Genomic DNA, 57,497 nt, shown 5'->3' with positions numbered 1-57,497 from the left:
TTTGTGCACCGACGCGGGCGATGGCGGCCTCGACTTCAGATTCGGTGTACAGGCAGTCAGCCTCTCGCATGATTTGACGGATATGCTCGAGATCAGCGGACATGGCGCTCTCCAGGGGGATGTTTTCGGAAAAGCGGGCAAAGGTACGCATCCCGTGAGGTCGAATCAAGCCTTAATGGACTAACGTACTCAATGTCCTATAGGACATCACCCTCGGATAGATTAATCTAGGCCGGTTTTTTTGCCCGCCGCCGGAGTTTTTCCATGCCCATCCTCGAGATCCGCCACCCGCTGATCCGCCATAAACTCGGCCTGATGCGCCGCGCCGATATCAGCACCAAGAATTTCCGTGAGCTTGCTCAGGAAGTCGGCGCCCTGTTGACCTATGAAGCTACAAAAGATCTGCCGCTCGAATCCTACGATATCGCAGGTTGGTGCGGCACTGTGTCGGTGGAGAAAATCGCCGGCAAGAAGATCACCGTCGTGCCGATCCTGCGCGCCGGCATCGGCATGCTCGAAGGCGTGCTGAGCCTGATCCCGGGTGCCAAGGTTTCTGCTGTGGGCGTTGCCCGCAATGAAGAAACCCTGCAAGCACACACTTATCTGGAAAAACTGGTTCCGGAAATCGACGAACGGCTGGCGATGATCATCGACCCGATGCTCGCCACCGGCAGCTCCATGGTCGCGACCATCGATCTGCTGAAGAAAGCCGGTTGCAAGGACATCCGCGCAATGGTGCTGGTGGCCGCGCCGGAAGGCATTGCCGCTGTGGAACAGGCTCACCCGGACGTGACCATCTACACCGCTTCCATCGATGAGCGTCTGAACGAACACGGTTACATCATCCCAGGGCTTGGCGATGCCGGTGACAAGATCTTCGGTACCAAGCAGAAGGACGCGTGAGCATGCAGCAAGAGTTCAACGATCCGCTCTGGCGCACGGTGCTGTCCGGCGCCCAGATGCTGTTCGTGGCTTTCGGCGCCCTGGTGCTGATGCCGCTGATCACGGGTCTTGACCCGAACGTGGCACTGTTTACCGCGGGTCTGGGGACGATCCTGTTCCAGATCGTCACCGGGCGTCAGGTGCCGGTGTTCCTCGCGTCGAGCTTTGCCTTCATCACCCCGATCATTCTCGCCAAGGGCCAGTTCGGCCTCGCCGCGACCATGGGCGGCGTGATGGCAGCCGGTTTCGTCTACACCTTCCTCGGCCTCGCCGTGAAAATCAAAGGCACCGGTTTCATTGACCGGCTGCTGCCGCCAGTGGTCATTGGTCCGGTGATCATCTCGATCGGTCTGGCCATGGCGCCGATTGCCGCGAACATGGCGATGGGCAAGGCGGGTGACGGTTCCGAGCTGATCCACTACCAGACCGCGATGATGATCTCGATGCCGGCCCTGCTGACCACGTTGATCGTGGCGGTGTTCGGTAAGGGCATCTTCCGTCTGGTGCCGATCATTTCCGGGGTGCTGGTCGGTTTTGCCATGTCGTTCTATTTCGGTGTGGTCGATACCGCGAAGATTGCGGCGGCGCCATGGTTCGCCCTGCCACACTTCACCGCGCCGGAGTTCAACTGGCAGGCGATCCTGTTCATCGTTCCGGTGGCGCTGGCTCCGGCCATCGAGCACATCGGCGGCGTGATCGCGGTGGGTAGCGTGACCGGACGCGACTATCTGAAAAAGCCTGGCCTGCATCGCACCCTGCTCGGTGACGGCATCGCCACCACGGCGGCCGGTCTGTTTGGCGGCCCGCCGAACACCACCTACGCCGAAGTGACCGGCGCGGTGATGCTGACCAAGAACTACAATCCGAAAATTATGACCTGGGCGGCGATCTTCGCCATCACCCTGGCGTTCATCGGCAAGTTCGGCGCGCTGCTGCAAAGCATTCCGGTGCCGGTGATGGGCGGGATTCTTTGCCTGCTGTTCGGCTCGATCGCGGCAGTGGGGATGAACACTTTGATCCGTCACAAGATCGACCTCGGTGAGGCACGCAATCTGGTGATCGTTTCGGTGACCCTGGTGTTCGGTATCGGCGGTGTGCTGGTCGGCACCGGCACTGGCCCGGACGACTTCGGCCTCAAAGGCATCGCGCTGTGCGCGGTGGTGGCGATTGCGCTGAACCTGATTCTGCCGGGCAATGATGGCTGGAAGAACAAGAAGGCGGATGAGCCGCTGATCTAAGGATCTGGATGCTTGTTGTCTGACAGATAGCTTTCGCGAGCAAGCCCGCTCCCACAGGTGATCTTCAGCGTACCGAAGATCAAATGTGGGAGCGGGCTTGCTCGCGAAGCTTTTGGCTTTAAAGCGCTAGCGGCGCTCGTTCACACAGGGTCGCCAACGCCTTCGCCCATTGCGGGTCGTCATTCAGGCACGGCACCAGCACCAACTCCTCGCCCCCCGCTTCGCGGAACTGTTCCTTGCCGCGATCACCGATCTCTTCCAGCGTCTCGATGCAATCGGCGACAAACGCCGGGCACATCACCAGAATCTTCTTCACCCCGCTTTGCGCCAACTCGTCCAGCCGCGCTTCGGTGTAGGGTTCGATCCACTTCGCCCGCCCCAGACGCGACTGAAACGACACCGACCATTTGCCATCGGCAATGCCCGCGCGCTTGGCGAACTCGGCGGCGGTGCGTATGCACTGGGCGCGGTAACAGGTGGCCAGGACTGCCGGCGAGGCATTCTTGCAGCAATCCTCGTTTTTCAAGCAGTGACTGCCGGTCGGATCGAGCTTGGTCAGGTGCCGCTCCGGCAAGCCATGGAAGCTCAGCAGCAAGTGATCGTAGTCCTGCTGCAAATGCGGGGTAGCGCTGGCGACCAGCGCGTCGATGTACTCAGGCTGATCGTAAAACGGTTGCAACACTGAAAGCTGCACATCGAGTTTGTTCTCGCGAATCACTCGCTTGGCTTCTTCGATCACCGTGGTCGTGGTGCTGTCGGCGAACTGTGGATACAGCGGTGCCAGCGTGATGCGCTTGTGCCCCGCCGCCACCAGTTGCAGCAATTTGGTTTCAATCGACGGCTCGCCATAACGCATGGCCAGTTCCACCGGGCCGTGGATCCACTGGGTGGTCATCTGCTGCTGCAGACGACGGCTGAGCACCACCAGCGGCGAGCCCTCCTCCCACCAGATCGAAGCGTAGGCATGGGCCGATTGCTCGGGGCGCTTGATCAGGATCAGCGACACCAACAGCCGCCGCACCGGCCACGGCAGGTCGATCACATACGGGTCCATCAGAAATTGATTGAGGTAGCTGCGTACATCGGCCACCGAGGTGGAGGCCGGGGAACCCAGGTTGACCAGAAGCAAGGCGTGATCGGTCATGCATCGTCCTATTTCAAAGGCGGCCGGAGAGATCATCCAAAGCCGCGCGCAAATCCGTGAACTGGAAAGTGAAACCCGCTTCCAGCAAGCGTGCCGGCACGGCCCGTTGGCCACCCAGCAACAGCAATGACATTTCGCCAAGCCCGACCTTCAGCGCCAGGGCCGGCATCGGCATGAACGCCGGGCGGTGCAATACGCTGCCCAGCGTCTTGGCAAACTCGCGATTGCGCACCGGTTTCGGTGCGCAGGCATTATAAGGACCGCTCGCCTGATCGCGGTGCAGAAGAAAATCAATCAGGGCGATTTGATCATCGATGTGAATCCACGGCATCCACTGCCGGCCATTGCCCAACGGCCCGCCCAGCCCGAGTTTGAACGGCAGCAACAGCCGCGACAAAAAGCCGCCCTCGGCCGACAGCACCAGCCCGGTGCGCACCAGCACCACGCGAACTCCCAGGCCTTCGGCACGCTGGGCGGTTTCCTCCCAGGCAATGCACAACTGACTGGCAAAATCGTCAATCACTGGCGGTGAATCTTCGGTCAGCTCGCGTTCGCCGCCGTCGCCGTACCAGCCAACAGCAGAACCGGAGATCAGCAACGCCGGTTTCTGCTGCCGTGCTTCCAGCCAGGCCAGCAGGGTTTCGGTGAGGGTGATGCGGCTGCTCCACAGCAACGCCTTGCGCCGATGGGTCCATGGCCGATCCGCGATCGGTGCACCGGCCAGGTTGACCACCGCGTCCAGCGGCTCGTTGCCGAAGTCTTCGAGACGCGCAATTGCACGCACCTGCGCGCCACAGATTTTCGCGACCTTTTCCGGGCGTCGACTCCACACCGTCAATTGATGGCCCTGCCCCGACCAGTGTCGGCAGAGCTGACGGCCTATCAAACCAGTACCGCCGGTCAGCAATATGCGCATGACTTCTTCCTCGCGTGGCGTTTTACCCGGATCACTAGTCTATTTTTATAAGCAGGGATCTTTTCTATCGGGCAGGCTCTATTGTTTAACCATAGGCCAAGCTGTCAGAACGAGAACGCTAGAAGTTATACCAAAAAACAAAATTGTACAGGTTTCATTGACGGCGTAGTCTGTACAGAAAGGTAAACGAGGCCCCTATGACTGTACCTATCGCAATCATCGGCACCGGCATCGCCGGACTCTCCGCCGCGCAGGCGCTGACAGAGGCCGGACACACCGTCCAGCTCTTCGACAAAAGCCGCGGCAGTGGCGGACGCATGTCGAGCAAACGCAGCGACGCCGGTTCGCTGGACATGGGCGCGCAATACTTCACCGCCCGCGACCGGCGGTTCGTCACCGAGGTGCAACGCTGGCAGAGCTTGGGCTGGGTAGCCGAGTGGACGCCGCAGCTCTACACCTTTCAGGGCGGGCAACTGAATCTGTCGCCGGACGAACAGACGCGCTGGGTCGGCACGCCACGCATGAGTGCGATCACCCGGGGTTTGCTCGACGGTCTGGAAGTGCACTTCGCCTGCCGCATCACCGAGGTGTTTCGCGGTGAAGAACACTGGCATCTGCAGGACGCCGAAGGCTTCACCCACGGTCCCTTCAGTCACGTGGTGATTGCAACGCCAGCGCCGCAAGCCACGGCGTTGCTGGCTGCCGCACCAAAACTCGCTGGCGCCGCCGCCGGGGTGAAAATGGACCCGACCTGGGCCGTCGCCCTCGCCTTCGATACGCCACTGGATACACCGATCGAAGGCTGCTTCGTGCAGGACAGCCCCATCGACTGGCTGGCACGCAACCGCAGTAAACCGGGGCGCGATACCACCTGCGACACCTGGGTGCTGCACGCCAGCAGCGCCTGGAGTCGGCAACACATCGACCTGTCCAAGGAAGCGGTCATCGAGCAACTGCACGGTGCATTCGCCGAACTGCTGCACAGCGCGATGCCCGCTCCGACTTTCAGCCTCGCCCACCGCTGGCTCTACGCACGCCCTGCGACCGGCCACGAATGGGGCACGCTGGCCGACGCCGATCTGGGCTTGTACGCCTGCGGCGACTGGTGCCTGTCGGGGCGTGTCGAAGGGGCCTGGCTCAGTGGCCAGGAAGCTGCACGCCGCTTGCACGAACACCTGCAATGAATCGCATCAATCCGCAAAAATTGCTGCTGTCGAAGTGGACAGCAGCCCACCCGCAAAACCGCGAAAAACATTTTCTGGTCACCGAACTGTTCCGGGATGAGGAAGGCACGGTGCTGGAGATTGAGTTGCAGGCGGTGCTGACCAAGCGCGCCGAACGCCTCGATTGGCAGACGTTGAAGAACAATGATCACTGGTTACTGGGCTGGCAATAAAGATCCTGTAGGAGTGAGCCTGCTCGCGATGGCGTCGCATCATTCAACATCAATGCTGCCTCCCACAGTCGATCGTGGTAAACCTGGAAAAACTTATACAAATGAGTTGACTTGTACACGCATGAATCTATGCTGAGGAAAAGTTGTACAGAGATAAATATCTGTACAGGAATAGATTCGAGGTGTGCATGTCCGATCTTTCTGCTTCCCGGCCAAAAATCGCCATCAGCGCCTGCCTGATGGGCGCCGAAGTGCGCTACAACGGCGGGCACAAGGAATCGCGGTTGTGCAGCCGCACCCTTGCCGAGTATTTCGAATTCGTGCCGGTATGTCCGGAAGTCGCGATTGGCCTGGGCATCCCGCGCGAACCGATCCGCCTGGTTGGCGATCCCGATGCTCCTGAAGCTATCGGTACGGTCAATCCGCAAATCAATGTCACCGAACCACTGGCAGCCTACGGGCAGAAAATGGCCGGCGAGCTCAATGACATCTGCGGCTATATCTTCATGCAGCAGTCGCCTTCGTGCGGTCTGGAGCGGGTCAAGGTCTATCACGCCAACGGCGCGCCGGTGAACGGCGGCGGCCGTGGCATCTACGCTCAGGCGTTCTGTGCGCAGCACCCTGACCTGCCGGTGGAAGAAGCCGGACGCCTGAACGATCCGGTGTTGCGGGAAAACTTCATCACCCGCGTGCTCGCCTACAGCGCCTGGCAGCAGGTGCTCGAACAAGGCTTGAGCCGCCGCGCACTGACCGAATTCCACTCACGCTACAAATACCTGCTGATGGCACACAACCCTGAGCAATACAAAGCCTTGGGCAAACTGCTGGGCAACATGGCCAAGACCGATCCGGTCGAACTCGGCCCGCGCTATTTCAGCGAGTTGATGAGCGCGTTGAAGAAATGCGCTACCCGCCGCACCCACAGCAACGTGCTGCAACACATCAGCGGCTACCTGAAACAGGCGATCAGCCCGGAAGACAAACAGGAAATGCAGCATGTCATCGGCCAGTACCGCCACGGCATCGTGCCGCTGGTGGTGCCATTGACTCTGCTCAAACACCACTTTCGCCAACACCCGGATCCGTACATTGCGCGGCAGGTTTACTTGCAGCCGCATCCGGAAAACCTCAGCCTGCGAAACGCCATTTGATGAACGACAAACTCGACACCAGCGCCCAGGAAGACCTGGGTGCCGACTTCAAGAAAGCCCTCGACGAGGGCTGGCTGCCGATCCGCGAAGTAGCGCGGCAGACCGGGGTCAACGCCATCACCCTGCGCGCCTGGGAGCGCCGTTACGGGTTGATCGTGCCGCAGCGCACGCCCAAGGGCCATCGCCTGTATTCCAGCGAACATGTGCAACGAATCCTGACCATCCTGACCTGGCTTAATCGAGGCGTGGCTGTCAGTCAGGTCAAACCGTTGCTCGATGCTCCGCAAGCCTTTACCGAGACGGTGGAAAACGACTGGCAACGGCAGCGCCAGTCCTTGCTCGGCGCCGTCATCCAGCTCAATGAGCGCAACCTCGACGATAGCATCAACCAGGCCATGGCCCTGTACCCGCCACGCACCCTGTGCGAGCAATTACTCCTGCCGCTGCTGGCCGAACTCGAGCAGCGCTGGCAAGGCCAGTTCGGCGCACAGATGGAACGGGTGTTCTTTTATTCCTGGTTACGCAGCAAATTCGGCGCGCGCATCTACCATAACAATCGGCAATTACACGCTGCGCCGTTGCTGCTGATCAATCACTCGGACCTGGCACTGGAACCGCACCTGTGGCTATGCGCGTGGCTGATCAGCAGCGCCGACTGCCCGGTGCAAGTGTTCGACTGGCCGCTACCGGCCGGAGAACTGGCGCTCGCGGTCGATCATCTGCAAGCGCGGGGAGTGCTGCTGTATTCCAGCAAGGCGATGAATCTGGCGCAGCTGCCAAAACTGCTGAATGGCATCGGCACTGCAAAAATGCTCGTCGGACCAACGGTATGCATCCACCAGACCGAGTTGTCCGTAAGAACCCCTGAGATCGCTGATCTGATCCTGGCCGAAGACCCGCTCTCGGCACATCAGGAACTGGTTCAGCGTGGGCTGATTTAATGGAAACCGCGATGCAATTGATCTGGCTGCGCAGCGACCTGCGCCTACATGACAACACCGCCCTCGCGGCCGCCGCAGCGCGCGGCCCGACGGTTGCCGTGTATCTGTTGAGCCCGCAGCAATGGCTGGAACATGACGACGCCGCGTGCAAGGTCGACTTCTGGCTGCGCAACCTGCGTGAGCTGAGCAGTCGCCTCGGCGAGCTGAACATCCCGTTGCTGCTGCGCACCGCCAATCATTGGGATCAGGCCCCGGCGGTGCTGCTCGAACTTTGTGTGCAATTGAATATTCAAGCTGTGCACGTCAACGAAGAATATGGCATCCACGAAAGCCAGCGCGACGCCGCGGTGGCGGTGGCCCTGAAGACCAAAGGCATCGCTTTCCACAGCTACCTTGACCAACTGCTGTTCAAGCCTGGCACGGTACTGACCAAAACCGAAACCTACTTTCAGGTGTTCAGCCAGTTCCGCAAGGTCTGCTATGAACGCCTGCACCGCTCGATGCCGGCGCTGGTCAAGACGCCCGGCAAACAGGCAAAGCTGAACATCGACAGCGATCCGGTGCCGGCATCCGTCGCCGGTTTTGCAACGCCGAGCGAGTCTTTGCGCGAACTGTGGCCGGCCGGCGAACAGGAAGCCCGGCGCCGTCTCGACGCCTTCGCCGACGCGCAGATTGACTACTACCAGAGCGAACGCGACTTCCCGGCCAAACCCGGCACCAGTCAACTTTCCGCGTACCTCGCCGCCGGGGTGATCTCGCCGCGCCAATGCCTGCATGCGGCCCTGCAAAGCAATCAGGGCGAGTTCGACAGCGGCAAGGTCGGCGCGGTGACCTGGATCAACGAGCTGCTGTGGCGCGAGTTCTACAAACACATTCTGGTCGGCTACCCACGGGTTTCGCGCCACCGCGCATTTCGCCCGGAAACCGAAGCCCTGGCCTGGCGTGATGCGCCGGACGATCTGGCGGCCTGGCAAGAGGCGCGCACCGGTTTGCCAATCATCGATGCGGCCATGCGCCAACTGCTGGAAACCGGCTGGATGCACAACCGCTTGCGGATGATTGTGGCGATGTTCCTGACCAAGAATCTGCTGATCGACTGGCGTGAAGGCGAGCGCTTTTTCATGCGCCACCTGATCGACGGCGATCTGGCGGCGAACAACGGTGGCTGGCAATGGAGTTCTTCGACCGGCACCGATTCGGCGCCGTACTTCCGCATCTTCAATCCGCTGAGCCAATCGGAAAAATTCGACAGCGAAGGCCTGTTCATCAAGCACTGGCTGCCTGAACTGGCCGGCCTGAACAAGAAGGAAGTACACAACCCGGCCAGCGCCGGCGGACTGTTCGGCGTGGCGGATTATCCGGCGCCGATCGTCAATCTCGGGGCTTCGCGCGAACGCGCGCTGGCGGCGTTCAAGAACCTGCCGTCGCGCTCGTCTATGGAAGAAGTTCATGAGTGAATTCCTGCGCCGCTTCGCCCGCCAGTTCGCCGAGTTGAACAAAGACAACTTGCAACGTCTGGGCGAGCTGTACAGCGATGACATTCACTTCACCGACCCGCTGCATGAAGTGCAGGGGCTGGTGCAACTGCGACATTACTTCAGCGAGCTGTACGCCAACGTCAGCGAACTGCGCTTCGATTTCCACGGCTTCGACCAGATCGCTGACGGTGAAGGTTACCTGCGCTGGGTCATGAGTTACCGCCACCCGCGTCTGGCCGGTGGTCAATTGATTCGCGTCGCCGGGTGTTCGCACCTGCTGTGGCGGGACAAGGTTTATCGCCACCGGGATTATTTCGATGCCGGGGCCATGCTGTATGAACATTTACCCGTATTGGGCCGGGTGATCGCCTGGTTGAAAAGGAGAATGGGATGAGTCGTACACCTCCACGGCGTTATTGGCTGACCGGTGCCAGCAGCGGCATCGGCGCAGCACTGGCTGAAGAGATTCTGAAAAGCGGCGCGCATCTGGCTGTCAGTTCGCGTCAGGTGGCACCGCTCAAAGTGCTGTCGCAACGTTATCCGGGGCAAGTGCTGGTGGTGGCCGGCGACCTGACCAACAGTCAGACCGTGCGCGAAATCGGCCAGCAGATCGAACAGGCCTGGGGCTCGCTCGACAGCGTGATTCTCAATGCCGGCACCTGCGAGTACGTCGATGCGCGACAGTTCGATGCCTCGATCATCGAACATGTGGTGCGCACCAACCTGCTCGCCAGCAGTTACTGCATCGAAGCGGCCCTGCCGTTGCTGCGCAAAGGCACCGCGCCGCATCTGATCGGCATGGCCAGCTCAGTCACCTACCTGCCGCTGCCTCGGGCCGAAGCCTATGGCGCGTCGAAGGCCGGGCTGCGCTATCTGTTCGAATCGCTGCGGATCGATCTGGCCGTCGAGGGCATCGATGTCACCATCATCAGCCCGGGTTTTGTCGAAACCCCGCTGACCGCCAAGAATGACTTCCCGATGCCGTTGAGCTGGCCTGTGGATAAAGCGGCGCGGCACATCTTCGCCAAGCTCAAGGATCGTCCGCTGGAGATCGCCTTTCCCGCACTGTTCATGGCGGCGCTGTGGCCACTGTCGAAGCTGCCGGCGCGCCTGCAACTGGCGATCGGCAAGCGCATGGTGCGCAGCAACCCACCGCTGCGGGACCCGATATGAAGATTGCCATTGTCGGCAGCGGAATCGCCGGCCTGACCTGCGCTCACCTGCTCAATCGCCGACACGACATCACGGTGTTCGAGGCCAGCGACTGGGTCGGCGGTCACACGCACACCGTGCAGGTGACCGTCGATGGCCGCGAATATGCGGTGGACACTGGGTTCATCGTGTTCAACGACTGGACCTATCCGAACTTCATTCGATTGCTCGGCCAGATCGGCGTGTCGTTCAAACCGACGGAAATGAGCTTCTCGGTCACCGACCCGGACACCGGTCTGGAATACAACGGCAACAACCTCAACAGCCTCTTCGCCCAGCGCAGCAACCTGCTGTCCCCGGGGTTTTGGGGCATGTTGCGCGACATTCTGCGCTTCAATAAAGAAGCCCAGCGCGACCTCGCCGAACAACGCATTGCCGCCGATACCACGCTCGACGATTACCTCAAGGCTGGCGGTTATGGCGAACGTTTCATCCTGCATTACATCGTGCCGATGGGCTCGGCGATCTGGTCGATGCCGATGGCCGAGATGCTCAATTTCCCGCTGCAATTCTTTGTGCGCTTCTTCAAGAATCATGGCCTGCTGTCAGTCAGTGATCGCCCGCAATGGCAGGTGATCGAGGGCGGCTCCAGTGCCTACATTGCGCCGTTGACTGCGGCGTTCCACGACAAGATCCGCCTCAGTTGCCCGGTGACGCGCATTGATCGCGATGAACACGGCGTGGTTATCCACAGCCCGGCCGGCATCGAGCGTTTCGACAAAGTCGTGCTTGCCTGCCACAGCGACCAGGCCCTGCAATTGCTTGGCACGCCAAGCCAGGCGGAACGCTCGATCCTCGGCGCCCTGCCCTATGCCGATAACGAAGTCGTGCTGCATACCGATACCCGTCTGCTGCCGACCCGCAAACTGGCGTGGGCCAGCTGGAACTATCGCTTGAGCGGCGCCGGCCATACCCACGCGGCCGTCACTTACGACATGAACATCCTGCAGGGCATTCAGAGCGACACCACGTTCTGCGTCAGCCTCAATCAGAGCGCCGGGATCAGCCCGTTCAAGGTGCTCGCCAAATACACCTACGCCCACCCGCAATTCAGCCTCGCGGCTGTGGCGGCGCAATACCGCTGGGCCGAACTCGACGGTCAGCAGCACACCCATTATTGCGGCGCCTACTGGGCCAACGGCTTTCATGAGGACGGCGTGGTCAGCGCGTTGCGTGTGGCCGCCGCGCTCGGGGAAAGCTTATGAACAGCGCCCTGTACAGCGGCTGGATTGGCCATCGGCGCTTTTCGCCCAGACGCCACGAATTCCGTTACCGGATCGGTCTGTTGTACCTCGATCTGGCGGAACAGGACGCCGTGTTCGAACTGTCACCGTTTGCCAGTCGCAGCCGCTTTGCACCGTTTTCGTTTCGCGAAACCGACTACCTGAAAACCTTCACCGGCAGCGGCATGCGCCTGATCGATGCGGTGCGCCAGCAAGTCAGCGTCGCCATCGGCCATCAACCGCAGGGTTCGATCTGCCTGCTGACCCAACCGCGCAGTTGGGGTCTGGCGTTCAATCCGGTGAGCTTCTTTTATTGCCACGAGGCCGACGGGCAACTGGCGGCGATTCTCTGCGAAGTCACCAACACGCCGTGGCGCGAGCGTTATCACTACGTGCTGCCGGCCCGCACACCGACCGACCTGCAAGACTTTCACCAGCACTTCGCCGTGGCCAAGGCCTTTCATGTCTCGCCGTTTTTGCCGCGCGATCTCGAGTACCGCATGAGCTTCAGCCCGGCTGCGCAAAAGCTCGGCGTGCACATGGCCGACTGGCAGGGTGAGCACAAGCTGTTCGACGCCACGCTCAATCTGCAGCGCGCCCCCCTCGACCGCTCCAGTCTGCACCGCTACTTGCGACGTTTTCCGTGGATGACCGCGAAAACCTGCCTGGCGATTTATTGGCAAGCCGTGCGCCTGTTGCTCAAGCGTGCCCCGATTTTTGCTCATCAGGCTGCCGACGGCAGCTTTCAGATCGCCACTGTGCCTCCCAAGGAGCACCGCCATGAAATCCTCTAGCCTGTCGGTCAGTCGCTTCAGCACCAACGGTTTGACCGGTTCGCTGCTGCGTCGCGGCGTTTTGCGGCAACTCAGTCAGCTCAAACACGGGCAATTGCTGGTGGTCGAGGACGGCGAGCGCCTGATGTTCGGCACGCCGGGCAGCCACCTGCTCGGCGAAATCCATGTGCAGGATGCAGCGGTGTGGGGCATGGTCGCCGGCAACGGATCGATTGGTGCCGGCGAAGCGTTTATCCACGGTTACTGGAGTTCGCCGGACCTGACGGCGGTCGTGCGCGTGTTCGTCAGCAACCTCGACGTGCTCGACGCCATGGAGCGCGGTCTGGCCCGCCTCAGCCGGCCGCTGGTGCAAGGCCTGCACTGGCTCAACCGCAACACGCGCAAGGGGTCGCAGAAAAACATCGCGGCGCACTATGACCTCGGCAACGATCTGTTCGAACAGTTTCTCGACCCGACCATGATGTATTCGGCGGCGCAGTTCCTCAGTCCCGACGACAGCCTGGAACAGGCTCAGTTGAACAAGCTGGAACGGATCTGCCAGAAGCTCGCACTCAAGCCCGAAGATCATCTGCTGGAGATCGGCACCGGTTGGGGCAGCATGGCGCTCTACGCCGCGCAGCACTACGGCTGCCGTGTCACCACCACGACGCTGTCGAAAGAGCAGTACGCGTTTACCGCCAGGCGCATTGAAGCACTGGGGTTGCAGGATCGGGTAACACTGCTGCTCACCGACTACCGCGACCTCACCGGCGAATACGACAAACTGGTGTCGATCGAGATGATCGAAGCGGTCGGCCATCGCTTCCTGCCAACCTATTTCAAGCAATGCGCGCACCTGCTCAAGAGCAACGGCCTGATGCTGTTGCAGGCAATCACTATCCGTGAACAACGTTACGAGCAGGCCAAGCGCGGCGTCGACTTCATCCAGCGCTACATCTTCCCCGGCGGCGCCCTGCCCTGCGTGCAGAAGATGCTCGAAGTGGTCAGCCGCGAGACCGACATGAACCTGCTGCACATGGAAGACTTCGGCCTGCACTACGCCCGCACCCTGCGCCTGTGGCACGAAAACTTTCGCCGCGCCCATGGCCGTTTGAGCGAATTGGGTTACGACGATTACTTCCTGCGGCTGTGGGAGTTTTACCTGTGCTACTGCGAAGGCGGGTTTCTGGAGCGCACCATCGGCACCGCGCAACTGCTGCTGGCCAAACCGGCCGCGATGCCGGCGCCGTTGCTCGGACGCTTCGATGCTTGAGCGGCTGACCAATGCCGTGCTGTTCCAGGTCGGCTGGCTGGCCTGCGTGCTCGGCGGCGACAGTCTGTGGCTGCTGCTGGCGCTGGCGGTGTTGGTGATTCATCTGGGCTGGATCAGCAGTTGGGCGGCGGAAGGCCGTTTGATCCTCAGCGTGGTGCTTGTCGGTACAGCCGTAGACAGTCTGTTGCGCGTTGCCGGCGTGTTCGAATTCCAGGATTTGTCGCCACTGATTCCGCTGTGGCTGATGCTGCTCTGGGCCTTGCTCGCGACCACGTTGCGGCACTGCCTGCAATGGAGCGACCGCCCGTGGTGGCTGGCCAGCGGACTCGGTGCAGTGGGCGGCGCCGTGTCCTATTACGGCGGCGGACAGCTGGCCGGCGTGCAATTTCCTTACGGTGAAGTGCCAACCCTGATCGGCATCGGCCTGCTGTGGGCGCTGCTGTTTCCGCTGCTGCATGTCATGGCACGGCGCCTGAGCCACTGAGCGTCTGTCAGGCCTTTCACACAGCAACCGGTGGCTGCCTTACACTGCGCAGCATGAAAACCATTCCCCACCAGCAAATCACCGAGCCAGCGGTCACCTGTTCGACCTGCGCAGCGTGCTGTTGCCAGCTCGAAGTGATGCTGATCACCGACACCGGCGTGCCTGAGCGCTTTATCGATACTGATGAGTGGGGTGGTGAAGTGATGCTGCGTCTGGACGACGGCTGGTGCGCGGCGCTGGATCGCGACAGCATGATGTGCACGATCTATGAGAAACGTCCGCTGATCTGTCGCGAATTCGAGATGGGTGCACCGGAGTGCATTGAAGAACGCAAAGGCATTGCCACTGCTTACCGCTGATCTTTCAAGCAACACAAAACCAATGTGGGAGCGAGCCTGCTCGCGAAAGCGGTTCTTACAGTCAACATCTTCGTTGAATGAGAAATTGCTTTCGCGAGCAGGCTCGCTCCCACAAAGGTCAGGTTCGGATCTGTTACAGCGGCATCGTGTAATGCAGCGCGTAGCTTTCTACACCGTCGTTGCTGCTGGCCAGGCCGGCGTTGGAATAGTGCGTCGCCCGAATCCCCACTTCATGCCCGCCATTGAAGCGCAGACCAAAACCGATACGGTCTTCGAACTGGAAAGAGCCGCCGATGTTGTTGCTTTCATACTTGGTGTTGGAGAACGCTGCGACACCAATACCCGCCTCAACGTACGGCTTGACCGACTGACCGGCAAACTCGTAAACGAATACCGGGGAGAACGACAGGCTGTTGTTGCTGGAAGTCTTGTCACCTTCCCAGTAAGTGTAAGCGCCGCTCCAGTAACCGGTCAGGCGACCGACATCACTTTGCAGCCAGCTCTTGTCCCAATCGAAATTCATGCCCAGGCGATAAGTCATGGTCGAATCGCTGGTCGCACCCACTGCAAATTCAACACCTGCAGCTTGCGCGGTAATACTTTGCCCCATCAGTGCGGCCGCAATCGCGGCCAAGCAGAATAGTCGCTTCACTTTGAAACTTCCTTTTCCGGAACGATCGTTTGGTTTTCTAGATAACTCATCGCTATAGAAGCTAGCGCCTGATTAGAAGTTCAGCTGTTTTTTTAGTTATTTCACATTTTTTTTACAAGCTGAATTTTTCGACGTCGCCGGCAACCTGACCCAGCAGGGGCAGGGTCTTGCGGAAGAACGCGGGGTCGGCACTGGTCCAGAATCTGACCGGGCGGTTCGGCCCCTTGGCGAGCAGATCACGTTCGGCCAGCAACCGTTGCAGTTGCCGCGCTACGGCTGCGCCAGTGTCAATCAGGCTGATGCTGTCGGGAATCATCGTCTTGAGCATCGGCTTGAGAAACGGATAGTGAGTGCAACCGAGAATGATCGTATCGCAACCGTTGGCCAGCAGCGGATCGACGTAGTGCTGCAGCAACGTGCGCAACTCGGCGCTGTGCAGATCACCGCTTTCAATCAGTTCCACCAAGCCGGGGCACGGCTGGGTGATGACGCGAACGTCAGCAGCGAAGCGGTCGAGCAACGCGGCGAACTTGGCACTCTGCAACGTGCCGGTGGTGGCGAGTACGCCAACCACACCGCTGCGGGTAGCGGCAGCTGCGGGTTTGACCGCTGGCTCCATGCCAACGATCGGCCACTCGGGGAAATCCCGGCGCAGATCGGCAACCGCGGCCACCGTCGCCGTGTTGCAGGCGATCACCAGGGCCTTGGCGCCCTGCTCCCGGAAAAAGCCGGCCATCACATTGCAGCGCTGGCGGATGAACTCCGGAGTTTTCTCGCCGTAGGGAATATGCCCGCAATCGGCGAAATACAGCAGTGATTCATGGGGCAGCAAATGCTGGATTTCAGCCAGTACCGACAAGCCGCCAACACCGGAGTCGAACACCGCGATCGGCGCCTCACGCATGCTGCGAACCACAGACGCTGCACCCCGGATCACGCTTGACCCGCAATTCACGGAAGCGCGAACCCAAGGCATCGATCAACAGCAAACGCCCCACCAACGGTTCGCCAAAACCGACCAGCACTTTCAACGCTTCAAGCGCTTGCAGGCTGCCGACCAGCCCCACCAGCGGCCCGACTACACCGGCTTCGCTGCACGTCAGTTCGGCTTCGCTGCCATGCCCGTACAGGCAGTGGTAGCACGGACTTTCCGGGCGGCGCGGGTCGAACACCGACAACTGCCCTTCCAGACGAATCGCCGCGCCGCTGACCAGCGGCTTGCACGCGGCCACACACGCGGCGTTGACCGCTTCGCGGGTGGAAAAGTTATCGGAACAGTCGAGCACCAGATCCACCGCAACCACGGCGACGGCCAGGGAATCCTCGTCCAGCGCCTGACGATGAGGCACCAGTTTAATCTCGGGATTGATCGCGCTCAGGCGCTTGAGCGCCGAGTCGACCTTGCTCATGCCGACGCTGTCGGTGTCATGAATGATCTGGCGCTGCAGGTTGGTCAGGTCGACCGTGTCGAAATCCGCCAGATGCAACTCACCGACACCGGCCGCCGCCAGATACAGCGCGACCGGGGCGCCGAGACCGCCAAGGCCGACAATCAGCACACGGCTGTCCTTCAGCTTCAGTTGCCCATCGATATCGATGTGTTGCAGCAGAATCTGCCGGCTGTAGCGCAGCAATTCCTGATCATTCAGCACGGCAGGCGCCCCAGGCTGATCCGTTGATGGCCGCCCAGATCGGTGCGGCTGTGGACTTGTTCAAAACCACGGGTGAGCAACAGATCACGCACGGCTTCGGCTTGATCATAGCCGTGTTCGAGCATCAGCCAGCCGCCGGCTTCCAGATGATCCGGAGCCTGGGCGACAATCAGGCGCAGATCGTCGAGCCCGTCGACACCGGCCACCAGCGCACTGGCCGGTTCGAAGCGCACGTCGCCCTCGACCAGATGCGGGTCGGCAGCCGCGATGTACGGCGGGTTGCTGATGATCAGATTGAAGCGCTGGCCTTCGAGGGCGCTGAACCAGTGGCTGCTCAGCACCGTGGCGTTGTTCAGGTTCAAGCGCTGACGGTTGCGTTCGGCAAGGGCCACGGCTTCCAGCACGCGATCCACCGCCGTGACGTTCCACGCCGGGCGTTCGCTGGCCAGGGCCAGGGCAATCGCGCCGCTGCCGGTGCCCAGATCGAGGACTTTCGCCGGCGTTGCCGCCAGCAGTTCCAGTGCGGCCTCGACCAGCAACTCGGTGTCTGGGCGCGGGATCAGAGTGTGCGGCGCCACTTCCAGATCGAGCTTCCAGAACCCCTGCTGACCAAGGATGTAGGCCACCGGCTCGCCACTTCGACGCCGTTGCAGGTACTCGGTAAAAATCAGCACCGCTTCGCTGGGTACGATGCGCTCGGGCCAGGTGTGCAGGAAGCTTCGCGATTTGCCCAGTGCCGCGGCCAGGAGCAATTCGGCATCCAGGCGCGCGGTGGGCGAGTCCGGCAATTCGGCAGCGCGCAACAGACTGGCAATGATGGTCATTTATTCACCTATCGCTGCAAGTTGGTCGGCCTGGTATTCGGCCAGTAAAGGCTCGATCACCGCTTCAACGCCACCGGCGAGAATTTCATCGAGGGAGTACAGGGTCAGGTTGACGCGATGGTCAGTGACCCGGCCCTGGGCAAAGTTGTACGTGCGAATGCGCTCGGAACGGTCACCGGAACCCACCAGCAACTTACGCTCGCTGGCAATCGCATTCGCCGCCGCTGCGGTTTGCTGATCGTTGAGCTTGGCCGACAGCCAGGCCATCGCCCGGGCACGGTTCTTGTGCTGGGAACGTTCTTCCTGACACTCGACGACGGTGCCGGTCGGTATGTGCGTGATGCGGATCGCCGAGTCGGTGGTGTTGACGTGCTGACCACCGGCCCCGGAAGAACGATAAGTGTCGACACGCAGATCCGCCGGGTTGATCTCGATGGCTTCGCGCTCGTCCGGTTCGGGCAATACCGCCACGGTGCAGGCCGAGGTGTGGATACGGCCCTGGGATTCGGTGGCGGGTACACGCTGTACGCGGTGCGCGCCGGACTCGAATTTCAGCTTGCCGTAAACGTTGTCGCCTTCAATGCGGGCGATGACTTCTTTATAGCCACCGTGCTCGCCTTCGTTTTCCGAAAGAATCTCCACACGCCAGCCACGTCGCTCGGCGTAACGCGAGTACATGCGGAACAGATCGCCGGAGAAGATCGCCGCCTCGTCGCCACCGGTACCGGCGCGAATTTCAAGAAAGACGTTACGCCCGTCATTGGGATCCTTGGGCAGCAACATGCGCTGCAGATCATCTTCCAGCCTGATCAGCAATTCCTTGGCTTCGCGGACTTCTTCCACGGCCATTTCACGCATGTCCGGGTCGCTGTCCTTGAGCAGCGCCTGGGCGCCTTCAAGATCACTTTGTACGCCGAGCAGCTTTTTGTAGCCTTGTACCACCGGCTCGAGTTCGGCGTATTCCTTGGAATAGGCGCGGAATCTGGCCTGATCGACAATGACTTCGCCGTCGCCGAGCAGCGCGGTCAGTTCCTCGAAACGGTCCTGGAGGGTGTCCAGCTTGTTGAGCAGTGACGCTTTCATTGCGGTTTTTTATCCGAAAAACTATCCGGTGAGCCCTCGAGGGCAAAGAGTTCCTGGGCCATGGCCAGCGCATCGAGGCGGCCTTCGGCAGAAAGCTTTTTCAATTGCACGCTGGGCGCATGCAGCAGTTTATTGGTCAGGCCGCGGGCCAGTTGCCCGAGCACATCTTCGGCGTTGCCGCCGTTGGCCAGCAGACGCAGGGCTTTTTGCAGCTCCTCGTCGCGCAGGCGTTCGCTTTGTTGCCGATAAGCCTTGAGCACATCGACCGCCGCCAGCTCACGCAGACGCACCATGAAATCGTCGGCGCCGACCGAGACCATCTCTTCCGCCGCCTGGGCTGCGCCCTGACGACTCTTGAGGTTCTCGGCGACCACTTCGTGCAGATCGTCGACGCTGTACAGGTAAACGTCGTCGAGTTCGCCGACTTCCGGCTCGATGTCGCGGGGTACGGCGATGTCGACCATGAAGATCGGCTTGTGCTTGCGCTGCTTCAGCGCACTTTCCACCGCGCCCTTGCCGAGAATCGGCAACTGGCTGGCGGTCGAACTGATCACGATATCGCTGCGCACCAACTCCGCCGGAATGTCCGAGAGCAGCACCGCGTGGGCACCGAACTGCTCGGCCAGCAGGCTGGCACGTTCCAGCGTACGGTTGGCGACCACGATGCGCTTGACCCCCAGCTCATGCAAATGGCGGGCGACCAGCGTGATGGTCTCGCCAGCGCCGATCAGCAAGGCCTGGCTGCGTTGCAGATCGCTGAAAATCTGTTTGGCCAGGCTGACGGCGGCAAACGCCACGGACACCGGGTTTTCGCCGATGGCGGTGTCGGTACGCACTTGCTTGGCGGCATTGAATGTCGCTTGAAACAGCCGCCCCAGCAGCGGGCCGATGGTCCCGGCCTCACGCGCCACGGCGTAGGCCGATTTCATCTGGCCGAGAATCTGCGGTTCGCCCAGCACCAGCGAGTCGAGCCCGGAGGCGACGCGCATCATGTGACGAACTGCCGCATCATCTTCATGCACATAAGCACTCGCGCGCAGCTCATCGAGGCTTAAATGGTGATAATCGGCCAGCCAGCGCAGAACCAGATCAGCCGAAACCTGATCCTGTTCTATATACAGCTCACTGCGATTGCAGGTGGAGAGGATCGCAGCTTCGCGGCTGTCGGTGAGTCGGCAGAGCTGCTGCAAGGCCTCCACCAGCTGCTCAGGGGTAAAGGCCACGCGCTCGCGGACGTCTACTGAAGCAGTCTTGTGGTTAATACCGAGTGCAAGGAAGGCCATTCAAGGTCGCTGATGGTGACGTTAAGCCGGCAATTGTCCTACTTCGTCAGATTCAGAACAACTACCGCTGACTATTGTCCCAATTGTCGGCCACTATAAAGGCCACATTCGAGACTCGGTTATGTTTGGCCGAAGGCTTGTGTCATGATGATCCGACCGCAGGTTAGTCGTCCTCTTCCTATATGAATAGATCTTCCGCGTTGCTCCTTGCTTTTGTCTTCCTCAGCGGCTGCCAGGCCATGGCACCCGTTTCGCCGGACGGTACCCCGCCGGTCGAAGACACCGCGTCCCCGCCTGAAAAACCCAAGGTTTACAGCTCGTTCAGCGAGGAAACCGTTTTCAGCCTGCTGAGCGCCGAACTCGCCGGCCAACGCAATCGGTTCGACATTGCCCTGGACAACTACGTGACCCAGGCGATCAATACTCAGGACCCGGGGGTTTCCGAGCGCGCGTTCCGCATCGCCGAATATCTCGGTGCCGACCAGCCTGCGCTGGATACCGCCCTGATCTGGGCAAAAAACGCCCCGGACGACCTTGAAGCGCAACGCGCCGCCGCCGTACAACTGGCCCGCGCCGGGCGTTATGACGACTCCATGGTTTATATGGAGAAAGTCCTGCAGGGCAAGGGCGACACCCATTTCGACTTCCTCGCGCTGTCGGCCGCCGATACCGATCAGGAAACCCGCAACGGCCTGATGAAAAGTTTCGACCGTCTGCTACAGCGCCACCCGAAGAACAGCCAGCTGATTTTCGGCAAGGCCCTGCTGCTGCAACAGGATGGCGACAATAAAGCCGCCCTGACACTGCTCGAAGACAACCCGCCGGAAGAAGGCGAGATTGCGCCGATCCTGCTGCGCGCGCGTCTGCTGCAAACCATGAATCGTGGCGACGAAGCCCTGCCGCTGTTGCGGAAAAGCATCAAGAAATACCCGGACGACAAACGCCTGCGCCTGACTTATGCGCGCACGCTGGTTGAACAGGACCGGATGGATGACGCCAAGGTCGAGTTCTCCACCCTCGTTCAGCAATACCCGGAAGACGACGAACTGCGTTATTCGCTGGCACTGGTGTGCCTGGAAGCCAAGGCCTGGGACGAGGCCAAGGGTTACCTGGAAGACCTGATCGCCCGGGAAAGCCACGTTGACTCGGCGCACCTGAACCTGGGTCGCATCGCCGAAGAACGCAACGACCCGCAGGGCGCGCTGATCGAATACGCGCAGGTCGGCCCTGGCAATGACTATCTGCCGGCGCAACTGCGTCAGGCCGATATTCTGATGAACAACGGCAAGACCGCCGAAGCCCAGAGCAAACTCGCCGCCGAACGCGATGCCCAGCCGGATTACGCGATCCAGCTGTATCTGATCGAATCCGAAACCCTGTCGGCCAACAAACAGGACGACAAGGCCTGGAAAACCCTGGATAAAGCGTTGCAGCAATACCCGGACGATCTGAATCTGCTCTACACCCGGGCCATGCTCGCGGAAAAACGCAATGATCTGGCACAGATGGAAAAAGACCTGCGCCTGATCATCAAGCGCGACCCGGACAACGCCATGGCGCTCAATGCGCTGGGCTACACCCTGTCCGATCGCACCACCCGCTACGCTGAAGCCAAGGCCCTGATCGAACAGGCGCACCAGATCAATCCGGAAGACCCGGCGGTACTCGACAGCCTCGGCTGGGTGAATTTCCGCATGGGCAATCTGGACGACGCCGAGAAATATCTGCGTCAGGCGCTCGAGCGTTTCCCGGACCACGAAGTCGCCGCGCACCTGGGCGAAGTGTTGTGGGTCAAGGGCAATCAGCGCGAGGCCAAACAAGTCTGGGGCAAGTACCTCAAAGATCAGCCCGACAGCACCATCCTGCGCAGCACCATCAAGCGCCTGACCGGATCCGAGACTCTTTAACTCATGTTTTTGCGCCACGTTATTGTTTTCAGCTTCATCGCCCTGCTCGCCGGTTGCGCGGGCTTCGGCGCTCGCGAATCGGTCGAGGGCCACGGCAGTCCGGCTCAGTGGGCCGCGAACAAACAACAGCTGGCCGGCCTCGACGGCTGGCAGATCGACGGCAAGATCGGCATTCGCGCGCCGAAAGACTCCGGCAGCGGCACGCTGTTCTGGCTGCAACGTCAGGACTACTACGACATTCGCCTGTCCGGCCCGCTGGGTCGTGGCGCGGCACGTCTGACCGGGCGCCCGGGCAAGGTTTCGCTGGAAGTCGCCAATCAGGGCCGCTATGACTCCGAGTCACCGGAAGCGCTGCTCGAAGAGCAACTCGGCTGGAAGCTGCCGGTATCCAATCTGGCCTGGTGGGTCCGTGGCCTGCCGGCCCCCAGCAGCAAAAGCCGTCTGACCCTCGATAACGACAGTCGCCTGGCCAATCTGGAACAGGACGGCTGGAAAGTCGAGTACCTCAGCTACGCCGAGCAAAACGGTTACTGGCTGCCCGAGCGGATCAAGCTGCACGGCACCGATCTGGACGTGACGCTGGTGATCAAGACCTGGCAACCGCGTAAATTGGGGCAATAAAGCATGACCGCTCCACGCCTGACGCTGCCGTCGCCGGCCAAGCTCAACCTGATGCTGCACATTCTCGGACGCCGCGCGGACGGCTACCACGAATTGCAGACGCTGTTTCAGTTTGTCGATTACGGCGACGAAATCACCTTCGCCGTGCGCGATGACGGCGTGATTCATCTGCACACCGAATTCGCTGGCGTGCCCCACGACAGCAACCTGATCGTGCGCGCGGCGAAAATGCTGCAGCAACAGTCCGGCTGCACACTCGGCATCGACATCTGGATCGACAAGGTGCTGCCCATGGGCGGCGGCATCGGTGGCGGCAGCTCGAATGCGGCGACCACCCTGCTCGGCCTCAATCACTTGTGGCAACTGGGCTGGGATGAAGATCGCCTCGCCGCGCTGGGCCTGTCGCTCGGCGCCGACGTGCCGGTTTTCGTCCGTGGTCACGCGGCTTTTGCCGAGGGCGTGGGCGAGAAACTGACCCCGGTCGACCCCGAAGAACCGTGGTATCTGGTGCTTGTGCCGCAAGTCTCTGTAAGTACGGCAGAAATTTTTTCCGATCCTTTGTTGACACGTAACACGCCGCCCATTAAAGTGCGCCCCGTTCCCGAGGGAAACAGTCGAAATGACTGCTTGCCGGTGGTTGCAAGGCGTTATCCAGAAGTACGTAACGCATTGGATTTGTTAGGTAAATTTACCGAAGCAAAACTCACCGGAACTGGAAGTTGTGTGTTTGGGGGCTTCCCAAGCAAAGCTGAAGCTGATAAAGTCTCGGCCCTTCTGACAGAGACCCTTACAGGGTTTGTAGCGAAAGGAAGCAACGTTTCGATGTTGCATCGCAAGCTGCAAAGTCTGCTCTAAAAGGAATCAAGTGCCAGGCACTTGAAGCAACAGATACAGGGGCGTCGCCAAGCGGTAAGGCAGCAGGTTTTGATCCTGCCATGCGTTGGTTCGAATCCAGCCGCCCCTGCCATTTTCTATACTCATCCAGGTTACCCTCAGCCTCTAGGTACTGCGCGTGTCCAAGATGATGGTCTTTACGGGGAACGCTAACCCCGATCTGGCTCGGCGTGTTGTACGTCAGCTGCATATCCCTCTCGGTGACATCTCTGTCGGTAAATTCTCCGACGGCGAAATTACTGCCGAGATCAATGAAAACGTTCGCGGTAAAGACGTTTTCATTATTCAGCCGACTTGCGCTCCGACCAACGATAACCTGATGGAACTGGTAGTGATGGCTGATGCCTTCCGCCGCTCCTCGGCTACTCGTATTACTGCTGTTATTCCTTATTTTGGTTATGCCCGTCAGGATCGCCGTCCGCGTTCCGCACGTGTGGCTATCAGCGCGAAAGTCGTTGCTGACATGCTTACCGTAGTCGGCATCGACCGTGTTCTCACGGTTGATCTGCATGCTGACCAGATTCAGGGTTTCTTCGATATTCCGGTAGATAACATCTACGGCTCCCCGGTTCTGGTGGATGACATTGAAGATCAGCGCTTCGAAAACCTGATGATCGTGTCCCCGGACATTGGTGGCGTCGTGCGTGCACGGGCCGTTGCCAAATCCCTGGGCGTGGATCTCGGGATCATCGACAAACGCCGTGAGAAAGCCAATCACTCTGAAGTGATGCATATCATCGGTGATGTCGAAGGGCGTACCTGCATTCTGGTCGATGACATGGTCGATACCGCCGGCACTCTGTGCCACGCGGCCAAGGCCCTGAAAGAGCATGGCGCAGCCAAGGTCTTTGCCTACTGCACACACCCTGTGCTGTCGGGTCGGGCCATCGAGAATATCGAAAATTCCGTGCTGGACGAGCTGGTGGTGACTAACACCATCCCGCTGTCCGCTGCAGCACAAGCCTGTGCACGTATCCGTCAACTGGATATCGCACCGGTTGTTGCCGAAGCGGTTCGCCGCATCAGCAATGAAGAATCGATCAGCGCGATGTTCCGTTAAGGGCCCTGCCCTTCTCGAAATGTCTCGTTGACGAAAAGCGCCCCGCCCCGGCATACCTGTCGGGGCGGGGCTTTTTTGCCCATACCGTGTTTGGCGCTGGTCGCAAACGCCACTCGGTCATGGCTATTTTGGAGATACAAAATGAACGATTTTACTCTGAATGCTGAAGTGCGTTCCGACCTGGGGAAAGGTGCGAGCCGCCGCCTGCGTCGTCTCGCCGCTCTGGTTCCAGCTGTTGTTTACGGTGGCGACAAAGCCCCTGAATCCATCAGCATGCTGGCCAAAGAAGTTGCCAAACTGCTCGAAAACGAAGCGGCTTACAGCCACATCATCGAGCTGAACGTTGGTGGCAAGAAACAAAACGTCGTTATCAAAGCCCTGCAACGTCACCCGGCCAAAGGCCACGTGATGCACGCTGACTTCGTACGCGTTGTAGCTGGCCAGAAACTGACCGCTATCGTTCCTGTGCACTTCATCAACGAAGCTGCTCCAGTGAAGAAAGGCGGCGAAATCTCGCACGTTGTTGCCGAGATCGAAGTTTCCTGCCTGCCAAAAGACCTGCCTGAGTTCATCGAAGTCGACCTGGCTGACGCTGAAATCGGCACCATCGTTCACCTGTCGGACCTCAAAGCTCCTAAAGGTGTCGAGTTCGTTGCTCTGGCACACGGCGATGACAAGGCAGTAGCCAACGTCCACGCTCCACGTGTTGCTCCAGAAGCTACCGAAGAAGGCGCAGCAGAGTAATTTCACTCTGTTCGTCGGAGTGAGTGAAACATCGCGGACTGGAACGTAGCGAGAAAGCGGGCGAGAACGCGGAGTTTACATTCATGGTAAATGAGCAATTTTCGTCCACTTTCACCGCCTTCACTGATCGCGGCGATGTTAACCACCACTCCAAGGAAGGGCCCCTATCGTGACTGCCATCAAACTGATCGTTGGCCTGGGTAATCCAGGCGCTGAATACGAACAGACCCGGCATAACGCAGGGGCCCTTTTTGTTGAGCGTATCGCCGCCGCGCAAGGTGTGAACCTTGTGGCCGATCGCAAATATTTCGGCCTGACCGGGCGCTACTCGCATCAGGGTCAGGATGTTCGTCTGCTGATTCCCACCACCTACATGAACCGCAGCGGCCAGGCCGTGGCGGCACTCGCCGGTTTCTTCCGCATCAAGCCTGAAGAAATCCTGGTGGCGCACGACGAACTCGACCTGCCTCCGGGCATCGCCAAGCTCAAGCAGGGCGGCGGCCATGGCGGTCACAACGGGTTGCGCGACATCATTGCGCAACTGGGCAATCAGAATACTTTCTACCGCCTGCGGCTTGGCATCGGCCACCCGGGCGTCGCCAGTATGGTTTCAAATTTCGTCCTGGGTCGTGCGCCACGCGCCGAACAGGAAAAACTCGATGCCAGCATCGACTTTGCCCTCGGCGTGCTGCCGGATATCCTCGCCGGTGAATGGAACCGCGCGATGAAAAACCTGCACAGCCAGAAGGCCTGACTCTAATCCGAGGGGAAACACCATGGGATTCAATTGCGGCATCGTCGGCCTGCCTAACGTCGGCAAGTCCACCCTGTTCAACGCCCTGACCAAATCCGGTATCGCGGCCGAGAACTTCCCCTTCTGCACCATCGAGCCGAACAGCGGCATCGTGCCGATGCCGGATCCGCGCCTGGAAGCCCTGGCGGCCATCGTCAATCCGAAGCGCATCCTGCCGACCACCATGGAATTCGTCGACATTGCTGGCCTGGTGGCCGGCGCGTCGAAAGGTGAAGGTCTGGGCAACAAGTTCCTGGCCAACATCCGCGAAACCGACGCCATCGCTCACGTGGTGCGCTGCTTCGAAGACGACAACGTGATCCACGTTTCCAACAGCGTCGACCCGAAGCGCGACATCGAAATCATCGACCTGGAACTGATCTTCGCCGACCTCGACAGCTGCGAGAAGCAACTGCAGAAAGTCGCGCGCAACGCCAAGGGCGGTGACAAGGACGCCGTGGTTCAGAAAGCTCTGCTTGAGCAACTGATCGCGCACTTCACCGAGGCCAAGCCTGCGCGCAGCCTGATGAAGAACATGAGCGCTGACGAAAAGTCGGTGATCAAGGGCTTCCACCTGCTGACCACCAAACCGGTCATGTACATCGCCAACGTCGCTGAAGACGGTTTCGAGAACAACCCGCACCTGGACGTGGTCAAGGCCATCGCCGAAGAAGAAGGCGCCATGGTGGTTCCGGTGTGCAACAAGATCGAAGCGGAAATCGCCGAGCTCGATGACGGCGAAGAGAAAGACATGTTCCTCGAGGCCTTGGGCCTGGAAGAGCCTGGCCTGAACCGCGTGATCCGCGCCGGCTACGAAATGCTGCACCTGCAGACCTACTTCACCGCCGGTGTCGAAGAAGTCCGCGCCTGGACCGTCCGCGTCGGTGCCACCGCACCACAAGCTGCTGGCGTGATCCACACCGACTTCGAGAAAGGCTTCATCCGCGCCGAAGTCATCGCCTACAACGACTTCATCCAGTACAAGGGTGAAGCCGGTACCAAGGAAGCCGGTAAATGGCGCCTGGAAGGCAAGGACTACATCGTCAAAGACGGCGACGTGATGCACTTCCGCTTCAACGTGTAAGCGACACGCCCAAGAAAAAGCCGCGTTTGATACGCGGCTTTTTTGTGCCTGACAGATTTGTTTGCAACACCACCAATCCCCCTGTGGGAGCGGGCTTGCTCGCGAAGGCGGTGGGTCAGCCACATTAATATCGACTGATATACCGCCTTCGCGAGCAAGCCCGCTCCCACAGTTGGAATTGTGTAGGTCAGGTTTTTTTGGTGCGTGGCAGGAAGATCGCCAGCACGCCAAACAACGGCAAAAAAGAGCACAGGAAATACACGTACTCGATACCGTGCACATCCGCCAGATGCCCCAGCAGCGCAGCACCAATCCCGCCGAAACCAAACATCAAGCCGAAGAACACCCCGGCGATCATCCCGACATTGCCCGGCACCAGTTCCTGCGCGTAAACCACAATCGCCGAGAACGCCGAGGCGAGAATGAAGCCGATCACCACGCTGAGGACAGTGGTCCAGAACAGATCGACGTGCGGCATTAGCAACGTGAACGGCGCCACGCCGAGGATCGAAAACCAGATCACCGCCTTACGCCCGATCTTGTCGCCGATCGGCCCGCCAAAGAACGTCCCCGCCGCCACTGCTCCGAGAAACAGGAACAGGTGCAGTTGCGAACTGGCCACCGACAGGTCGAACTTCTCGATCAGGTAAAAGGTGAAATAGCTGGTGAGGCTGGCCATGTAGAAATACTTGGAAAACACCAACAGCCCCAACACCACCAGCGCACTGATCACCCTGCCCTTCGACAACCCGTGAGTCGCCGCCTGCCCGGCCTTGAGCTTGAACAGGTTCAGGTGATGGGCGTACCAGCGGCTGATGCGATACAGCACGAACAGCGCAAACACCGCGAACAGACCGAACCACGCCACGTTGCCCTGACCGAACGGAATGATGATCGCCGCCGCCAGCAACGGGCCGAACGCAGAACCGGCGTTACCACCGACCTGGAAGGTCGATTGCGCCAGACCAAAGCGTCCGCCCGAGGCCAACCGCGCGATCCGCGAAGCCTCGGGGTGGAAAGTCGAGGAGCCGATACCGATCAGCGCCGCCGCCAACAGAATCAATGGAAAACTGCCGACCACCGACATCATCACGATGCCAATCAGCGTGCAGATCGAACCTGCCGGCAACAGCCACGGTTTCGGATGGCGGTCAGTGTGATAACCGACCCACGGCTGCAGCAACGATGCTGTCAGTTGAAAGGTCAAGGTAATCAAACCGACTTGGGTGAAGCTCAAACCATAGTTGGCCTTGAGCATCGGATAGATCGACGGCAGCACCGACTGAATCAGGTCGTTGATCAAATGCGCCAGCGCCACTGCGCCGATGATACGCATCACCAACGGGCTGCTTTGCGGAGGAGCGGACGCCGAGGCAGCGGCGGTCTGAACGTTGCTGATAGCCATGAAAGTTTCCGTACAGCAGATGGGAGCACGCAGGCAGGTGCGTCAATGTGCCATTTTTCGGTGCGCCAGCGCCATCCCCTTAGCCAGCTAACTAACTGACTGACCGTCGCACGCAAAGTGATAGCTCAACGCCATGGTCTGAATCTTGCCTTGCTTCTCCCTTCGAACGCGGCGGCCTTACAAAGGCCTCCGAGAATGGGAAGTTTCGCTACAGAGCCGGCCTACAGAGCGGGCGAGAGTGAACTTTCGAGGCCTTTTAGCAGGGCACGACATCCAGGTCACACGACCGCGATGCACGCCATTGGTGCGTGGTGTCCAGAGGAGTCATGAGGCATGCAGGCTTTCTTGTCACCGGGGATCAAATTGCTGGGGCGGTTTGGATTCGCGCGTAAATTCCAGTTGTTGTTTCTACTGTTCATTCTGCCGTTGGCCGGCAGCCTGTTGATGATCGGCCAGGACTATCGCGACAGGCTCAACCTGATTTCCGGCGAACGCGCCGGCGTACGCCAGTTGCTCAGCCTTGATGCGCTGGACAACCTGCTCGCCGCCCAGCGTGACCGCGCCGCCCGTTGGCGCGCCACCGAAACCAATCGCCAGCCAACCCCGGCGACCCTCGCCGCCATGGCGGCGTTTGACGCGGTGCAACCAGCCGTCCAGCAAGCCACCAGTGATTTGGGCAACGCGCTGAAAAATGAAGGTGCCGAAGGCGAAACCCTCACCCGCTATCAAGCCCTGCAAACCGCGCTCGGCGGTCTGGATTCGAAAAGCCTGAGCGGCGTCGGTTGGTGGCCGGACGGTTACGACCGTTTCACCAATGCTCTCAGCGCCCTGCAAGCCTTGCGCGAGCAAATCGTCATGGACAACCGCCTGACGCTGGCGCCATGGCTGGAAACCTATCTGCTGACGCAGATCTCCACGCAGCACGCACCGGATCTGATCGAGCGCGTGGGTCGACTCGCCGCCGTCGGTCAGGCTTCGGTGGTCTCGGGACAATTCACCCTGCAAAGTCGCTTGCAGCTGCGCGATCTGCGTGGCCGCATCGGCGACGCCCGCGAGCAGCTTGTCAAAACGGCAGGCCTGCTCGAAGCGCGCCTGCCGAGCGATCTGCAAACCTGGGCCGGTCAATACCACGACAGCCTCAAGCGTCTGGACGCTGGGCTGAAGGTGCTGGATGACGGCGTGTTCGGCGGCAGCATTACCCTCAAGCCTGAAGACTTCGAACGCAGCCTCGATGCTCTGCTGGGTGATCTCGCCTCGTTGCGCCAGCAATCGCTGCTGTCGCTGGATCAGCGTCTGGACGCCTACCACGCCTCGGCGATTCGCCAGTTCATCGTGGTCGCCGCCGTGTTCGGTTGCCTGTTGCTGGCGGCGCTGTACCTGTTCGTCTGTCTGCAGGCTTCGATCCGCCGCAGCGCCAGCGGCATCACCCTGCTCGCCGAAGCGCTGCGTGACGGCAATCTCAGCCTGCAAGTGCCGGTGGTGGGCCGCGATGAGCTGGCGGCGATCAGCACCGCGCTCAACGTCGCGGTGGTTCAACTGCGCGCGAGCATGCTCGGGGTCGATCACGAAACCTCACAACTGAGCCACGCGGTGCGCAGCCTCAACGATCATTCCAGCGGCGCGCTGAGCGAAGTCGAGGCGCAGCAATTGCAGATCAGCCAGATCGCCGCCGCTGCCACGCAACTGGCCGCCACTTCGCAAGGTGTGGCGCAGAGTTGCGAACAGGCTTCCGGCAGCGCCCAGCACACCCGGCGCATCGCCGCCGACAGTAGCCGCGACAGCCAGCGCACCACGGCGAGCATTCAGCAGCTCAATCAACGCCTCAACGAAACCGCAGCGGCACTCGGTCGAGTCAGCGAACAGGGCCAGCAGATTCAACTGGTGGTCGACACCATTCGTGGCGTCGCCGAGCAGACCAATCTGTTGGCGCTCAATGCCGCAATTGAGGCGGCACGGGCCGGCGAACAGGGACGCGGCTTTGCCGTGGTCGCCGATGAAGTTCGCAGCCTGTCGCAGCGCACCCAGTCATCGACCGCGCAGATTGCCGGCACGGTCGATAGCCTGCGCGCCACGGTCAACGAAGCGGTGAGCCTGATGGAGGCCGCGTGCGGCCAGGCACAATCGGATGCTGAAGCCGTGACCGGTCTTGGTGAACGTCTTGGTGAAATCGCCAGCGCGGTGCAAAGTGTCACTGACACCCTGGCGCAGATCGCCACCGCCGTTGAGGAACAGGCGAGCACCGCCGATGAAGTCAGCGGCAATATCCAGCAGGTCGATCAGGCGGCGATGCGTTTGCTTGAAGGTGCGCGGGCGGTGAACCTCGCAGCGGACACGCTGAGCCAAGGCAGCCATGCGTTGAGCGCCAATACCGCGAGATTCCAGCTGCGTTGACGCCCTGCCCGCCCCCGATTTCCGGGGTCGGAGGATAAGCGGTTGAAAATAAGAAGAAATATTTTAAATTTACGCTTGACGCTTTTCCATTTCAGGGGAATAATGCGCGCCACTTGGCTACATAGCTCAGTTGGTTAGAGCATAGCATTCATAATGCTGGGGTCCGGGGTTCAAGTCCCTGTGTAGCCACCAAGTACTAAAAACGGCTTACCGAAAGGTAGGCCGTTTTTTTATGCCTCGAGAAAACCGCCCTCTGTGGTGAGGAGAAAAACCCTCACCACAATGCCAATCCTGACCTATTCAGGTCTGCTCTGCCGACAGGGCCATCAGCCCCTTCGCCCAGATCTGCCGAGTACGCAACCCGACCATCGCCCGCCAATCCGGATCGGCCGGATAGAACTGCTCCAGCAGTTTCAACTTGATCGCCCGCCCCGTCGCATCCAGCGGATCGCCATGCAGATGCAACCAGTGATCATCGCGCAAATAACGATGCACCTCCGGGCCCGGATAGGTTCCGCATTCGATCACGAACGGCATCAGTTGCACGCCCGGCAACGCAATGAGCAATGCCTGTGAGGTGTAGCCGGTAGCCGTCGCTGCGACACCGGTTTCGCTCAACGTTTCGGCGCCGGTGTGCAAGGTGTACAACCATGGGCCGTAGATCGACTGTGCTTGCGCCAACGCCGGATAAGGCGCCTGGGTGATGGTCAGCAACATCGGATGACCGTATTCGCCGGCGCCGGTGTGCAGGTCGAAACACATCACGGTTTGCGCGCCTGCCAGATGCGCGTCGATGATCTGATGCAACGTGCGATTAGACCAGCTCGGCGCGCGGCCGCCATAGAACAGTCCATCGGGATGACTGTGCTGACCGCCCTCGACAATCGACATCACCGCCGGCCAGCCGTGTTCGGCAATCTGTGCGTCGAGCAAAGCGTCGGTGCGCTGACGCTCGGGGCCGTGCAACTCGGTGCAGGCGTAGATCTCGTGCAGCGTGGCGTAGGCGCGGTTGTCCGGTAGCGATCCTGCGAAATCCAGGTGATTGCGGTTGAGGTCGATATTGTCTTCGTTGACCCGCCGCAGCCACGCCGTACCCCAGGGGTTGATCAGGTGAATCATCACTACCGCGACATCCTTAGGCAGCGAGCCCGGCACGAAAGTCTTCAGCCAGTCGATCTGGCAATCCGAGCCGTAATAGCCCTCGACTCCGTGAGTGCCGCTGAGCGCCACCAGCCGGCGCTTTGCCTGCGGATTACCGAGCACCGCGACATCGGTGCTCAGGGGCTCGCCAAAGGGGCCGCAACGCGGGTGCGCATACGAAGTGAGCGTGGCGCCAGCGGCGTTGGCGGCGGCAAGAAACCGTTCACGTTGATCGCGGTAACTGGACTCGGTGGGAAACTCGCTGTGCATATCGGCCTCTTGTGTTTTTTATGGCTTGACCTTTGTAGGAGTGAGCCTGCTCGCGATAGCGGTGGGTCAGTCAACTTGGATGTTGAATGTTATGACGCCATCGCGAGCAGGCTCACTCCTACAGGGGGATATTTGCGGTCGTTCTATTGAGTTTGACCCTAGCGAACATCCGCCCGAAAAAGAAAGACAAAAATGCCCACCGGTTTGCGTCGCGACCGAGCGGTCGATAAAGTCCGTCAGACCTTTCACCCCACGGACGGAGAGCCCCACGTGTTTCCAGCCCTGCCCCTAAGCCGCTTTCGCCTGCCTGCCCTGACGCTGATCATCAGCGCCCTGACCCTCACCGCGTGCAACGCCCCGCCCTCCTCGACCTTGCCGCTGGCGCCGGAAGCCGCTTCCGGTTACCGCACCGACCTGCAGACCCGCCAAGCCAGTAAACACATGGCCGCTGCCGCCAATCCGCTGGCCGCCGAGGCCGGTCGCGAGATGCTGCGCAAGGGTGGTTCGGCGATTGATGCGGCGATTGCCATGCAGGCGGTGCTGACCCTGGTCGAGCCGCAATCCTCCGGGATCGGTGGCGGTGCGATGATCGTGTTGTGGGACGGCAAACAGGTGCGCACCTACGACGGACGCGAAACCGCCCCGGCGGGTGCCACCGAGAAGCTGTTCCTGCAGGCCGACGGCAAACCGATGCCGTTCCCGCAGGCGCAGATCGGCGGGCGCTCGGTGGGTACTCCGGGCGTGCTGCGTGCGCTGGAAATGGCACACAAACAACACGGTCGCCTGCCATGGGCCACGCTGTTTGAGCCGGCGATCAAACTCGCCGAGCAGGGCTTTGCGATTTCACCGCGTCTGCATTCGCTGCTGGAATCCGACCCGGTAAATCGCCGGACATGGCCGCCTACTTCCTCAACCGCGACGGCAGCGTCAAAGCCGTCGGCACCCGTCTGCAAAACCCGGCATTGGCCGCCGTGCTCAAGCGCATCGCCACCGAAGGTCCGGACGCGCTGTACAAAGGTCCGATCGCCGAAGAGATCGTCGCCAAGGTGCAGGGCCACGCCAATCCCGGCAGCCTGTCACTGAATGATCTTCAGCGCTATCAGGCCAAGGAGCGCGCGCCGCTGTGCACCGACTACAAGCGCTGGCAGGTCTGCGGCATGCCGCCGCCGTCGTCGGGCGGGATCGCCGTGGCGCAGATTCTCGGCACCTTGCAGGCGCTGGAAAGCCGCGACCCGCGTCTGTCGCTAACACCGCTCAAACCGGTGAAAACCGACAAACCCGCCGGCATCGAACCGGCACCACAAGCCGTGCACCTGATCGCCGAAGCCGAACGCCTGGCCTACGCCGACCGCGCGCAATACGTCGCCGACACCGATTTCGTTCCGGTGCCGATCAAAGGCCTGGTCGACCCTGATTATCTCGCCAGCCGCGCCAGCCTGATCGGCGAACGCAGCATGGGCAGCGCCAAGCCGGGCACACCGCCAGGCGTGCAGGTGGCCTACGCGCCGGATCGCTCGCCGCTGCGCATCTCCACCTCGCAAGTGGTCGCCGTGGATGATCTGGGCGGCGCGGTGTCGATGACCACCACCATCGAAGCGGCGTTCGGCTCGCACCTGATGGTTCAGGGCTTTTTGCTGAACAATCAGATGACCGACTTCTCGTTCATCCCCGAAGAGAACGGGCAGAAAGTCGCCAACCGCGTCGAACCCGGCAAACGCCCACGCTCGTCGATGGCGCCGACACTGATCTTTGACCGCAACAGCGGCGAATTCCTCGCCAGCGTCGGCTCGCCGGGCGGCTCGCAGATCATCGAATACGTGGCCAAGACCACCGTCGGCCTGCTCGACTGGAACCTCGACCCGCAAAGCGCCATCAGCCTGCCCAACTTCGGCAGCCGCAACGGCCCGACCGAACTGGAACAAGGCCAGTTCAGCCCGGCGTTGATTCAGGCGATGAAGGATAAGGGACATGTTGTGAATGAAATCGACATGACCAGCGGCACGCAGGCGATCGTGCGGGTCAAGGATGCGCAAGGGAAAGCCTCGCTGGAAGGTGGCGCGGATCCACGGCGTGAGGGGGAAGCGTTGGGGGATTGAGGTTACGCAGGAAAAACAAAAGGCTTACCGCGAGGTAAGCCTTTTTTATGCAACGGGTTTAACGCGCAATATCACCCGGCTCAGCGATTAGCCACCAAATGCGCCCCAAACAGCAAATAACAACCACCGGCCAAACGATCCAGCCATTGCCGCGACCGTTCGTAAACACTCGCGATCCGGCGGCTGGCGAAGAACAGCGCGACGCTGCAATACCAACTGAACGACAGCGTGGCCATGGTCAGCACGGCCAGCGTCAGCAGTAGCGGCGGGACGTGGGCCGGCATCGCGGTGGCGAAGATGGTGGCGACGAACAGTGCCGACTTGGGGTTGGTCATGTTGCCCAGAAAGCCTCGCCCGTAGGCGCCGAGCAGGGTCTGTTGCGACTCATCCAGCGTACCGGCGGCAATCGGCGCTTTGCGTTTGAACTGCTTGAGGCCGAGCCAGATCAGGTAGCAGCCACCGGCGATCTTGAAGCTCAGGTACAGGGTTGGCGCCGCGCTGAACAAGGTCTGAATACCCAAACCGCCGGCCAGGCCCCACAGCACGGTTCCGCTGGCGACGCCGAGCGCCGCGACCACACCATGACGGCGCGAGCGGCTGACCGCCAATTGGGCGATGTTGAAAAAGTTCGGGCCGGGGGTGACCACCGCGACCGTCCACAACAGCGCCAGCGACAGCAACGGGGCGAGATAGCTGGAAAGCGAAAGGTCCATGGGGCGAGCGCCTGATTGGTTCGACAATGCCCCACACCTTGCTACATCCGGCGCGCGTTTTCCATCAGATGCAGGTCACAGCGGCAGGGTTTTACCGTCCACCGCATCGCCAATCGTCAGGAAATGCCCGCCGGCCACGTGGTGCAGCGTGCGCAAGCCATCATGCCCGTCGAAATGCCAGCGCCCGTCGCTGAACACCCGCTCATCGGCCTGGGCTGCGATGACTTCGGCGAGGAACAGGTCGTACTGCTCGTGGTTGCGCGGTTCCGGCAGCAAGCGGCATTCGAGCCAGGCCACGCAGCCTTCGAGCAGAGGCGCCTCGACGGTTTCACCGGCGAAGGTTTGCAGGCCATAAGCCTGAAACTTGTCCTGTCCCTGATTCTGCCGGATCTCCAGCCCCGAGGTATTGCCGACGGTTTGCACGATGTCAGCCTGATTGACGCACGGCACGTTGAGCACAAAAGTGCCGGACGCTTCGAGCAACTGGCGGGTCCAGGTGGACTTGTCGAGGACGACCGCAACTTTCGGCGGTTCGAAATCCAGCGGCATCGCCCAGGCGGCGGCCATGATGTTGCGCTGGCCGTCATGGGCAGCGCTGACCAGCACGGTCGGCCCGTGATTGAGCAGACGATAGGCTTTGTTCAGGGGCACCGGGCGGCGGTGGGAAGCACTCATGGGGATCTGCTCCGGGGAAAAAGGAGAAGATTGTAGCGCCATCTTCAACTGTAGGAGTGAGCCTGCTCGCGATCGCAGTAGTTCAATCAACATGGAGGTTGAATGTCAGACCGATATCGCGAGCAGGCTCACTCCTACAGGGTTTAGTACAGGTCAGTTAGAGAGTTGATTGGCAAACTGGCCGACCGCATCCACCACTTTCTGCGCGCCGTCCTGGATCTCGACGATCACCGTGCCCGCTTCCGCCGCCAGCGCCAGGCCCTGCTCGGCCTGCAGCTTGCCATCGGTCATCAGGGCCACGGCGTTGCGCGCCATTTCCTGGTTCTGCCGCACCACAGTGACGATCTCTTCGGTCGCCTGACTGGTGCGCGAGGCCAGTTGCCGCACTTCGTCGGCAACCACCGCAAAGCCCCGGCCCTGTTCCCCAGCGCGAGCCGCCTCGATGGCGGCGTTGAGCGCCAGCAGGTTGGTTTGTTCGGCAATGCCGCTGATGGTTTTGACGATGGTACCGATCACCTGCGACTGCTCGTTCAGCGCCTCGATGCCCTCACCGGCCGCCTGCATGTGGCGCGACAGATCACGCATCACATTCACTGCCTCGGTGACCACCGTAGTGCCACGTTGCGCAGTGCTGTCGGTTTGCTGCGAAGTGCTGTAGGCAATGCTGGCCGCGTCGGCAACCGCTTGTTCGCGGTTGACCTGATCGGTAATCACCGTGGCGAACTTCACCACTTTGTACAGTTTGTTGTTGGCATCGACCACCGGGTTGTAGGACGCCTCCAGCCACACCGTACGACCATGGCTGTCGACGCGCTTGAAACGGTTGGCGACAAATTCACCGTTGTTCAGGCGACGCCAGAAATTCTGGTACTCGGCGCTGTTGTACTCCTCGGGCGTACAGAACATCCGGTGATGTTTGCCTTTGATCTGCGCCAGGCTGTAACCCATGCCCTGCAGAAAGCGCTCGTTGGCATTCAGCACATTGCCATTGAGGTCGAACTCGATCACCGCCGTCGAACGCACCAACGCGCCGATCAGGTTTTCGTGTTCGCGGGAGGCTTCGATGGTGCGGGTCAGGTCGCTGGAGAAGATCGAGAAATGCTTGATCCGCCCGTCCGAAGAGCGCACCGGCTGCACGATGGAGCGCAGCCACGCCTCTTCGCCATTACCACGCAACAGGCGCACGGCTCCGGCGAAATGTTCGCCACGGGTCAGTGCGGCCTTGAAACGATGATGAAAGTCGTCGGCCTTCACGTGCGCCGGAACGATGTCATCAATGGCGCGCCCCACCAGATCCTGGCTCTTGTAGAGCATCTCGCCGAGGAAGTTCTGATTGACCGACTGAATCCGGCCATCAGGTTCCAGAGTCAGCACCAGCATCTCGCTTTCCAGGCTTTCCTTCACCTGCAGCAGGCTGGAGAGTTCTTCACGAAGAGTGGCCAGCTCTTGCTTGAGGCGTTTGTTGAACATGGGGAAATACCGATAGGCAGGGTAGAAAGCGGGATGCAGCTTAACCATCGGCCTTGGAAAACTTTTCTGAAGAGCGTTTGAGACCGGCCAGTCAAAAATAATCCCGCCGGGCTTTTACTCCTATCGATCACTCCACTGAGCCGTTACAAAAGCCGCCGCTCTGGCCCGGCCACTTCAGGTATTCTCGGGAATATTGCAACAACATGTTGCAGGTATCCGCCCGATAAGGAGTGCCGTTTTGGATTTATCGACCGCTGCCTGGATGGTGCATGACACCCGCCTGATTCTTTGCTGTCTGGTGGCGATTGCCACCATCATCGTCCTGATCAGTGCCACTAAACTCCCGCCCTTTCTCTCGATCCTGATCGGCACTTTTATTGCCGGTGTCGGCGCCGGTCTGCCACCAGAAGACGTGGCCAAGGCGTTCAGCAAAGGCGCCGGGGCGATTCTCGGAGAAGCGGGGATCATCATTGCCCTGGGTTCGATGCTGGGTGCGCTGATGGCCGAGTCCGGCGCGGCCGACCGCATCGCCTCGACCCTGCTCGGGCTGGGCAAAGGCAAGTCCCTGCCGTGGGTCATGGCATTGGTGGCGATGGTGATCGGCCTGCCGCTGTTCTTCGAAGTGGGGCTGGTGATGATGGTGCCGATCATCTTCGTCATGGCCCGCCGCTCGGGTCAGCCATTGTTGAAAATCGCCATTCCGGCGCTGGCCGGGATGACCACCCTGCATGCCCTGATGCCGCCGCATCCCGGGCCGCTGATCGCGGTCAGTGCGTTGCATGCCGACCTGGGGCTGACCATGTTGCTGGGCTTCAGCATTGCGATTCCGGCGGTGATTCTGGCGGGGCCGATCTACGGCAACTGGCTGTCGAAACGCATGCACGTCGATGAACCAGCAGAGCTCGGCGCACTGTTCAGCGCCCCGCCGAAAGCGCCGCGCCAGCCGAGTTTCGGCCTGTCGCTGCTGATCATTCTGTTGCCGGTGCTGCTGATGCTCGGCAGCACCCTGGCCAAAGTCGCGATGCCCCCCGAAAGCAGCGTCGCCCTGACACTGAAGTTCCTCGGCGAACCGTTGGTGGCGCTGGGCATTGCGGTGATGGCGGCGGTGATCTGCCTCGGCTGGGCCAACGGCATGCCGCGCGAACAGGTCGGTGGCACCCTGCGTAAAAGCCTCGCGCCAATTGCCGTGTTGCTTCTGACCATCGGCGCTGGCGGCGGCTTGAAGCAGACCTTGCTGGACGCCGGTGTCAGCCAGACCATCAGCAAAGTCGCCGAAGGTGCGCACCTGCCCTACCTGCTGCTGGCCTGGCTGATTGCCGTGGCACTGCGTCAGGCTACGGGTTCGGCGACCGTCGCCACGACCACGACGGCGGGGATTCTGGCGCCGATGATGGCCGGACTCGCCGCGACGCAAAGCTCACTGGTGGCGCTGGCGATTGGCGCCGGCTCCGTGTTCTTCTGCCACGTGAATGACGCCGGCTTCTGGATGGTTCGCGAGTACTTTGGCTTGCAACTCAAACAGACCATCTGGGTCTGGTCGATTCTGCAAACCATTGTCTCGGTGGTGGGACTGGTGGGGACGTTATTGTGGTGGCACTGGTTGACCTGACACTCGTCAGGAACAGGGCGCCACGGCTTGGCGCCCGACACTGCTCATGCGCGAACCGAAATACGCCGCGCTGACAATGCCGACTGCGCCCATCACCGCACAGAACATCACGCAGATCCACGGACTCCACGGCATCAGACCAATCAGCAACAGCGGTGTGATGCTCGCCCACGCGGCGTAGGCAATGTTGTAGGTGAAGGAGATGCCCGACACGCGAATCCGCGCCGGAAACAGTCCGACCATCACCGATGGCACCGCGCCGACCACACCGCAGGCCAGACCGGCGATGGCATACGCCAGCCCCACCCAATTGCCGCCCATGATCAGACAGCTATAAAGCACACCAATGCCCAACGGCAGCAGCAGGCTATAAAGCATGACCGTGCGCCAGGCACCGATGCGGTCGACCAGCAACCCGGCAATCACACAGCCGATGTTGAGGAAGACAATGCCCAACGCGCTCAGGGCAAAGGTGTGACTGGCGCTCATGCCGAAGGTTTTCTGCATCATGGTCGGGGTGATGACCACGAACACCACCACCGCCGACGTCAGCACACAGGTCAGCAGCATCGCCGGCAACATCGCCAGACGATGCTCGCGCAGCACCGTGCGCAGCGGCAGTTCGACCCGCGCTTCACGCTGGGCTTCCATGGCCATGAACACCGGGGTTTCGCTCAACCAGCGGCGCAGGTAGACACCGATCACGCCGAACACACCACCGAGCAGGAACGGATAACGCCAGGCGTAATCAAGGATTTCCGCCGGGGTGAACACCTGCGCGAGGAACGTCGCGGTCAGCGCGCCAATCAAGTAACCAAAGGTCAACCCGGCCTGCAAAAAGCCCAGCGCGTAACCGCGATGCCCGGCAGGCGCGTGCTCGGCGACGAACACCCAGGCGCTCGGAACTTCCCCACCCACCGCCGCGCCTTGCAGGATGCGCAGCGCCAGCAACAGCAGCGGCGCGAGATAACCGATCTGGGCATAAGTCGGCATGATCCCGATCAGCAGGCACGGCAGCGCCATCATCAGGATGCTCAGGCTGAAGACCTTTTTCCGGCCCAGGCGATCGGCGAAATGCGCCATCAGGATCCCGCCCAGCGGGCGCGCCAGATAACCGGTGACGAAGATCCCGAAGCTTTGCAGCAGACGTAGCCACTCGGGCATTTCCGGCGGGAAGAACAACTGGCTGAGGGTCAGGGCGAAGAACACGAAAATGATGAAATCGTAGATCTCCAGCGCCCCGCCGAGTGCCGCAAGACCGAGGGTCTTGTAGTCGGAGCGGCTGAACGGCGCCGGTCGGGCTGTGGATTGGGCAGTCATGGCAAAGAACTCTGGCAGGCAAAAAACCAAGGCGCCCATGGTCTACGCAAATCCACCTGGGGACAACCCGTTAGACCATAGTCCCGGTTTCGCAAAACCAGCTCACAAAACAGCCTGGCTTGATTTACTGTTTAGACCAGTCTCCAGCCGCACCTGGTGAAAACCGGTGGGAGCGGGCTTGCTCGCGAATGCGGTGTGTCAGTCAAATCAGCGTCGACTGACACAACGCATTCGCGAGCAAGCCCGCTCCCACCAAAGCACTTATCGCCCTGCAGACCCACAATAACCATAAAAATCCGAGGTACTCCCTGTGGCCGTTGATATCGAAGATAGCCGCTCTGCGCGCTTTGCCTTGCGCTGTTCAAGCTTTGCCGAACGCTGGTTCCCCGACTCCTGGGTATTCGCCGCACTGGCGGTGATCATTGTCGCGCTGGCCACTTTGGCCATGGGCGCCAAACCCACCGATGCCGCGATGGCGTTCGGCGACGGGTTCTGGAGCCTGATCCCGTTCACCATGCAAATGGCCTTCGTGGTGATTGGCGGCTACGTCGTCGCCAGTTCGCCGCCAGCGGTCAAGCTGATCGACAAACTGGCGCGCATCCCGAAAAACGGCCGCTCTGCCGTGGCCTGGGTCGCGCTGATCTCGATGGTCGCCTCGCTGTTGAACTGGGGCCTGTCGCTGGTGTTCGGCGGTTTGCTGGTGCGCGCCCTCGCCCGCCGCACCGATCTGAAAATGGATTACCGCGCGGCCGGTGCAGCGGCGTATCTGGGCCTTGGCGCGGTCTGGGCGCTGGGCCTGTCATCGTCAGCAGCGCAACTGCAGGCCAACCCGGCCAGCCTGCCGCCGGCGATCCTGTCGATCACCGGGGTGATTCCGTTCACCCAAACCATCTTCCTCTGGCAGTCCGGCGCCATGCTGCTGGCGCTGATCGTGATTTCGATCATCGTCGCCTACGCCACCGCGCCCGGCCCGAACTCTGCGCGCGACGCCAAGGATTGTGGCATCGACCCGGCGTTCAACCTGCCACCGCTGCAACCGCGCACCCGGCCCGGCGAATGGCTGGAGCACAGTCCGCTGCTGATCATTTTGCTGGTGTCGCTGGCGGCCGGTTGGCTGTTCCACGAGTTCTCGAGCAAACCGGCGATCACCGCGATTTCCGGGCTGAACACCTATAACTTCCTGTTCATCATGCTCGGCGCCCTGCTGCACTGGCGTCCGCGCAGCTTCCTCGATGCGGTGGCCCGCGCGGTGCCGACCACCACTGGCGTGCTGATCCAGTTCCCGCTGTACGGCTCGATCGCCGCGCTGCTGACCACGGTCAAAGGCGCCGATGCGCAGACGCTGGCGCATCACATCTCGACCTTCTTCGTCAGCATCGCCTCCCACGACACCTACGCGTTGCTGATGGGCGTGTACTCGGCGATTCTCGGTTTCTTCATCCCGTCCGGCGGCGGCAAGTGGATCATCGAAGCGCCGTACGTGATGCAAGTCGCCAACGATCTGCAATACCACCTCGGCTGGGCGGTACAGATCTACAACGCCGCCGAAGCCCTGCCGAACCTGATCAACCCGTTCTACATGTTGCCGCTGCTGGGCGTGCTCGGCCTGAAGGCGCGCGACCTGATCGGCTTCTCGTTCGTGCAATTGCTGGTGCACACGCCGCTGGTGCTGTTCCTGTTGTGGGTGCTGGGGACGACATTGGCGTATACGCCGCCGGTGATGCCGTAAACCAGTTTAAAAACTGACAACATAGAACCTGTGGGAGCGGGCTTGCTCGCGAATGCGTTGTGTCATCACCAGTGGTGTAACTGATACCACGCATTCGCGAGCAAGCCCGCTCCCACATCAGTGCACAACCCGCCTCAAAATGTAACCCAACCGTCACATTCACTTGTTAGCGTCCGCCCGAAACAAACTGAAACAATTAAGCTGAACGGGCTGACAGATGAAAGACGAGATTGACGGCACTGACGCACCTGAATCCGACAACCCCACCGACACCAGCCGCCGCCGCTTCCTCGGCGGTGTTGCCGTCCTCGGCGTGGGGGCCACGCTCGCCGGCTGCGGTAACGCCAGCAACCCGCCGGGCAAACCGGTCGAGCGCCCGCTGACGCCAGCCGAGCTGGACAAGGCCCTGCGCGATCAGGTGAAAACCGTGGTTGTGATCTATGCCGAGAACCGTAGCTTCAACAACCTGTTCGGTGATTTCCCCGGTGTCGAAAAGCCGCTGTCGGCGCTCAAGCCTGCCGATTACCAGCAACGTGACCGCGACGGCAGCCTGTTGCAGACGCTGCCGCCAGTCTGGGGTGGCGTGCTGCAGATCGGCCCGCAAACGCTTGATGGCGTGACCTACCCCAGCGCCACGCAGTTTCAGGAAAACCTGCCCAACGCGCCTTTCGCCCTCAAGGGCCCGAATGCCGAAGACTTGCCGTTCGGTCTGGTGACCCGCGATTTGTGGCACGTGTTCTATCAGAACCAGATGCAGATCAATGGCGGCAAGAACGATGGTTTTGTCGCCTGGGCCGACTCCGGTGGTTTGACCATGGGGCACTACGCCCAGAGCCGCTACTCGCTGCGCCTGTGGGATGTGGCGCAGGAATTCGTGCTGTGCGACAACTTCTTCCAGGGTGCTTTCGGCGGCTCGTTCCTCAACCACCAGTACCTGATCAGCGCCACCGCGCCGTTCTATCCGGACGTAGCCAATTCGGTGGCCAAGTCACAGATCGCCGCCCTGCAAAGCGATGATCCGACTGACCCGCGCCTCAAGCCGCTGGAGCAGTCACCGACCAGCGCCATGACCGGCCCGCCGCAATTCGGCCCGAGTGCGCTGACCCCGGACGGCTTCGGCGTCAACACCCTCGCCCCGCCGTACTGGCCGACGTGGATTCGCGATCCGGAGCGTCCGGCGTACTCCAAGCCGGATCTGCCCAATGTGATGGTGCCGCAGACCCACGAGCATATCGGCGACAAACTGTCGAAGAAGAATGTCGACTGGGCCTGGTATGCCGGCGCCTGGCAGGCGACGCTGGAGCAGTACAAGGACTCGGGCGGGATTCCGAAGATCCCCAACTTCCAGTACCACCACCAGCCGTTCAACTACTTCAAGCAGCAAGGCCCGGAGAACCCGCAAGAGCGCAACAAACGCCTGCGCGATGCCGGCCTGGGCGATGAGTCGAGCAGCAACAAGTTCTTCGCCGATGCCGAGGCCGGCAAGCTGCCGGCGGTAACTTTCTACAAACCGCAGGGCAACCTGAACATGCACGCCGGTTATGCCGACGTGGCTTCAGGCGACCGGCACATCGTCCGCGCCCTGAAGGTGCTGCGCGAAAGTCCGCAGTGGAAAAACATGGTGGTGGTCGTGACGGTCGATGAAAACGGCGGCTGGTGGGATCATGTGGCGCCACCCAAGGGCGATCGCTGGGGCCCGGGGTCGCGGGTGCCGGCGCTGGTGGTGTCGCCATTTGCCCGCAAAGGCACGGTGGATCACACGGTTTACGACACGGCGTCGATCCTGCGCCTGATCACCCGAGTGTTCCAACTGGAAACCCTCGACGGCCTCAAGCAGCGCGATGAGGCAATGATCGCCCGTGGCCAGAAACCGATGGGCGATCTGACCAACGCCCTGCATTTTCAGGCCTGAAAACCCCGTCCTGCGGGCTGACGCAAAAATCCGTGAATGACCGCTTCTCTGTGCAACACGGCTGATCCAATATGAAGCGCCCCGAACCCGGGGAACCCACGCTGAAAAGGATCTGAGCATGTTCAAACTCGCAGGATTTACCCCCGCAGTTCTTACCCTCGCCGCGCTCACCCTGAGCGCGGCTGCCCACGCCGATGTCGACCTGAAGCTGGGCAGCACCGAGCGCGTCACCCGCCTCTTCGCCTACCCCAACAATTGCAGCGTGATCTGTTATCGCAACTGGTCCCTGGAGCAGACCGTCGCCCATTACCTGAGCCAGAGCGTGCAGCGCGATGGTTACAGCAATGCCAAGGTGTTGGTGAAGAACGATAACGGGCAGATTTACGCCGAGATCAGCGGCGTGCCCAAAGGTTACGACAAGCCGCTGTCGGCGCTGCTCGATGCCGGTGATCTGGCCTATAACGGCGCCAGCAAGCTCAATGCCGATGGCAAATGGGCGTACAGCTGGTATCTGTTCCTGCCGCTGGGCATGGCCCTGGAAAACCGCAAGAGCGTCGAACTGCTGCACTTCCCGCCGGACTATTCGCTGACTCAGGCGCAGGATTACCTGCGCTCGAACACCACCGACCGCTGGGCCACGCTGCTGACCGTCAACGGCATTCCGGCCGAGCAGACGCCGGCCTATCAGACCATCATCGACATCGCGCCAATCGCCGCGCCGTCCAACGCCGGCAGTGATCTGGAGGGCGTCTACGACTACTTCAAGGATTATCAGACCACGCTGGTCAAGCAGTTCAGCCAGACCAGCGCCGGCACCACTCTGCCGATGGTCGCGTTCGGTGCGCCGGTGCGTAACTGGATCAAGCAGCAATACGGCCCGACCGTGGCCGTATTGGGTCTGGCGACCATCAGCCCGAGCGCGGGGGTGAACGTGCCGGTGCTGGGATCGAACCATCCGAGCTACATCTGGTACGCCGCCGACCCGGCCAGCTATGACGGCGATGAGGCCAAGGCCGATGCCGCCGGTTTGAAGGTCATGGGTCAGGACTTGAGCGCCGCTTGCTGGCAAGCCGGGATGGGCAGTAAACCGGGCACCGATGCGAAAGCCCTGCTCAACAGCTGCACGCAGACCTGGCAAGTGACGCAAAAGGGCAAGACCTGCGAACTGTTCTACACCTCGATCCGCAACCTGACCCCGGCACAGGCCGCCGCCAAGTGCTCGACCACGCCAATCAAGGCCCAGTTGCAACAGCTTCAGGGCGAATTGCCGGCCACCGCCGTTCCTGCACCACACCTCTGATCCGCTGAAAAAGCTTCCCGTGTCAGTCAATGCTGACGCGGGGAGCAGCCAATCACGCCTGTCAGATCTGACAGTAGACAGTTTGAGGGATACACCGGAATATTGGATCCAAACATGTTGCAGCGCTGACAGGACGTCAGACCAGGGAAGTCGCAGCATTTGGCCGACAGGGAACGTTATGAATAATCAGGCCCATCAACACAACATCCCACGCGACGCACCCGGGATCTATCCGTTTGCCGGATTGCCGGTGCGTCTGGGTTTCCCATCCACCGAGGATTTCGAAATCGTGCAGGACCACCACGGTCACGCGGCAGTCGTGGCGCGCCGGGCGTTCTTGCGCATCACCCGGATGTGTCGGGTATCCGGGCAACTGTTGCCCTATCGCTGCCGACAGACGCGTCAGTTACTCGCCGGCATCCACCTCTACGACCCGCGCTTTTGCGGGTTGCTCGAACACGCCTGCGATCCGAATGTGTTTCTGGACATGAGTGAGCTGTGGCTGTGGGCACTTCGCGACATTCAGCCGGGTGAACGCCTGACCATCGACTTCGCCGCCACCGAAGACCGTTTGCTGCAACAGTTCGCCTGCACTTGCGGCTCGCCGCGCTGTCGGGGGTGGATCACCGGCTACGATGAACCACCCACGATCGAGGGCCAGCAGTTTTTGCAACGCTGGCGGCATCCACACTGATCGGGATTACACCGCCCCGACCGGACGCAGACGGTATTGCGGCGGCAGTTGCTCGAAACCGCTGATGGTGGTGTTCAGGCTTTTCCAGCGACCGTCCTTGATGCCGTAGATGCAGCCGTGAATCGACAGGCTCTGGCCGCGGTGCCAGGCGTTCTGGATGATGCTGGTGTGGGCGACGTTGGCCACTTGCTGGACGACGTTGAGTTCGCACAGCCGATCGACCTGCTCTTCCTCGGTCGGCAGCTTGGCCAGTTCTTCACGTTTTTCGTAGTACAGGTCGCGAATCGAGCGCAACCAGCCATCGATCAGACCAAACTGGCGATCCTGCATCGAGGCGCGCACACCGCCGCAGCCATAGTGGCCGGTAACCAGGATGTGTTTGACCTTGAGCACATCAACCGCGTACTGGATCACCGACAGGCAATTGAGGTCAGTGTGCAGCACCACGTTGGCGACATTGCGGTGTACGAACAGATCGCCCGGCAGCATGCCGACGATCTCGTTGGCCGGCACCCGCGCGTCGGAGCAGCCGATCCACAGATATTCCGGGGTCTGCTGGCGCGCCAGCTTGGCGAAGAAATCCGGGTCTTCCTTGGTGATCGCGTCAGCCCAACGCTCGTTGTTATCAATCAGGTCTTGTAAGTCGTGCATGGTTAAGGCCTCAAGAAAGATGCGCAGGTATGACAGACGACCGCCCGTCGGGGTCACGCAAGAACCGCAGGTGTTTTTCTTTGGAATTCTCGGGTGCCCGGTGAGTCCACTCAGTAAGGCCCACAGTATGAGGATTTGCCATGACTGATTCACGACGTCCGTTCGATGCGGTGCAACCGGAACCCATCGATGACAACGAAGACCGCATGGGCTCGGTGCATGAGCTGGATTTCGATGAAGACGAACCCAGCGCGAAAATCGGTGACGAGATTCCGGAACGTGAACGCGAGCAACTGATGCCCGCTGAACGGGTGCGCGAGGCCGGGCTTACCGGTGCATCGACGGCTGATCATGAACCGACCGACGATGACTTGAGCCCGGAAACACTGATTCACGAGGATGGCGCACGCGATGCCGAAGAGGCTGGCGAGGGCAATCAGGCCGATTGGGATCTGAGCATTGTCGATGAGGATGACATCGGCGGCGGCAATGGTCTGGATGAGGCGGAGCTGGCGCGGCGAGATCCGCTGGATGGCAATCGCTGATCTGTATTGCCTGTAAGGACGCCTTCGCGAGCAAGCCCGCTCTCACAGGGAATTGAGACTCGGCTCAAAACCAATGTGGGAGAGGGCTTGCTCGCGAAGCTTTTAAACAAGATCAGTCGACCAGAGTGCAGGCCATCACTACGGCGTCTTCGCGCCCGCCCACCGCCGGATAATAATCGCGACGCCGGCCAATCTCATTGAAACCATAGCGCTCATACAACTTGAACGCTGCGGTATTACTGTCGCGCACTTCCAGGAAGCATTCCCGGGCAGAGGCCGCATATGCCCGCGACATCAGATGCTCGAGCAGCGTCAGCCCCAGCCCCCGTCCCTGATTCTCCGGTTTGACCGTGATGTTCAGCAGGTGCGCCTCGTCGAGAATGATCTGCACCACCCCGTGGCCGACCTGCTGCTGGCCTTCGAACATCAGCCAGATCTGGTATTTGCCCAGCCCGTCGAGAAAAATCCCCCGAGTCCAGGGATGGCTGTACGCCGCGTATTCGATCTTCAATACCGCGTCCAGGTCCGCCTCGGTCATCGGGCGGAACGATACAGCTTCACTCATTCGATGGTTTCCAGCGCGCCATCAGCCGACGCATGGCTTGCCACACAGCGGCTTTGCGCTGTGGCTCTTCCATTAACAATTCCAGACCGGGGATGGCCCAGGCCAGGCCCAGGCCTTCGATCTGCAATTCACTATTGAACGCTTCGGCGTCCGCTTCACCGGCAAAGCGTATTGCCGGAAGGCCGATCAGCCACAGGCAGGCGCAGGGTGCCGCTTCCATCTGTACCGAGAGGAAACCCTGAACAAAGTCGCGCGCCGCTTCCGGGCCCTGATCCATGGTGCCGCGGTTCAGCCACGGCCAGCGCACCGGCTCGCCGACGATTTGTGGCGCATCCGGCAGACCGGCGGCGCGCAACATGTCTTTAAGCAGCAGATAGGCCGGATCGCGGCTCTGGAACGCTTCGCCTGTGGGTAACTCGACCAGCAGCAGGCAAGCCCCGGCGCGCAGCAATTGCAGGGCAAAACGCGGTGGCGGCACGGGCGCCGGCTTGGCGACAACCGGCGCCTCTTCGACCTCTTCCACCGGTTTGGCGCCATTGCGGGTACTGGCGAGCGACGGGCGTGGCACTTCGATCTTCGGCCGTTCGACCGGACGGGCGGCAGGCTGCACCGGAGCTTCGGCCTGCACAACCGGCATCACCACGACCTCTGGCTCAGGCTCGGGCATGTCCAGCAGCTCGGGCCGCGACGGGGCGGCGAAAGGCAATTCGGTGCGCGGCAGCCAGTTGACCACCTGCATGGCGTTCAAATAGGCGCGGCGGCGGGACTCGATAAGCAAAGGGTCGGCCACTTGTGGATAACTGAAGTGGGCTGATTCTACAGCCCTTCGTTCAAGATCGCTTGCTGTTGATCGATAGCCTTTACCTGGGCTCGCTCCCTGAGAAAATGCGACAGCCCGTCCCGAGAGTGAATCGCGCCCCTCGTGATGCAGTACAATCGCGGCTTTTAATCGCCAACCAGCCGGCCATTCCGATGATCGAACCCAAGCGCGTCTTGCGCGCCCTCGCTGAACACTGGGCACTTCTGGAGCCACTGTGCGAGCACTTCGACCAAGGCACCCTGAGCCTCAACGAACTGCGCGCGCAACTGGCCGCCCAACAACTGGACAGCACGCCGCAGGACATCACCAGCCTGCTCGACGTGTGGATTCGCCTGGACATTCTGGTGCCCGTGGCGAAAAGCCCGAACCGTTTCGAGCTCAACGCGCAGATCCACGACTTCCTTGCCTACCTGCGCCGTGAGCACCGTCTGGGCCTGTGCCTGGAAATCGAAGCCTACTTGCGTCACCTCGAACGTCTGGCCGGCTACATTCAGGACGCGTTCGATGTGCGCGACGGCAACGACCTCGCCCGTCAGCTGCGTTTGCTCGACATGCGCGTGCGCGACGTGCTGAAGAAACTCGACAACGACGAGCAGGCCCTGGTCGCCGTGGCCGAACGGGCCAAGACCAGCGACCGGCAGATTCCGCTGCGTCAGCGATACGCCGAAGTGCTGGCGACCTGGGACGAATACGTCGAGCCGATGATCGATCTGGTGAATGCCGACGGAGCCTTCGAACAAGGCGTGCGCAAGGTCGAAACCGTGCTGCTGAAGATGCTCAGCGAACAGCAGCGCCTCGGCCATCTGGTCGATGACGACATGCTGCTGCGCACCCACGCGCGCATCCTCGAAATGCAGACCAGCGCCCAGTTGACCCTGCGCCACGCCCGCGAACTGCTGCTGCCGCTGCGTGAAGAGGCGCGCCGGCACAACGCCGTGACCCGTGGTGCAGCGCTGGCGCTGGCGGCGATTCGCCGCAAAGGCATCGACGCCGTGCCGCAAGCGGCGATGCCGCTGTTCACCCGGCCGCAAAGCACCTTCCTCGGCAGCGCCAGTCAGGTCGAGGCCTACGTCTACGCCCTGGCGCGTTTCGAGCCGAAACCGGCGCGCTTCCCCAAGGCGCACAAGACCCAGAAATCCGGCGATGCCCCGCGTGCACCGCGCACCGTGCGCGAGATGGTCGAGCGTTGCGAAGAGTCCCTGCCGATGCCGGATCTGATGACCTGGTTGCTGGAGCAGGAACCGGACGGCGCCACCGACGAATTGCTCTACTGGTTCTCGCGTCTGTCGCGGGAAAAACGCTTCACCCGCGAGCGTCTGGAACGCCGCGAATACCACACTCACGAGCATCAGGTCAGCCTGCGCTCCTTCGCCCTGCTCTCGGCCCGCGACTCCGCCGCCGAGGATTCTGCGAGCATCCCCAATGCATCTTGATCTATCCGAACTGTCCCAACTGGCGCCGATCTTCCGCGAGCTGTTCAAGGGCTATCACGTCAGCCGCCGCGACCCGGAACTGTACGCGCAACTGTCAAACTTCCAGGATCAATACCGCACGCTGTTCAAGGCGCTGGGGTTCGAACTGGTCTGCGACACCCGTGGGTTCTATTACTTCGTGCCGGACATGGCCGCTGCGGCGGTGAACAAGACTGCTCAGCGTCTGGCGCTGTTCACCTTCATTCTCGTCGAGCATCTGGCCGATCAGGGCCGCGATCCGATCGCCGTGCTCGACGGTGGCAGCCTCGGCCGTGAAGAGCTGCCGTCGTTGCTGGACAAATACCGCGACCTGTTCATCCAGGCCGAAGTGCAGACCGTCGAAGAACTCGAAGAAAAAATCATGCGCCGCATGACTCAGCTCGGTTTCGCCGGCGAAGAAAACGGCGTGTACCGTTTCCTGCCGCCGATGCACCGTTTCCTCGATGTGTGCTTGTCGGTGCAGCAGGACCGCGATCTGGCGGCCAGCGTACACAGCGTGCTGCCGCTGCCGGCACCGGTGCTGATCGACGAAGAAGCCGAAGCCAAATTCCTCGAGACCGACGATCCGCTCGATCTCAGCGAGTTTGAAGAAGAGAGCGAAGAAGACGCACTGGCCCGGGCCATTGCCGAAGAACAGGAGTCCGACGCATGAGCCAGGAACGCTACGGCATCCGCCGCTTTGCCCTTTTGAACACTGCCGGTTACAGCCTCGGCCTGTTCCCGCTGGAAGAACCGCTGTCGGTCTACGGCGCGAACAACCTCGGTAAATCCGCCTCGATCAACGCTCTGCAGTTCCCGATTCTGGCGCGCATGTCAGACATGAGTTTCGGCAAGTACAGCTTGGAACAATCGCGGCGTTTCTACTTTGCTTCCGACACCAGCTACATCCTCGTCGAAGTCAATCTACCGCACGGCCCGCACGTGATCGGCGTGGTCGGGCGCGGCCCGGGTGGTGGTTTCGGTCACCAGTTCTTCGCCTACGCCGGCAAGCTGGATCTGGCGCATTACCAGAAGAACGACACCTGCCTGCGGCAGAAAGAGCTGTTCAGCAACCTTGAGAAAGAAGGCCTAAAAGCCTACGAACTCAAGCCGGACGAACTGCGTCGTTTGCTGGTGGGCGGTCACACCTCGATCCCGCTGGATCTGACCCTGATTCCGCTGCGCTCCACCAGCGAGCAGAGCCTGAAGACCTTCCGCGCGCTGTTCATCAACCTGCTGCACATGCGTGAAATCACTGCGGCCAAGTTGAAGCAACTGTTCCTCGATGCCTTCGAGCACAGCCTGCGTTCCGGCAGCGTCGACTACATCGCCGCGTGCGAAGAAGCCTTCCGCGATGTGCGCCGGATGGAGCAGGACTACAACTCGCTGGTCGCCGCCGGCCCACTGGTCGAAGCCTTGGCCAACGGCGTAAAACAGCGCGACGTGCTGCGCGGCAAACTGCATCGCCTGTCGCCGCTGCTCGACTCGTTGCTCGGCACCTGGTCGGACTACGCCAATGCACGCAAGGAAGAACTGACGATTCAGGCCGAACACTACCGTCGCGAGCAGGATGATCTGCAAAACGATCAGCGCGGTGGCACCCAGGAGCTGATGCGTCTGGAGCGGGAAATCTCCGGCATCCAGCGCTGGCTCGGCGAGTTGTCGGTGCTGAAGAACCGCTTCGCGCTGGTCGATGACGTCAAAGTGCTGGAGCAACAACTGCTCGCCGCCAAGGACGCGCACGACGAACTGGCTGGTGCGCTGGCACAGTCCCGGCAGTTCAGCGCCGAGGATCTGGAAGAGCGTCTGCGCGATCTGGAAAAACGCCTGAAGTCGGTGAAGCAGCAACTCGATCACGCCGACAACAACAGCTACGCCCGCCTGCGTGAGGAATTCTCGCAGCAGGACGTCGAGCGCCTGATGCGTCTGTTCAACAGCGCGCTATTCAGCCTGCCGCTGGGCGAGCACGGCATCACCCTCGACGAAGATGGCGAGTGGGTCAAATCGGTCGAGCTGATCCTCGATGGCTTCAAGGGCGAGCGTTTCGAAGTGCCGGGGCTGTCGATCGACATCTCGCACATCGAGCCGCCGGCTCTGCAAGCGCTGGCCGACCGCGCCGCGCTGCGTGACCAGAAAGAACGTCTGGAAAAAGAGCTCAAGCAACTCAAGACCCAGCAAGCCGTGGCCGCCGACCGCGCCGCGAGCAAGACCCAGACCGAAGCGCTGTACCAGCAAGTGCTGGATGCGCAGAAAGCCCTGGAAGATTTCCGTCGCACCCAGACCCTGAGCGCCGAAGAAGGCGACAAGCTTGAGCAGTTGGCGCAGATGGAAGCGGCGCAGGACGAACTCAAGCGCTCCAGCGATGCGTTCACCGAGCGCGTCCAGCAACTGTCGGCCAAGCTGCAACTGGTCGGTCGGCAGATCGCCGACATGGAAGCCAAGCAGCGCACTCTCGACGACGCCCTGCGCCGTCGTCAGCTGCTGCCGGCGGATCTGCCGTTCGGTACGCCGTTCATGGATCCGGTCGACGATTCGATGGACAACCTGCTGCCGCTGCTCAACGACTATCAGGACAGCTGGCAAGGCTTGCTGCGCGCCGACGGTCAGATCGAAGCGTTGTATGCGCAGGTGCGCCTCAAAGGCGTGGCCAAGTTCGACAGCGAAGACGACATGGAGCGCCGTCTGTCGCTGCTGATCAACGCTTACGCGCACCGTACCGACGAAGCCCTGACGCTGGGCAAGGCGCGACGTGCGGCGGTCACCGACATCGCCCGGACCCTGCGCAACATCCGCAGCGACTACGACAGCCTCGAACACCAACTGGCGCTGTTCAACCGCGAGATCAACAAGCGTCAGGTGTCCAACCTGCAGAGCTTCCGCATCGTCCTCGCGCCGAACAAGGAAGCGCTCAAGCACATCGATCAGATCATCCACAGCGCCGGTCAGTACGAAGAAGGCGAAACCCTGTCGGTGTTCGATCTGAGCCAGAGCGCGGAACAGGACAACAAGAACGAAGAGGCCAAGGAGTACCTGGCGCGGCTGGTGGCGGCGAACCACAACCAGCTCGGTCTCAAGGACTTGTTCGAACTGGCGTTCGAGATCACCAAGGTCAACGGCCAGCCAGTGATCCACACCGACATCGACGGCGCGGCGTCCAACGGCACCACCATGACCATCAAGGCGCTGACCAACATGTACTTGTTGCTGCACTTGATGGACCGTGATCTGGCTGGTCGCGTGCGCCTGCCGTACTACCTCGACGAGGCGGCGGACATCGACGAGAAGAACCAGGCAGCGCTGCTGGAAACCAGCCTGCAACTGGGCTTCGTGCCGATTCTGGCGAGTGTGAAGCCGCAGGTCTGCGCCAGTGTCGCCATCGACCTGGAAGGCGGCAGCGGCCCGGCGGGGATCTACATCGACGAGGCGGACTGGAAGTACATCCGCCGGCATGATGTGGTGAAGGCCANGATCTACTCCACGGTGTTCTCGGGGCTGATCGATGCGCGCGGCAATCTGATGAACAACAGCATGAACAACCTGCTGCGCAAACTGACGTTGATCAACGTGGTGTTTCTGCCGTTGAACCTGATTGCGAGCATTGGCGGGATGTCGGAATTCAGCATGATGACGGCGGGCACGCCGTGGTGGATTTCATACCCGCTGTTTCTGCTGGTGATGTTGTTGGGGGCGGGGGGGATGTTGTTTGGGTTGCGGCGGCTGGCCAAATAATCAATGGTGACTTTGCCGACGCTATCGCGAGCAGGCTCACTCCTACAATTTGGAACGCGTTCCCCTGTAGGAGTGAGCCTGCTCGCGATGGCGCCCCTTCAGACACCACAGAATTACTTACCGAGCGAAATCTTCGGCGCCCAGGTCAGCCACTCATCCTCGAACTTGTCGAACAACGGGAACGTCTGCTCGGGCCGTGCTTGGGTGCCCATGCGCTCACCGTCCGGCGTAGCGAAGGCGATACCACCCTGAATCGCCGTCTCCAGCGACTCCGTGCGTACCGTCAGACCATTGAACAGACCGATGTCGAAACCAACGCCGCTGGTGTTCCAGAATCGGCTGCCGCTGCGCACCAACGGCGCGTATTTCGGCTCGATCAAAATGTGCACCAACACCCGGTCAGCCGTCTGGCCCAGTTCGTAACCGGTGACCTTGCCCACGGTGATTTCGCGGTAGGTCACGGGTACGCCCGGTTTCAGCGAGCCACGGCGCGCGGCGCTCAACACCAGACTCAAGCCAGCCTCCTGCTTGCTCACTTCCGGCGGACTGGCCAGCGCAACGAAGTTCTTCTGCGGGCCGAGATTTTTCGCCGCCGGCTGCACTTCCACATATTGCCCGGTGACCAGGGTTTCCAGGTTCTGGGTCTTGATCAGTCCCAACTCCGGCTTGACCACCCAGAACTGACTGCCGACCCGCGCAATGCGCTCCGGTACTTCGGTGATCCGCGCGGTAATCATCACGGCTTGCAGATCGTCGGTCAGATCGACGTCTTCAATCTTGCCGACATCCAACCCTTTGAAACGAATCGGCGTGCCCGGACGCAAACCATCGGCGCGGTCGACCTTGATCGTCACCAGCGTGCCTTTCTGGTTGGCCTCGTCATGGTTGGCGAACAGACGGAAGCGCGGAATACGCTTCTGCAGTGGCGCTTTGGCTTGCGGCGTTTCGAAAGCGATACCGCCGGCCATCAAGGTCTGCAACGACTCGCTCTTCACTTGAATACCACCCGTAAGACCACCGGTGAGGGTGATGCCGCTGACATTCCAGAAGCGTGTCGATGCGTTGACCAGGTTTTCGTATTCCTTCTCGATATGCACGCCGATGACGATTTGTTTTTTGGTCTTGGAGAACTGATAGCTCTGTACCGAACCGACCTTGACCTGTTTGTACAGAATCGGACTGCCGACTTCGATCGAACCCAGAACATCGGTGAACAGCACCAGGTGCAGCCCAGGTGAACGCAGATCCAACGGCGGCGCTTTTGGCCGTGCCTCGAATTCGCGTTTCGGCGCGGCACCTTTGTCGCCCGGACGCACGGCGATGTAGTTACCTTTCACCAATGCTTCGAGCCCGGTGATACCGGCCAGGGAAATCGACGGTTTGACCACCCAGAACTGCGTGCCTTCGACCAGATAGTCTTCGGCCAGAGGATCCAGCGTCAGCTCGGCCGTGGCGCTGTTCAGATCCGGATCGATTTTCAACGCTTTCATGTTGCCGACCTGAATGCCCTTGTACATCACCGGCGTACGGCCGGCCTGCAAGCCTTCGAAGTCACTGAGTTTGACCTTGACCCGAATACCGGCAGCGGCGGCGTCGAAATCTTCATAGAGACGGAACGGCAGGCTTGGATCGGTGGGCGGACTGTCCTTGCGATTCTCTGGTGTGGCGAAGGCGATGCCGCCGGCGACGATGCTCGCCAGGGATTCGCTGCGTACCTTCACCCCGGACAGGTTAGCGTCGATGCTGATGCCGCTGGCATTCCAGAAACGTGTGTGCTTGCGCACCAGTTTGGCGTAGGTCGGCTCGATGAACACTTTGAGCTCAACGGTGCTCTGGTCTTCAGACAGCACGTAGCTTTTGATCTGACCGACCTTGATCTGCTTGTAGAACACCGGACTGCCGCGGTTCAGCGAACCGAGGCGATCGGCCTTGATGGTCAGGTGCAGGCCGGGTTTGGAGTCCGATAGCGGCGGTTCTTCGGCCAGCGCCTTGAACTTGCGGGTCGGCTCGCCTTCACCGGGACTGATGGCCACGTAGTTACCTGAAACCAGGGTTTCCAAACCGGTGATGCCGGCCAGGGTCACGCTCGGTTTCACCAGCCAGAAACGCGTGCTGGTCTTGAGGTATTGCTCGACGTCCTTGTTCATCTCGACGGTGGCAATCACCCCTTTGGAGTTGCCCTCGTCATCAAGCTTGAGCGTCTTCACCTTACCCACCGGCATGCCCTTGTAGACCACTTCGGTCTTGTTGGCCTGGATGCCTTCACCGCTTTCGAAACGCACCTGGATCTCGATACCGGTTTCGTTATAGGCACGCCAGCCGAGCCAGCCACCGATGATCAGGGCAATCAGAGGCAGTACCCAAATGGCAGACCAGTTGGAGGCCGGTCGGGTTTTCGCTACAGGCAAATCAGTCATGGTCGTCATCCGACTCCGTGTTATCCCAAATCAGTCGGGGATCGAAAGTTACTGCGGCAAGCATCGTCAGAATTACCACACTGGCGAAGGCGATGGCGCCAAGGTTGGCTTCGACACTGGCAAGCCGGCCGAAGTTGACGACCGCCACCAGAATGGCGATCACAAAGATGTCGAGCATCGACCAGCGACCGATGAACTCGATGAAGCGGTACATCCAGATCCGCTGCCGCGCGGACAACGGCTGCCGCCGCTGCACCGAAAACAGCAGCAGTGCGATGCCCACCAGTTTGAAGGTCGGCACCAGAATACTGGCGATGAACACCACGGCGGCAATCGGGATCATGCCGTGCTGCACCAACTGGATCACGCCGGACATGATGGTGCTGGGATCGCCCTGCCCCAGCGAACTGACCGTCATGATCGGCAACACATTGGCCGGGATGTAGATAATCGCAGCCGTGATCAGCAGGGCCCAGGTTCGGGCCAGACTGTTCGGACGACGAGCGTGAACCAGCGCACCGCAGCGGGTGCAGGTCTGCTCGTCGGTGTCCGCATCCCGTTTGTTCAATTCATGGCATTCGGTACAGATCAGAATGCCCGCATCAATCGCCCGCATGGGCATCCTCTCCTGATAACGCCTGCCAGATCTGATGCGGTGACATCACCACTTCCAGCCAGACCTGAACCAACAACAAACCGATGAAACACGCCAGACCGAGGCCGACGGTGATGGCCGCCATGTCCGCCAGTTTGACGATCGCCACGAGGACACCCATGAGGTAGACCTCGAGCATTCCCCAGTCTTTGAGGTGGTGATAAATGCGGTAGAGCAATAAGCCGTAACTGCGTCCGACGTTGAATCGAATCGTCAGCAAAACGAATAACTGGCACAGCAACTTCAGCAACGGAATAGCCATACTGCACAGGAATACAACGATCGAAACGCCCTGCATGTCCGTATTGAACAAGCCGAGCACGCCGCTCCAGACCGTATCCTGCGAAGATTGTCCGAGGATATTGAGTTGCATGATGGGTAAAAAGTTTGCCGGGATGTACAGCAATAATGCTGCGATCACCAAGGCAAGGCTGCGCTGCACCACATTATGGCGATGGGCGTACAACTCGTAACCGCAGCGCGGGCAGAGTGCTTTCTCGCCATGGGCAAGCTTAGGCTTGCGCATCAGCAGGTCGCACTCATGACAGGCCACCAAGTCTTCCAGCGGTAAATCTGACAGCCCTTGGGCGTCAACCGGATCTGACATAAAGGCTCTGGCTCCGAAAAAGATGGGGGTTATTCTAGTGTTCTGATTCGAAAATAACTGTGCAAAATTGTTCGCTGCCTAAGTAAAAATACTTTCCTGCGGACAAAACAAAACCCCAACTGCTTTCGCAATTGGGGTTTCGGAATTTAATCTTGACGATGACCTACTCTCACATGGGGAAACCCCACACTACCATCGGCGATGCA

50 protein-coding genes, 2 tRNA genes and 5 pseudogenes (1 of these 57 running past the window's edge) are annotated in these 57,497 nt (G+C 60.7%); 35 read left to right on the top strand and 22 right to left on the bottom strand.

Annotated features, from left to right (window positions below):
- Positions 1-103, bottom strand: partial view of a hypoxanthine-guanine phosphoribosyltransferase gene (locus VLA07_RS05000; protein WP_016987197.1) — the start only. It extends 455 nt beyond the left edge of the window; 103 of the gene's 558 nt are visible here — the first part of the coding sequence; its start codon is at positions 101-103; its stop codon lies beyond the left edge, outside the window.
- 161 nt (positions 104-264) lie between these two features.
- Here VLA07_RS05000 and upp point away from each other — a divergent pair, with 161 nt between their 5' ends.
- Together upp and VLA07_RS04990 are read left to right on the top strand one after the other, a co-directional pair.
- A complete protein-coding gene (upp, locus tag VLA07_RS04995; protein ID WP_003228118.1) occupies positions 265-903 on the top strand; it encodes a uracil phosphoribosyltransferase in 639 nt (212 codons plus the stop codon).
- Positions 904-905: 2 nt separating this feature from the next.
- Complete coding sequence (locus VLA07_RS04990) at positions 906-2,180, top strand: uracil-xanthine permease family protein (protein ID WP_003228120.1); 1,275 nt, start codon at positions 906-908, stop codon at positions 2,178-2,180.
- Between the two features lie 118 nt (positions 2,181-2,298).
- Here the strand turns inward: VLA07_RS04990 and hemH are convergent, their stop codons facing one another.
- Together hemH and VLA07_RS04980 are read right to left on the bottom strand one after the other, a co-directional pair.
- Positions 2,299-3,324, bottom strand: coding sequence for a ferrochelatase (gene hemH, locus VLA07_RS04985; protein ID WP_333988537.1), 1,026 nt, complete (start codon positions 3,322-3,324; stop codon positions 2,299-2,301).
- 13 nt (positions 3,325-3,337) lie between these two features.
- Positions 3,338-4,240, bottom strand: a complete 903-nt coding sequence (locus tag VLA07_RS04980; protein ID WP_333988536.1) for a TIGR01777 family oxidoreductase — start codon at positions 4,238-4,240, stop codon at positions 3,338-3,340.
- A gap of 197 nt (positions 4,241-4,437) precedes the next feature.
- Here VLA07_RS04980 and VLA07_RS04975 point away from each other — a divergent pair, with 197 nt between their 5' ends.
- The 12 genes from VLA07_RS04975 (at position 4,438) to VLA07_RS04920 (ending at position 14,530) form a co-directional block, all read left to right on the top strand.
- Positions 4,438-5,424: an NAD(P)/FAD-dependent oxidoreductase gene (locus tag VLA07_RS04975; protein WP_007967686.1), complete on the top strand. Its 987-nt coding sequence runs from the start codon at positions 4,438-4,440 to the stop codon at positions 5,422-5,424.
- Positions 5,421-5,636, top strand: coding sequence for a TIGR02450 family Trp-rich protein (locus tag VLA07_RS04970; RefSeq protein WP_027612220.1), 216 nt, complete (start codon positions 5,421-5,423; stop codon positions 5,634-5,636). Before VLA07_RS04975 ends, VLA07_RS04970 begins: the two co-directional genes overlap by 4 nt.
- Before the next feature lie 188 nt (positions 5,637-5,824).
- Positions 5,825-6,787: a YbgA family protein gene (locus VLA07_RS04965; RefSeq protein ID WP_027612221.1), complete on the top strand. Its 963-nt coding sequence runs from the start codon at positions 5,825-5,827 to the stop codon at positions 6,785-6,787.
- Complete coding sequence (locus VLA07_RS04960) at positions 6,787-7,728, top strand: MerR family transcriptional regulator (RefSeq protein WP_096797277.1); 942 nt, start codon at positions 6,787-6,789, stop codon at positions 7,726-7,728. The genes VLA07_RS04965 and VLA07_RS04960 overlap by 1 nt, the downstream gene beginning before the upstream one ends.
- A gap of 11 nt (positions 7,729-7,739) precedes the next feature.
- The gene (gene phrB, locus VLA07_RS04955; RefSeq protein WP_333988535.1) at positions 7,740-9,185 is read left to right on the top strand and encodes a deoxyribodipyrimidine photo-lyase; all 1,446 of its coding nucleotides are present in this window, start codon (positions 7,740-7,742) and stop codon (positions 9,183-9,185) included.
- Positions 9,178-9,600 carry a nuclear transport factor 2 family protein gene (locus VLA07_RS04950; protein WP_027612224.1) on the top strand — a complete coding sequence of 141 codons (423 nt, stop codon included), beginning with the start codon at positions 9,178-9,180 and terminating at the stop codon, positions 9,598-9,600. Before phrB ends, VLA07_RS04950 begins: the two co-directional genes overlap by 8 nt.
- The gene (locus tag VLA07_RS04945) at positions 9,597-10,379 is read left to right on the top strand and encodes an SDR family NAD(P)-dependent oxidoreductase (RefSeq protein ID WP_027612225.1); all 783 of its coding nucleotides are present in this window, start codon (positions 9,597-9,599) and stop codon (positions 10,377-10,379) included. The genes VLA07_RS04950 and VLA07_RS04945 overlap by 4 nt, the downstream gene beginning before the upstream one ends.
- Positions 10,376-11,623: an NAD(P)/FAD-dependent oxidoreductase gene (locus VLA07_RS04940; protein ID WP_333988534.1), complete on the top strand. Its 1,248-nt coding sequence runs from the start codon at positions 10,376-10,378 to the stop codon at positions 11,621-11,623. The genes VLA07_RS04945 and VLA07_RS04940 overlap by 4 nt, the downstream gene beginning before the upstream one ends.
- Positions 11,620-12,435 carry a DUF1365 domain-containing protein gene (locus VLA07_RS04935; RefSeq protein WP_333988533.1) on the top strand — a complete coding sequence of 272 codons (816 nt, stop codon included), beginning with the start codon at positions 11,620-11,622 and terminating at the stop codon, positions 12,433-12,435. Before VLA07_RS04940 ends, VLA07_RS04935 begins: the two co-directional genes overlap by 4 nt.
- Positions 12,422-13,687, top strand: coding sequence for an SAM-dependent methyltransferase (locus VLA07_RS04930; RefSeq protein WP_096797281.1), 1,266 nt, complete (start codon positions 12,422-12,424; stop codon positions 13,685-13,687). The genes VLA07_RS04935 and VLA07_RS04930 overlap by 14 nt, the downstream gene beginning before the upstream one ends.
- On the top strand, positions 13,680-14,171 hold the full coding sequence (locus tag VLA07_RS04925) for a DUF2878 domain-containing protein (protein ID WP_333988532.1): 492 nt from the start codon (positions 13,680-13,682) through the stop codon (positions 14,169-14,171). The genes VLA07_RS04930 and VLA07_RS04925 overlap by 8 nt, the downstream gene beginning before the upstream one ends.
- Positions 14,172-14,224: 53 nt before the next feature.
- Positions 14,225-14,530: a YkgJ family cysteine cluster protein gene (locus VLA07_RS04920; RefSeq protein ID WP_007967664.1), complete on the top strand. Its 306-nt coding sequence runs from the start codon at positions 14,225-14,227 to the stop codon at positions 14,528-14,530.
- Positions 14,531-14,663: 133 nt separating this feature from the next.
- On the opposite strand, the gene VLA07_RS04915 is transcribed toward VLA07_RS04920, so the two are convergent.
- The 6 genes from VLA07_RS04915 to hemA all read right to left on the bottom strand — a co-directional run bounded on the left by VLA07_RS04915 (position 14,664) and on the right by hemA (position 20,024).
- Positions 14,664-15,182, bottom strand: a complete 519-nt coding sequence (locus tag VLA07_RS04915) for an acyloxyacyl hydrolase (protein ID WP_027612230.1) — start codon at positions 15,180-15,182, stop codon at positions 14,664-14,666.
- A gap of 112 nt (positions 15,183-15,294) precedes the next feature.
- A complete protein-coding gene (murI, locus tag VLA07_RS04910) occupies positions 15,295-16,086 on the bottom strand; it encodes a glutamate racemase (protein WP_247268110.1) in 792 nt (263 codons plus the stop codon).
- The gene (locus VLA07_RS04905; protein WP_247268111.1) at positions 16,079-16,834 is read right to left on the bottom strand and encodes a molybdopterin-synthase adenylyltransferase MoeB; all 756 of its coding nucleotides are present in this window, start codon (positions 16,832-16,834) and stop codon (positions 16,079-16,081) included. The genes murI and VLA07_RS04905 overlap by 8 nt, the downstream gene beginning before the upstream one ends.
- Positions 16,828-17,658, bottom strand: coding sequence for a peptide chain release factor N(5)-glutamine methyltransferase (gene prmC / locus VLA07_RS04900; RefSeq protein WP_098965581.1), 831 nt, complete (start codon positions 17,656-17,658; stop codon positions 16,828-16,830). Before prmC ends, VLA07_RS04905 begins: the two co-directional genes overlap by 7 nt.
- Entirely contained in the window at positions 17,659-18,741 is a 1,083-nt protein-coding gene (gene prfA, locus VLA07_RS04895) for a peptide chain release factor 1 (protein ID WP_330207772.1), read from the bottom strand.
- A complete protein-coding gene (hemA, locus tag VLA07_RS04890; RefSeq protein ID WP_027612235.1) occupies positions 18,738-20,024 on the bottom strand; it encodes a glutamyl-tRNA reductase in 1,287 nt (428 codons plus the stop codon). Before hemA ends, prfA begins: the two co-directional genes overlap by 4 nt.
- 182 nt (positions 20,025-20,206) lie before the next feature.
- Between hemA and VLA07_RS04885 the strand changes: the two genes are divergently transcribed.
- The 8 genes from VLA07_RS04885 (at position 20,207) to ychF (ending at position 27,127) form a co-directional block, all read left to right on the top strand.
- Entirely contained in the window at positions 20,207-21,931 is a 1,725-nt protein-coding gene (locus tag VLA07_RS04885) for a tetratricopeptide repeat protein (RefSeq protein ID WP_098965585.1), read from the top strand.
- A gap of 3 nt (positions 21,932-21,934) precedes the next feature.
- A complete protein-coding gene (lolB, locus tag VLA07_RS04880; protein ID WP_027612237.1) occupies positions 21,935-22,552 on the top strand; it encodes a lipoprotein insertase outer membrane protein LolB in 618 nt (205 codons plus the stop codon).
- 3 nt (positions 22,553-22,555) lie between these two features.
- The gene (gene ispE, locus VLA07_RS04875) at positions 22,556-23,407 is read left to right on the top strand and encodes a 4-(cytidine 5'-diphospho)-2-C-methyl-D-erythritol kinase (protein ID WP_027612238.1); all 852 of its coding nucleotides are present in this window, start codon (positions 22,556-22,558) and stop codon (positions 23,405-23,407) included.
- A 37-nt stretch (positions 23,408-23,444) separates the two neighbouring features.
- Positions 23,445-23,519, top strand: a tRNA-Gln gene (locus VLA07_RS04870).
- A gap of 45 nt (positions 23,520-23,564) precedes the next feature.
- On the top strand, positions 23,565-24,506 hold the full coding sequence (locus VLA07_RS04865; protein ID WP_003171603.1) for a ribose-phosphate pyrophosphokinase: 942 nt from the start codon (positions 23,565-23,567) through the stop codon (positions 24,504-24,506).
- Between the two features lie 141 nt (positions 24,507-24,647).
- Positions 24,648-25,250, top strand: coding sequence for a 50S ribosomal protein L25/general stress protein Ctc (locus VLA07_RS04860; protein WP_095136806.1), 603 nt, complete (start codon positions 24,648-24,650; stop codon positions 25,248-25,250).
- Positions 25,251-25,419: 169 nt separating this feature from the next.
- Positions 25,420-26,004 carry an aminoacyl-tRNA hydrolase gene (gene pth, locus VLA07_RS04855; protein ID WP_333988531.1) on the top strand — a complete coding sequence of 195 codons (585 nt, stop codon included), beginning with the start codon at positions 25,420-25,422 and terminating at the stop codon, positions 26,002-26,004.
- Between the two features lie 22 nt (positions 26,005-26,026).
- Positions 26,027-27,127: a redox-regulated ATPase YchF gene (gene ychF, locus VLA07_RS04850; RefSeq protein WP_047599160.1), complete on the top strand. Its 1,101-nt coding sequence runs from the start codon at positions 26,027-26,029 to the stop codon at positions 27,125-27,127.
- 187 nt (positions 27,128-27,314) lie between these two features.
- Here ychF and VLA07_RS04845 read toward each other — a convergent pair whose 3' ends face one another.
- Positions 27,315-28,532, bottom strand: a complete 1,218-nt coding sequence (locus VLA07_RS04845) for an MFS transporter (RefSeq protein ID WP_096797288.1) — start codon at positions 28,530-28,532, stop codon at positions 27,315-27,317.
- A gap of 333 nt (positions 28,533-28,865) precedes the next feature.
- On the opposite strand from VLA07_RS04845, the gene VLA07_RS04840 reads away from it, so the two are divergent.
- Together VLA07_RS04840 and VLA07_RS04835 are read left to right on the top strand one after the other, a co-directional pair.
- The gene (locus VLA07_RS04840; protein ID WP_330207771.1) at positions 28,866-30,923 is read left to right on the top strand and encodes a methyl-accepting chemotaxis protein; all 2,058 of its coding nucleotides are present in this window, start codon (positions 28,866-28,868) and stop codon (positions 30,921-30,923) included.
- A 115-nt stretch (positions 30,924-31,038) separates the two neighbouring features.
- Positions 31,039-31,115, top strand: a tRNA-Met gene (locus VLA07_RS04835).
- Positions 31,116-31,223: 108 nt separating this feature from the next.
- On the opposite strand, the gene VLA07_RS04830 is transcribed toward VLA07_RS04835, so the two are convergent.
- Complete coding sequence (locus VLA07_RS04830) at positions 31,224-32,333, bottom strand: DUF2817 domain-containing protein (RefSeq protein WP_333988528.1); 1,110 nt, start codon at positions 32,331-32,333, stop codon at positions 31,224-31,226.
- 192 nt (positions 32,334-32,525) lie between these two features.
- Here VLA07_RS04830 and ggt point away from each other — a divergent pair.
- A pseudogene (gene ggt, locus VLA07_RS04825) lies at positions 32,526-34,429 on the top strand (gamma-glutamyltransferase).
- Between the two features lie 80 nt (positions 34,430-34,509).
- Here ggt and VLA07_RS04820 read toward each other — a convergent pair.
- The 4 genes and pseudogenes from VLA07_RS04820 to VLA07_RS27120 all read right to left on the bottom strand — a co-directional run.
- Positions 34,510-35,142: a LysE family translocator gene (locus VLA07_RS04820; RefSeq protein ID WP_103368559.1), complete on the bottom strand. Its 633-nt coding sequence runs from the start codon at positions 35,140-35,142 to the stop codon at positions 34,510-34,512.
- Between the two features lie 75 nt (positions 35,143-35,217).
- Entirely contained in the window at positions 35,218-35,817 is a 600-nt protein-coding gene (locus VLA07_RS04815; RefSeq protein ID WP_108592402.1) for a flavin reductase family protein, read from the bottom strand.
- Positions 35,818-35,970: 153 nt separating this feature from the next.
- Positions 35,971-36,408, bottom strand: a pseudogene (locus VLA07_RS27125) (methyl-accepting chemotaxis protein); the annotation flags it as partial.
- Between the two features lie 102 nt (positions 36,409-36,510).
- A pseudogene (locus VLA07_RS27120) lies at positions 36,511-37,197 on the bottom strand (PAS domain-containing protein); the annotation flags it as partial.
- 328 nt (positions 37,198-37,525) lie between these two features.
- Here VLA07_RS27120 and VLA07_RS04805 point away from each other — a divergent pair.
- On the top strand, positions 37,526-38,896 hold the full coding sequence (locus VLA07_RS04805) for a GntT/GntP/DsdX family permease (protein WP_333988523.1): 1,371 nt from the start codon (positions 37,526-37,528) through the stop codon (positions 38,894-38,896).
- A gap of 6 nt (positions 38,897-38,902) precedes the next feature.
- Here the strand turns inward: VLA07_RS04805 and VLA07_RS04800 are convergent, their stop codons facing one another.
- A complete protein-coding gene (locus VLA07_RS04800) occupies positions 38,903-40,216 on the bottom strand; it encodes an MFS transporter (RefSeq protein WP_333988521.1) in 1,314 nt (437 codons plus the stop codon).
- Positions 40,217-40,526: 310 nt separating this feature from the next.
- On the opposite strand from VLA07_RS04800, the gene VLA07_RS04795 reads away from it, so the two are divergent.
- The 4 genes from VLA07_RS04795 (at position 40,527) to VLA07_RS04780 (ending at position 45,851) form a co-directional block, all read left to right on the top strand.
- Complete coding sequence (locus tag VLA07_RS04795; protein ID WP_330207766.1) at positions 40,527-41,945, top strand: short-chain fatty acid transporter; 1,419 nt, start codon at positions 40,527-40,529, stop codon at positions 41,943-41,945.
- Positions 41,946-42,162: 217 nt separating this feature from the next.
- Complete coding sequence (gene acpA / locus VLA07_RS04790; protein WP_333988519.1) at positions 42,163-43,857, top strand: acid phosphatase; 1,695 nt, start codon at positions 42,163-42,165, stop codon at positions 43,855-43,857.
- A gap of 118 nt (positions 43,858-43,975) precedes the next feature.
- Entirely contained in the window at positions 43,976-45,157 is a 1,182-nt protein-coding gene (locus tag VLA07_RS04785; protein ID WP_027612252.1) for a hypothetical protein, read from the top strand.
- Between the two features lie 178 nt (positions 45,158-45,335).
- Entirely contained in the window at positions 45,336-45,851 is a 516-nt protein-coding gene (locus tag VLA07_RS04780) for an SET domain-containing protein-lysine N-methyltransferase (RefSeq protein ID WP_183785931.1), read from the top strand.
- 6 nt (positions 45,852-45,857) lie between these two features.
- Here VLA07_RS04780 and can read toward each other — a convergent pair whose 3' ends face one another.
- Positions 45,858-46,502 carry a carbonate dehydratase gene (can, locus tag VLA07_RS04775; protein ID WP_095190641.1) on the bottom strand — a complete coding sequence of 215 codons (645 nt, stop codon included), beginning with the start codon at positions 46,500-46,502 and terminating at the stop codon, positions 45,858-45,860.
- Between the two features lie 140 nt (positions 46,503-46,642).
- On the opposite strand from can, the gene VLA07_RS04770 reads away from it, so the two are divergent.
- Positions 46,643-47,047, top strand: coding sequence for a hypothetical protein (locus VLA07_RS04770; RefSeq protein ID WP_027612254.1), 405 nt, complete (start codon positions 46,643-46,645; stop codon positions 47,045-47,047).
- A 112-nt stretch (positions 47,048-47,159) separates the two neighbouring features.
- Here VLA07_RS04770 and rimI read toward each other — a convergent pair whose 3' ends face one another.
- Complete coding sequence (rimI, locus tag VLA07_RS04765) at positions 47,160-47,612, bottom strand: ribosomal protein S18-alanine N-acetyltransferase (protein ID WP_027612255.1); 453 nt, start codon at positions 47,610-47,612, stop codon at positions 47,160-47,162.
- Positions 47,605-48,351 carry an energy transducer TonB gene (locus VLA07_RS04760; protein WP_115988899.1) on the bottom strand — a complete coding sequence of 249 codons (747 nt, stop codon included), beginning with the start codon at positions 48,349-48,351 and terminating at the stop codon, positions 47,605-47,607. The genes rimI and VLA07_RS04760 overlap by 8 nt, the downstream gene beginning before the upstream one ends.
- Before the next feature lie 233 nt (positions 48,352-48,584).
- On the opposite strand from VLA07_RS04760, the gene mksB reads away from it, so the two are divergent.
- From mksB to VLA07_RS27115, 4 genes and pseudogenes are all read left to right on the top strand, one after another.
- Entirely contained in the window at positions 48,585-49,865 is a 1,281-nt protein-coding gene (mksB, locus tag VLA07_RS04755; RefSeq protein ID WP_247268125.1) for an Mks condensin complex protein MksB, read from the top strand.
- On the top strand, positions 49,855-50,556 hold the full coding sequence (mksE, locus tag VLA07_RS04750; RefSeq protein ID WP_016773189.1) for an Mks condensin complex protein MksE: 702 nt from the start codon (positions 49,855-49,857) through the stop codon (positions 50,554-50,556). Before mksB ends, mksE begins: the two co-directional genes overlap by 11 nt.
- Positions 50,553-53,336, top strand: a pseudogene (mksF, locus tag VLA07_RS04745) (Mks condensin complex protein MksF); the annotation flags it as partial. The gene mksE and the pseudogene mksF, both read left to right, overlap by 4 nt.
- Positions 53,337-53,342: 6 nt before the next feature.
- Positions 53,343-53,612 (top strand): annotated as a pseudogene (locus tag VLA07_RS27115) (CorA family divalent cation transporter); the annotation flags it as partial.
- Between the two features lie 113 nt (positions 53,613-53,725).
- Here the strand turns inward: VLA07_RS27115 and VLA07_RS04740 are convergent.
- From VLA07_RS04740 to VLA07_RS04730, 3 genes are read right to left on the bottom strand one after another with little or no spacing between them, the layout of a single operon-like run.
- Positions 53,726-56,029 (bottom strand): PqiB family protein, encoded by a 2,304-nt coding sequence (locus tag VLA07_RS04740; RefSeq protein WP_097086276.1) that lies wholly within the window; start codon positions 56,027-56,029, stop codon positions 53,726-53,728.
- The gene (locus tag VLA07_RS04735) at positions 56,022-56,645 is read right to left on the bottom strand and encodes a paraquat-inducible protein A (protein WP_027612260.1); all 624 of its coding nucleotides are present in this window, start codon (positions 56,643-56,645) and stop codon (positions 56,022-56,024) included. Before VLA07_RS04735 ends, VLA07_RS04740 begins: the two co-directional genes overlap by 8 nt.
- Positions 56,632-57,291 carry a paraquat-inducible protein A gene (locus VLA07_RS04730; protein WP_027612261.1) on the bottom strand — a complete coding sequence of 220 codons (660 nt, stop codon included), beginning with the start codon at positions 57,289-57,291 and terminating at the stop codon, positions 56,632-56,634. Before VLA07_RS04730 ends, VLA07_RS04735 begins: the two co-directional genes overlap by 14 nt.
- Positions 57,292-57,497 lie beyond the last annotated feature (206 nt).

It is taken from the genome of Pseudomonas sp. S3(2024) (assembly GCF_036861315.1).
In the GTDB taxonomy this organism is placed as follows: domain Bacteria; phylum Pseudomonadota; class Gammaproteobacteria; order Pseudomonadales; family Pseudomonadaceae; genus Aquipseudomonas; species Aquipseudomonas putida_A.
This window is presented reverse-complemented; position numbering and strand designations above follow the sequence as displayed.

Coding starts and splice junctions, on each gene's coding strand:
- upp (WP_003228118.1), top strand. CDS start 265: ATGCCCATCCTCGAGATCCGCCACCCGCTGATCCGCCATAAACTCGGC.
- VLA07_RS04990 (WP_003228120.1), top strand. CDS start 906: ATGCAGCAAGAGTTCAACGATCCGCTCTGGCGCACGGTGCTGTCCGGC.
- hemH (WP_333988537.1), bottom strand. CDS start 3,324: ATGACCGATCACGCCTTGCTTCTGGTCAACCTGGGTTCCCCGGCCTCC.
- VLA07_RS04980 (WP_333988536.1), bottom strand. CDS start 4,240: ATGCGCATATTGCTGACCGGCGGTACTGGTTTGATAGGCCGTCAGCTC.
- VLA07_RS04975 (WP_007967686.1), top strand. CDS start 4,438: ATGACTGTACCTATCGCAATCATCGGCACCGGCATCGCCGGACTCTCC.
- VLA07_RS04970 (WP_027612220.1), top strand. CDS start 5,421: ATGAATCGCATCAATCCGCAAAAATTGCTGCTGTCGAAGTGGACAGCA.
- VLA07_RS04965 (WP_027612221.1), top strand. CDS start 5,825: ATGTCCGATCTTTCTGCTTCCCGGCCAAAAATCGCCATCAGCGCCTGC.
- VLA07_RS04960 (WP_096797277.1), top strand. CDS start 6,787: ATGAACGACAAACTCGACACCAGCGCCCAGGAAGACCTGGGTGCCGAC.
- phrB (WP_333988535.1), top strand. CDS start 7,740: ATGCAATTGATCTGGCTGCGCAGCGACCTGCGCCTACATGACAACACC.
- VLA07_RS04950 (WP_027612224.1), top strand. CDS start 9,178: ATGAGTGAATTCCTGCGCCGCTTCGCCCGCCAGTTCGCCGAGTTGAAC.
- VLA07_RS04945 (WP_027612225.1), top strand. CDS start 9,597: ATGAGTCGTACACCTCCACGGCGTTATTGGCTGACCGGTGCCAGCAGC.
- VLA07_RS04940 (WP_333988534.1), top strand. CDS start 10,376: ATGAAGATTGCCATTGTCGGCAGCGGAATCGCCGGCCTGACCTGCGCT.
- VLA07_RS04935 (WP_333988533.1), top strand. CDS start 11,620: ATGAACAGCGCCCTGTACAGCGGCTGGATTGGCCATCGGCGCTTTTCG.
- VLA07_RS04930 (WP_096797281.1), top strand. CDS start 12,422: ATGAAATCCTCTAGCCTGTCGGTCAGTCGCTTCAGCACCAACGGTTTG.
- VLA07_RS04925 (WP_333988532.1), top strand. CDS start 13,680: ATGCTTGAGCGGCTGACCAATGCCGTGCTGTTCCAGGTCGGCTGGCTG.
- VLA07_RS04920 (WP_007967664.1), top strand. CDS start 14,225: ATGAAAACCATTCCCCACCAGCAAATCACCGAGCCAGCGGTCACCTGT.
- murI (WP_247268110.1), bottom strand. CDS start 16,086: ATGCGTGAGGCGCCGATCGCGGTGTTCGACTCCGGTGTTGGCGGCTTG.
- prmC (WP_098965581.1), bottom strand. CDS start 17,658: ATGACCATCATTGCCAGTCTGTTGCGCGCTGCCGAATTGCCGGACTCG.
- prfA (WP_330207772.1), bottom strand. CDS start 18,741: ATGAAAGCGTCACTGCTCAACAAGCTGGACACCCTCCAGGACCGTTTC.
- hemA (WP_027612235.1), bottom strand. CDS start 20,024: ATGGCCTTCCTTGCACTCGGTATTAACCACAAGACTGCTTCAGTAGAC.
- VLA07_RS04885 (WP_098965585.1), top strand. CDS start 20,207: ATGAATAGATCTTCCGCGTTGCTCCTTGCTTTTGTCTTCCTCAGCGGC.
- lolB (WP_027612237.1), top strand. CDS start 21,935: ATGTTTTTGCGCCACGTTATTGTTTTCAGCTTCATCGCCCTGCTCGCC.
- ispE (WP_027612238.1), top strand. CDS start 22,556: ATGACCGCTCCACGCCTGACGCTGCCGTCGCCGGCCAAGCTCAACCTG.
- VLA07_RS04860 (WP_095136806.1), top strand. CDS start 24,648: ATGAACGATTTTACTCTGAATGCTGAAGTGCGTTCCGACCTGGGGAAA.
- ychF (WP_047599160.1), top strand. CDS start 26,027: ATGGGATTCAATTGCGGCATCGTCGGCCTGCCTAACGTCGGCAAGTCC.
- VLA07_RS04845 (WP_096797288.1), bottom strand. CDS start 28,532: ATGGCTATCAGCAACGTTCAGACCGCCGCTGCCTCGGCGTCCGCTCCT.
- VLA07_RS04840 (WP_330207771.1), top strand. CDS start 28,866: ATGCAGGCTTTCTTGTCACCGGGGATCAAATTGCTGGGGCGGTTTGGA.
- VLA07_RS04830 (WP_333988528.1), bottom strand. CDS start 32,333: ATGCACAGCGAGTTTCCCACCGAGTCCAGTTACCGCGATCAACGTGAA.
- VLA07_RS04820 (WP_103368559.1), bottom strand. CDS start 35,142: ATGGACCTTTCGCTTTCCAGCTATCTCGCCCCGTTGCTGTCGCTGGCG.
- VLA07_RS04815 (WP_108592402.1), bottom strand. CDS start 35,817: ATGAGTGCTTCCCACCGCCGCCCGGTGCCCCTGAACAAAGCCTATCGT.
- VLA07_RS04800 (WP_333988521.1), bottom strand. CDS start 40,216: ATGACTGCCCAATCCACAGCCCGACCGGCGCCGTTCAGCCGCTCCGAC.
- acpA (WP_333988519.1), top strand. CDS start 42,163: ATGAAAGACGAGATTGACGGCACTGACGCACCTGAATCCGACAACCCC.
- VLA07_RS04785 (WP_027612252.1), top strand. CDS start 43,976: ATGTTCAAACTCGCAGGATTTACCCCCGCAGTTCTTACCCTCGCCGCG.
- VLA07_RS04780 (WP_183785931.1), top strand. CDS start 45,336: ATGAATAATCAGGCCCATCAACACAACATCCCACGCGACGCACCCGGG.
- can (WP_095190641.1), bottom strand. CDS start 46,502: ATGCACGACTTACAAGACCTGATTGATAACAACGAGCGTTGGGCTGAC.
- VLA07_RS04770 (WP_027612254.1), top strand. CDS start 46,643: ATGACTGATTCACGACGTCCGTTCGATGCGGTGCAACCGGAACCCATC.
- rimI (WP_027612255.1), bottom strand. CDS start 47,612: ATGAGTGAAGCTGTATCGTTCCGCCCGATGACCGAGGCGGACCTGGAC.
- VLA07_RS04760 (WP_115988899.1), bottom strand. CDS start 48,351: ATGCAGGTGGTCAACTGGCTGCCGCGCACCGAATTGCCTTTCGCCGCC.
- mksB (WP_247268125.1), top strand. CDS start 48,585: ATGATCGAACCCAAGCGCGTCTTGCGCGCCCTCGCTGAACACTGGGCA.
- mksE (WP_016773189.1), top strand. CDS start 49,855: ATGCATCTTGATCTATCCGAACTGTCCCAACTGGCGCCGATCTTCCGC.
- VLA07_RS04740 (WP_097086276.1), bottom strand. CDS start 56,029: ATGACTGATTTGCCTGTAGCGAAAACCCGACCGGCCTCCAACTGGTCT.
- VLA07_RS04735 (WP_027612260.1), bottom strand. CDS start 56,645: ATGCGGGCGATTGATGCGGGCATTCTGATCTGTACCGAATGCCATGAA.
- VLA07_RS04730 (WP_027612261.1), bottom strand. CDS start 57,291: ATGTCAGATCCGGTTGACGCCCAAGGGCTGTCAGATTTACCGCTGGAA.